The organism is Gordonia marina, from assembly GCF_052036135.1.
Lineage (GTDB): Bacteria > Actinomycetota > Actinomycetes > Mycobacteriales > Mycobacteriaceae > Gordonia.
Genome location: NZ_JBPSDN010000011.1, coordinates 1 through 57,671 on the forward strand (window position 1 = coordinate 1; position 57,671 = coordinate 57,671).

Consider the following 57,671-nt stretch of genomic DNA (forward strand, 5'->3'; position numbering starts at 1 on the left):
TCGACAGGGACGGGTCGTCCGCTATCGGTCGGTGCCGGTCAACCGCAAACGGCTGCGGCGAGACAGGTCTCTAAGGAGTCACGTTGGACGGGCTTCTATTCAGTCATCGCCGCAGAGGGCGACCGGCACCGGCCCCGCCGGGTGGACAAGTCGAAACCCAGCCAGTCCAGCACCAAAGCCAGACGGCAAGACACGGAGTAGCCACACCCGGCCAGGCCGGTACCAGCATCCCTCAACCGACTCACTCGCCGGCCACGATCTATTAGAGACACGGACTCGCCTAACGGATCGTCCGGCTCAACGGGCTAGACGACTGCTCGTCGGGCGGGACGGCTGCTGGAGACAATCCCCGACAGCCCGCCCCGCCGACCCGAGACGAACCACCAGGCGTCGGGTCCGCGTTAGTTCGCGGGCTTGGAGACCTCGTAGGTGCCGTCGTTGTCGGTGACGCGAACGGTGACCAGTTTGTTCTGGCCGCCGACGGAGACCGAGCAGGTGAAGGTCTCGCCCTTGCGTACCTTCTTGCCGGACGGGCAGCTCACGTCCTTCACGTCGTCCAGGCCGTAGCCCGACGCCGAGTTCTTGTCGGTGAGCACCTGGTGGACGCCCTTCTGCAAGGCGTCCTGCGAGAGCGTCTTGGTCCCCCAACCGGGCCACACGAACGCCGACAGCGCTACCAGGGCCGCGACGATGACGATCACGACCGCCAGCACGATCCACAGCACCTTGCGGGACCGCCGCTTCGGGGCGGGCGCCGCCGATTCGGCGCCGGCCTCGCCGGGAGCGGCCGCCGGGTTCTCCAGCGCCTGCGTTCCGTAGTCGCCCGCGGCGGCCGGCACGACCGAGGTCTGACCGTCGATCGGGCCGTACTCGTGTGCTCCGGTCGAGACGATCGCGGTCTGGCCATCGGCCGGCTCCGGCGCCCGTCGGCGGCCCGGACGCGGCTCGCCGTACTGCGGTGCCGGACCCTGCGGTGCCGGCCCCTGCGCGGGCGGCCCCTGTGGCGGCGGTCCCTGCGGCGGGTAACCGGGGGGGACGGGGGGACCACCGTGGCGGCCCGGCACCTGCGGCGGCGCACCGTACTGGGGCCCGGTCGGCGGACGCTGACCGGGCGCCGGTGCACCGTACGGTGCCGGCCCGGGCGCGGGCCGCTGCCCGGGCGGCGGGCCGTATGCGGGCGGACCGTATCCGGGACCCGGTCGCGGCGGGCCCGGCTGCGGCGGCGGACCGGGCTGCGGCTGTCCGTGCCGGGGAGGGCCGGGCGGCCGGCCCCAGGGGGACGGCTGCTGGGGGTCGTTCGGGGTGGTCACGGCCGTCACACTACCGCAGGCGGTCAGTCGAGATCGGCAGCCACGACGCCGCGCCGCAGACTCTTCGCGGCGCGGCGGGCCACCGCGGCCAGCGGGTCGTCCGGCCCGACGCTGCTGCGGATCTGCTCGAGCAGATCGATCACCTGCCGGTTCCAGCGAACGAAGTCGCCCGGCGACAGCAGGTTGCCGCCGGCCGCCGCGGCGGTCAGCGCCTCCTGCAGCGACCGGCCGTGCGCCCACGCGGAGACGGGCCCGCAGAATCCGGTGTCCGGCTCGCGCGTGGTCAGCGTCTCCGAACCGCCCGAGTGCCGGGCCTGCACCTCGTTGGTGGCCGCCCAGACCTCGAGGGTGGCGGTCAGCGCATCGCGCAGTTTCGGGTTGCCCGGCATCGCGTCCACACCGCCGCCGTAGGCATCGCGCCGCGATTGATAGACCATCGCCGACACCACCGCCGCCAGTTCCGGTGCGCTCAGCCCGTGCCAGATCCCGGCGCGGATGCACTCGGCGACCAGCAGGTCGGTCTCGGCGTAGATGCGGCGCAGCACATCACCGGTCGGCGTCACCCGCAGGCCGCCGCGCCCGCCGGACTCCAGGTACCCGAGCTCGCGCAGCACCGCGGTGACCACGTCGAAGTCCTCTTCCAGACGGGACTTCCGCTCGGTGATCGACCGCTCCAGGCTCTCCACGTCGCGCAGCTGCCGGTTGCGCCGCTCCCCCAGTCGCAGCAACTCGTCCACGCCGCCGCGCGCCTTCCCCTTCGCTCCGGCCGCCGCGTGCAGCGTGTGCGCCCGCAGTGCGGCGCGCAGGGCCGCCAGTTCCGGATCGACGCCCTTCTCCTTGGTCCGCTTTCCGGCGCGGCCGACCGGGCGTGCGATACCGCTCGCCTGCAGCGCCTGCGCCAGCCGGTGCCGGCCGCGTCCGGTCCGGGTGTCCATGTCTCGTGGGATGCGCAGGTGCCCGAGCACCTCGGGCGGGTTCACGAAGTCGTCGGCGCCGACCCGCGTGGTCCAGCCGTCGTCGACCAGCACCAGCGGCCTCGGATCGTTCCGCTGCTGCGCCGGATCGACGACGACGGCCAGTCCACGGTGGCGGCGGACACTGACCGCGATCACCTGCCCGCGTTTGAGCGCGGCGAGGTCGTCGGCCACCGCCGACTCCTCCTCGACGCGGCGCGCGAAACGCACCTCGCGCTCGCAGCGGCGGATGTCCTCGCGCAGCGTGAGGTACCCCAGGAGGCCGGCGTACCGGTCGGTGGGCGCGTCGGGATCGGGGCCGTCGAGGGCGATCCCCGGATCCAGGCCGGCCTTCTCGGCGAGAGCGACCAGTTCCTGATCGAGGCCGCGCAGGCGCCGTCGTGCGTGATCGAGTTGCCGCGCCTGCCCGACCAGGGTGCGGTCGGTCTGGAACTGCGCGAAGGAGCGGCGCAGCAGATCGCGCGAGCCGTCGACGCCGAGGCGGTCGATCAGGTTGAGCACCATGTTGTATTCCGGTGCGAACGAACTGCGCAGCGGGAAGGTGCGCGCGCCGGCGAGTCCGGCGACCCGGTCCGGGATCACCTCGGGCGACCACAGCACCACGGCGTGCCCCTCGACGTCGATGCCGCGGCGGCCGGCCCGCCCGGTGAGCTGCGTGTACTCGCCGGGAGTCAGGTCGACGTGGGCCTCGCCGTTGTACTTGACCAGCCGTTCCAGGACCACCGACCGGGCAGGCATGTTGATGCCGAGCGCCAGCGTCTCGGTCGCGAAGACGATGCGGGTGAGGCCGCGAACGAAGAGTTCCTCGACCGCCTGCCGGAACATCGGGAGCATGCCGGCGTGGTGGGCGGCGAACCCGCGGCGCAGTCCGGCCCACCAGTCGTCGACGCCCAGCACCGCGGCGTCGCCCGGGGCGAGGTCGGCGAGATGCCGCTGCACGATCTCGTCGACGAGAGCGACCTCGTCGGGTTCCAGCAGGTTCAGGTCGCTGCGCAGACACTGGGTGAACGCCGTCTCGCAGCCCTTGCGGGAGAAGATGAAGTCGATCGCGGGCAGCAGGCCGTCGTCGTCGAGGAGCCGGATCAGCTTGGGCCGGGGCAGGCCCGAACCGCCGCGGCGCCGCCGGTCGACGCGTCCGCGGTAGCGGCCCACCGGGTCGTCGCCGGAATCCGGTTCGGCCAGGGCCCGCTGCTTGATGTAGCGGGTCAGCTCCGGATTCACCTGGCGGCGGCCCCCACCCGAATCTCCTCTGCCGGACTCGCGCGGATCGAAGAGCTCGAACATCCGGCTGCCGACCAGCATGTGCTGGTGCAGTGGCACCGGCCGGTGCTCGTCGACGATCACCTCGGTGTCGCCGCGCACGGTGGTGATCCAGTCGCCGAACTCCTCGGCGTTGCTCACCGTCGCCGACAGCGACACCACCGCGACGTCGGGATCGAGGCCGAGGATCACCTCCTCCCAGACGGCGCCGCGGAAGCGATCGGCCAGGAAGTGCACCTCGTCCATCACCACGAACGACAGCCCGGTCAGCGCGGGCGAGTTCGCGTAGATCATGTTGCGCAACACCTCGGTGGTCATCACCACCACCGGGGCCGACGAATTGATCGAGTTGTCGCCTGTCAGCAGACCGACGTGTTCGGCACCGTGGACGTCGAGCAGATCGTGGTACTTCTGATTGCTCAGCGCCTTGATCGGCGTGGTGTAGAAACACTTGCCGCCGCGCGCGAGCGCGAGAAACACGGCGAACTCCCCGACCACCGTCTTACCCGCGCCCGTCGGGGCACACACCAGAACACCGCGGTCGTCCTCGAGGGCCGCGCAGGCGTCACGCTGGAAGTCATCGAGCGGAAAAGAGAGGGTGTCGGCGAACCGCCGCAGCTGGGTGCTCATCCCCTCCAGGATGCCACGGCGTCAGAGCACCTCGTCGTACATACCGGTGCGGCGCGCGCCCCGGGCGATCGGTGCGGGCGCGGCGATCGGGGCCGGAGCCTCGATGCGGGTCGCCCGATCGCCGGAATCGGCGGGACCGTCGATCGGGGAGGCCTCGTCGTCGCCCACCTGGAGCCATTCCGGACGCTTGCGGCCCTTCCGCTTGTCGTGGATGCGGGCGAACTGGATCGCGAACTCCAGCAGCACCGACAGCGCGAGCGCCAGCGCGGTCATGGTGAACGGGTCGCCGCTGGGGGTGGCGACGGCGGCGAACACGAACATCCCGAAGATCAGCCCGCGCCGCCACTTCTTGAGGCGCTCGTACCCCAGCACCCCGGTCAGGTTCAGCGCCACGATCAGCAGCGGCAGCTCGAAGCTGACACCGAAGATCAGCAGCAGATGCAGCATGAATCCGAAGTACTGGTCACCGGCGAGCGCCGTGACCTGCACCTCGTTGCCGACGGTGAGCAGGAACTCGAAGGCCTTGGCGACCACGAAGTAGGCCAGCACCGCCCCGGCGACGAACAGCACCGAGGCCAGCGAGACGAACCACGCGGCGTACCGGCGTTCGTGCTTGTGCAGCGCCGGGGTGATGAACCGCCACAGCTCGAACAGCCAGACCGGGCAGGCCAGCACGATGCCGGCGGTCAGCGCCACCTGGAGGCGCAGCATGAACTGGTCGAACGGACCGGTGGCGAGCAGACGGCACTCGTCGCCGGGGGTGATCGACGCCCGCGACGACGCGGGCAGGTCGCAGTAGGGGCCGCGCAGGAGTTCGCCGAGGGACTCGATGCGCCAGACACCGTGCGTGTACCAGAAGAAGCCGACGATCGTGGTGACGAGGATCGCCAGGATCGAGACCACCAGGCGATAACGGAGTTCGTAAAGGTGCTCGGCCAACGGCATCGAGCCGTCGGGATTGACCTTGCTACGCCGCCGTCTCGGATCCAGACGGCGCAGCAGTGCGGGGGCGGGCACTCAGGAGTCGGCGCGTTCTTGCGCCGACCGGGACACCGGATCGGCCGCGGTCTCGGCGGGGTGCTGCTCGGACGACGGGAGTTCGCGCGGGGCCTCGGGCTTCGGCGCGGGCGCGGTCTCGGACGGCTTGTCGTCCTTCTGCATCTCGCTCATCTCGGATTTGAGGATGCGCATCGAGCGGCCCAGTCCGCGCGCGGCGTCAGGGAGCTTCTTCGAGCCGAAGATCAGTATCAGCGCGATGATGATGACGATCCAGTGCCAGGGCTGCATTGCACCCACAGGGTCTACCTCCGCATAGTCCCGGGATTCAGCGGTCGGATCCCGGATTCCTGGGTTCCATGCTACCCGAACCGGGACCGGTGCCCGGCGGCGGCGGAAACCGGCCCGGCGGGCACCCGCCGGGCGGCGGCCCCGGCGGCGGGTACTGGCCGGGCTGCGGCCACGTGGGCGGGACCGGCGGTGGGGCCGACGTGCGGTTCGATCGGACGATCACCACGACGACCGCCGCGATGATCCCGAAGAACAGCACGGCGACACCGAACAGGATGATCACTTGCCACGGCTGGATTGCGCCCATCGGAGTCCTTCTATCGCGGGTAACGGTCTCGGGCCGCCGCGGCGGAGGCGGCGACCAGTTCGCGCACCCGGCGGCTGCCCGCGTCGCCGGAGACCAGGCGCACCCGGCCGCCGAAGCTCTGCAGCAGGCGGGCGAGCCATTCGTCGGACGCGTAGGTGAGTTCGGCGAGCAGCGGCGCACCGGGATCGTCCGATGGATCACTCAGCGGGCGCGCCTGGTAGTACTCGGCCACCCAGAAGGCATCCGGATCGATCTCGATCCGGGCGACGGGCATGGTCTCGTCGTGCACCGGGAGGGCGATCGGCTGGGCCGTCTCGTCGGCGGGCGGGCGGGCCGGTTCGTCGAGCACGGCGGCCTCGCGCACCCGGTCGAACCGGAAGAGACGCCGGCCGTCCGACTCGCGGCACCACGCATCGAGGTAGCTGTGGCCGTCGATCACCTCGACGCGGATCGGGTCGACGACGCGCTCGGTCACCGTGTCGCGACTGTAGGTGTAGTACCGCAGCGCCAGCGCCCGGCGGCGGGCGACGGCCTCGCGGATGGTCGACGACGACGGCAGCTCCCCGGGCCCGGCACCGTCGTCGGCGACCACCGTCCGCGACGCCCCGGCCGCCTCCTCCACCTTGGCGATCGCCCGCCGCACCGCATCGGGGTCGAGGGCGCCCCGGGCGTCGAGCAGCATGCGCAGCGCCACCAGCAGCACGTTCGCCTCGGTACCGGTGAGCCGCAGCGGCCGGTCCATGCCGGCGGTGAAGACGACGTTGACGTAGCCGTCCCAGAACTGGATGTCGATCAGGTCGCCGCCGGCGTGCCCGGGCAGGCCGCAGACGAAGAGCTGGTTGAGATCGGATTCCAGCTGATCCTGGGTGAGTCCGAGTTCGGCGGCGGCCACCGACAGCTCGATGCCGGGGCGGGCCTGGAAGTACGGGACCATCGCCAGCAGGCGGGAGAAGCGGCTCGGGGCGGCGGTCATCGCGGATCTCCTTCGTGGGCCGGGGCGAACGCCGCGGTGAGCGCGTCCAGTTCGGCGACCACCGCCGCGCGCAGGTCGGGCGGATCGAGGACGACGACGTCGCGCCCCGCCGCCAGCACCGTCCGGATCAGCCACGACCGCGACCTGATCGCGACGGTCGCCTCCTGCCCGGGTTCACCGCCCCATTCGCGGTCGACGACGTCGGTGGCGTCGCGCCGCAGATCCCAGGCGCGACCCTCCGCGAGCCACACCCGGGCGGTCGACGGCTCGCCCGCCGAAGCGCGGTCGACGGCCGCGGCGACCAGCGCCGACAGGTCGGTGCCCTCCGGCGCCGTCACCTCGCCGGCGCCGCCGATCGCCCGCACGTCGGAGATCCGGGACACCCGGAAGGTGCGGGTCGCGTCGCGGTCGCGGTCGTACCCGACCACGTACCAGCGGCCCGAGTTGGTCACCACTCCCCACGGTTCCAGCGTCCGCTCGCTCGCCGTCGGGCCCGAGCGGTGGGTGAAGGTCACGGCCCGGCCGTCGCCGACCGCGGCCAGCAGCGCGCGCACCGCGCGCTCGTCGCCCATGGACCGGCCGCCGCCGGTCTGGCCGAAGCCGAGTTCCTCGGGCGGGGTGACGTCGATGCCCGCGGCCTTCAGTTTCAGCACCGCGGTCTGCGATTCGACGGCCACGTCCGGGTCGTGCCAGAGCGCAGCGGCCGCGGCGATCACCGCGGCCTCGTCCTCGGTGAGGCTGATGTCCCGCAGGGCGTAGTGCTCGGGCAGGATCCGGTATCCCTCGTCGCCACCCATCGGCGGGTACCCGGTCTCCACCGGGATGCCGAGCGCGCGCAACTCGTTCTTGTCCCGTTCGAGCATCCGCTTGAACGACTCCGGCGACTGCTCGGTGTCCTTGTAGCCGACGATGTTGGTGCGCAGATATTCGGCGGTCACGAACGTCTTCGCCGACATCAGGCAGATGACGAGATTGAGCAGACGCTCGTTCTTGGAAGTGGCCACCCGCCGATTCTATGCGTCACATGGCGGCGATCAGGCGTTCGACGCGCTCGTCAACGTTCCGGAATGGGTCCTTGCACAGGACGGTGCGCTGCGCCTGGTCGTTCAGCTTCAGGTGCACCCAGTCGACGGTGAAATCGCGCTCGGCCGCCTGCGCGGCGGTGATGAATTCGCCGCGCAGTTTGGCCCGGGTGGTCTGCGGCGGCAGGTCGACGGCCTCGTCGATCGCCTCGTCGGTGGTGACCCGCGCCGCCAGCCCCTTGCGGGTGAGCAGGTCGAACACGCCGCGGCCGCGCCGGATGTCGTGATACGCGAGGTCGAGCTGGGCCAGCTTCGGGTGCGACAGGTCGAAGCCGTAGCGGTCCTGGTAGCGCTGAATCAGCTTGCGCTTGATCACCCAGTCGATCTCGGTGTCGACGCCGCTGAAGTCGCCGGATTCGACGGCGTCGAGTACCCGGCCCCACAGGTCGACGACCTGGTCCATCACCGGGTCGGGGGTGCGCTGGGCCAGGTGAACGACGGCCCGGGCGTGGTATTCGCGCTGAATCGACAGCGCGGTGGCGGTCCGCCCGCCGGCCAGCCGGATCTCCCGGCGCCCGGTCGTGTCGTGGCTGATGTCACGGATGGCCCGGATCGGATTGTCGAGCGCGAAGTCGCGGAAACTGATCCCCGACTCGATCATCTCCAGCACCAGCAGCGCCGAGCCGACCTTGAGCATGGTGGTGGTCTCGGACATGTTGGAGTCGCCGACGATCACGTGCAGGCGGCGGTACTTCTCGGCGTCGGCGTGCGGCTCGTCGCGGGTGTTGATGATCGGCCGCGAGCGGGTGGTCGCCGACGAGACGCCCTCCCAGACGTGATCGGCGCGCTGGGAGAGGCAGAACTTCGACTCGTGCCCGACGCTCAGGATCTTGCCCGCGCCGCAGATCAGCTGCCGGGTCACCAGGAACGGCAGCAGGACGTCGGAGACGCGGCCGAACTCGCCGGTGCGGGAGACCAGGTAGTTCTCGTGGCAGCCGTAGGAGTTGCCTGCCGAGTCGGTGTTGTTCTTGAACAGGTAGATGTCGCCGCCGATGCCCTCGTCGGCGAGCCGCTGCTCGGCGTCGATCAGCAGGTCTTCCAGGATCCGTTCCCCGGCGCGGTCGTGGGCCACCAGCTGACGCACCGAATCGCATTCGGCGGTCGCGTACTCCGGGTGCGAGCCCACATCGAGGTAGAGCCGGGATCCGTTGGGCAGGAACACGTTCGACGACCGGCCCCACGCGACGACGCGCCGGAACAGGTAGCGGGCCACCTCGTCCGGGCTCAGCCGGCGCTGCCCCTCGAAAGTGCAGGTGACCCCGAATTCGGTTTCGATTCCCATGATCCGGCGTTCCATGGCGCTCACTCCTGTTCCAGCAGTTCGGTGACCCGCGCATCGGTCAGCCGTACGAAGGCGCGACGGGGCCGGGCGCGATCGAGGATCGCGACTTCGAGTTCTTGCGGCGACGGCGCGGCGGGCGCGCCCTCCTTGTCGGCGGCGTCGCGCGCGGCCAAGGCCGAGACGGCGATCGACAGCGCCTGCGGCAGCGGCAGATCCGGCTCGTAGCGGTCCTTCATCGCGGCCACGATGGGCTCGGTGGTGCCGCCCATGACCAGGAAGGTGCTCTCATCGACGATCGAACCGTCGTACGAGATGCGGTACAGCTGCGACGGCGTGGCCGCGCCCGGGCGGGCCACCTCCGCCACGCACAGCTCCACCTCGTACGGCTTGGGCTGTTCGGTGAAGACGGTGCCGAGCGTCGTAGCGTAGGCGGTCGCGAGGGAGAGACCGCTGACGTCGGCGCGGTCGTAGCTGTAGCCGCGCAGGTCGGCCAGCTGGATCCCGGCGCGCCGCAGCGACTCGAATTCGTTGTACTTACCGACCGCGGCGAAGCCGATGCGGTCGTAGATCTCGCTCACCTTGCGCAACGCGGACGACGGATTGTGCGCGACGAACAGGACGCCGCCGGCACAGGTCAGCGCGATCACGCTGCGGCCCCGCGCGATGCCCTTCCGCGCGAGTTCCGAACGATCGCGCATGATCTGTTCGGCGCTGGCGTAGTACGGGAAGGTCATCGCGCCTGCTCCTCGTCGGCGGCATCCGTGCGGTGATCGGCGCTGCGGCGCGCGATGACGGCCTGCGCGGCGGCGGCGATCTCGGGCTCACCGATCTCGACGGCGCCGGAGGTCTCCACCCGGACCGCGGTCGGGAAGATCCGCCGGATCAGGTCCGGTCCCCCGGTCGCGGAGTCGTCGTCGGCGGCGTCGTAGAGCGCTTCGGTGGCCAGCGCCAGCGCCTCGGGCGCGGTGACTCCGGGCCGGTACAGCTTCTTGAGCGACGATCGGGCGAACACCGAGCCGGAACCGATCGCGTCGTAGCCGGCGTGTTCCTCGTGCCGGGCACCGGCGACGTCGAACGTGAAGATCCGTCCGGGCGCGGCCGGATCGGCGCCCGGATCGACACCGACCAGCAGCGGCAGCGCGGCGAGGCCCTGCATGGCGGCACTCAGGTTGCCGCGCACCATGGTCGCCAGCCGTGACACCTTGCCGTCGAGGGTGAGCGGTACGCCCTCGATCTTCTCGTAGTGCTCGAGTTCGACGGTGAAGAGTTTGACCAGCTCGAACGCGATGCCCGCGGTGCCGGCGATCCCGGCGGCCGAGTGGTCGTCGGTGACGAAGACCTTCTGGACGTCGCGCGTGGCGATCAGGTTGCCCATCGTCGAACGACGATCGCCGGCCAGCACCACCCCGCCGGGGTACGCGACGGCGACGATCGTCGTGCCGTGCGGAATCGCGTCACTCGCTCCCTGCGCCGGTCCGATCGCTCCCGGAGCGCCCCCGATCGCTCCCTGAGCCTGTCGAAGGGACCCCGGCAGCCGATCGGGTGCCGCGGCACGGAGGAATTCGCTGAACGACGAGATGTCGGGTCCCGCCGACGAGCCGGGACGGCCCGTCACTGGCCGCCCTTCTGGACGTAAGCGCGGACGAAGTCCTCGGCGTTCTCCTCCAGCACGTCGTCGATCTCGTCGAGCAGGTCATCGGTCTCGCCGGCGAGCTTCTCACGGCGCTCCTGACCGGCGGCCCCACCGCCGATCGCGTCGTCGTCTCCGCCGCCTCCGCCGCGCTTGGTCTGCTCCTGCGCCATCGCCTGTCCTCCTTCGCGAGTTCCCCTGTGCGTCTACCCTACTGGGCGCGCCGGACCGGCCGCGGCAATCGGTCGCCCGCGCTTCAGATGTAGCCGGTGAACGGCCGCTTCACCACGGCGCTCTGCACCCAGTCGATCATCGTCACGAAGTCGAAGACCGGGAGGCCGACGGCCCGCTGCACGGCGTACGACGTCGGCGGGAACAGCGTGCATTCGAGGAGGAACGCGCCGATGTCCGGGTCGTCGTCGACCATCTGCCGGGCGACGGCGACGATCTCCCGCTCGAGCTTCTTCGGGTTGTAGCCGTCGCTGTCGACGAGGATCTCGTCGTTCAGCTCCGGAATGTCGGAGATGCGGCCGCCGGCGATCACCAGCCGCGACAGGTCGGTGATTCCGGAGTGCGCCAGCGCCGCCGAGTCGGGCAGCACCTCGCCGTCGGCGCAGATGATCGCGACCTTCTTGCGCGGCGGCAGGCTGTTCAGGATCAGCGGGAGCTGCATCAGGCTGGACAGGAAGCAGGGCACGTCCACCGCGTCGCGGATCTGCGGCTGATAGTTGGCGAAGTATCCGCAGGCGCCGATGATGGCGCGGCAGCCCTGCGCTTCGAGTTCCCGCGCCGCCTCGATCAGCTCGGTCAGCACCGCATCGTTGGCCTGGGTGCCGACCACATTGGCGATACTGGCCGCGCCGACCGGCCGGTAGTGCACCGGATAGGCGAAGCTGGTGGCGTTCTCGACGCTGCCCGGCGGGAAGGTGTAGCCGGCGACGCCGAACAGCAGGATCCCGATCGCGACGCCGCCGAAAGCGCGGCCCGGTCTGTTCGGCACCACCTCGTCGGCGTACTCCGAACTCGGCACATACATCGGCTCCGACAACGACAGTCCTTCCCTCACGCTCCGACCGATGCGAATGCTAGTCAGAGGTGGGCGGCTACCGGCCGGTTCGGCGTCAGCGGGTCAGCGCGGCGACCAGTTCCTCCGCGGACGACGCCGCGTCGAGCAGATCGCCCACCATCTCCTTGGTGCCGCGCAGCGGCTCGAGCGTGGGGATGCGGATCAGCGAGTCGCCACCGAGATCGAAGATCACCGAATCCCAGCTGGCCGCGGCCACGTCGGCGCCGAAACGGCTGACGCACTGGCCGCGGAAGTACGCGCGAGTGTCCTCCGGCGGATGAGTGATGGCGTGGCGCACCTGATCCTCGGTGATCAGCCGCCGCATCGAACCGCGGGCGACGAGGCGGTTGTAGAGGCCCTTGTCGAGCCGGACGTCGGAGTACTGCAGGTCGATCAGCTGCAACCGCGACGCACCCCAGGTGAGGCCCTCGCGCTGACGGAAGCCCTCGAGGAGGCGGAGCTTGGCCGGCCAGTCGAGGATCTCGGCGCACTCCATCGGGTCGCGTTCCAGCTTGTCGAGCACGTCCGCCCAGGTCTCGATGACGTGCCGGGCCCGCTCGTCGTCGGCGTGGTGCTTGTCGTGGAAGGCGCTGACCCGCGCCAGGTATTCCCGCTGCAGGGCCAGTCCGGTGAGCTCGCGGCCGTCGGCCAGCGCGACCGTCGCGGTCAGCGTCGGGTCGTGGCTGATGGTGTGCACCGCCTGAACCGGCCAGGCCAGCGACAGGTCCGCGAGGTTGACCCCGGCCTCGATCAGGTCGAGCACCAGCGCGGTGGTGCCCACCTTGAGATAGGTGGCGGTCTCGGCGAGGTTGGCGTCACCGATGATCACGTGCAGGCGGCGGTACTTGTCCGGCTCGGCGTGCGGCTCGTCGCGGGTGTTGATGATGCCGCGCTTGAGGGTGGTCTCCAGCCCGACCTCCACCTCGATGTAGTCGGCGCGCTGACTCAGCTGATACCCGGCCTCCTCCCCCGCCTGCCCGATCCCGACGCGGCCCGACCCGCAGATCACCTGACGCGAGGCGAAGAACGGCATCAGGCCGGTGACGATCGCATCGAACGACGTCCGCCGGTCCATCAGGTAGTTCTCGTGGGTGCCGTACGACGCACCCTTGCCGTCGATGTTGTTCTTGTACAGCTGCAGCTTCGGTGCGCCGGGCACGCTCGCGACGTACCGGGCGGCCTCCTCCATCACCCGTTCACCGGCCTTGTCCCAGATCACCGCGTCGAGCGGGTCGCGGACCTCGGGCGCGGAGTATTCGGGATGCGCGTGGTCGACGTAGAGGCGCGCACCGTTGGTGAGGATCATGTTCGCGGCGCCGATCTCGTCGGCGTCGATGATCGGCGCCGGTCCGCGGTGTCCGCCGAGGTCGTAGCCGCGGGCGTCGCGCATCGGCGACTCGACGTCGTAGTCCCAGCGGGTGCGATGTTCGCGCCGCGGCACCTTGGCCGCGGCCGCGTAGGCGAGCACCGCCTGCGTCGAGGTCATGATCGGGTTGGCGGTCCGGTCTCCGGGTGCTGAGATTCCGTACTCCACCTCGGTGCCGATGATGCGATCCATGCGTCCCAGCCTAAGCGGTGGCTTCCGCCGTCGACCATCGGCGTCGCCGAGATCCGGATGCTCGCGGTCGGCCGGCTAATGCACCTGGAATCGGGCTTCGTTTCGGCAACCTCCTAGCCCCATGGGGCTCGGAGGTGCTCAACCGGCGACATAAGAGCACTCGCACGTGCTCAACGGGCGACACGAACCCGCTCGCAGGTGCTCAACGGGCGAGACAGAAAGCACTCGGAGGTGCTCGGCCGGCTGCCCGGTCAGTGCTTCTTGAGACGCAGGCGGCTGTAGATGAACCCGAGGAGCAGGATGCTCATCAGGGCCAGCACTCCGTAGGAGATCAGCGCGTGTGCGAGCGTCGGCTCCCACATCGAGTACAGGATCGGCGCGTTCGGGTCGCCCGCGTTCTTCTCCGACGGCCTGACCTGCGGTGCGTACGCCGTCGCCGGGAGGTTCACCGCCTGCGCGCCGTTCGCGTATCCCCAATAGCTCGGGAAGATCCATGACAGCTGCTTGGCACCCTGCGCGGCGATCGGGAACAGGCCGCCGCAGAACACCAGCTGCACCATCACCACGATCACCAGCGGCGGCATCGTCTGTTCGTTGGAGCGGACCGCCGCCGAGATCGCGAGGCCGATCAGCGCGCTCACCACGGCCAGCGCCGCGACCGCGAGGAAGAGCGTCAGCGCGGGCGGGATCGACGGCGGATCCTGGCCGGGCGGAGTGATGTCCTCGGCGGTCGGCATGGCCCGCACGCCGTAGCAGAGCCCCACCATGATGGCGGCCTGCACGACGGCCAGCACGCCGAAGACCAGCACCTTCGCCGACAGGTAGGCACCCGGGCGCAGACCGACCGCGCGTTCCCGCTCGAAGATCGCCCGCTCGCCGACCAGGTCGCGCACGGTCAGCGCCGCACCCATGAACGCCGCGCCGATGATCAGCACCACCAGGATCTGCAGCGGTTCCGTCGGGTCCTTCGGCGGCGCCCCAGGCGTACCGCCGCCCGGCATCTGCGCTCGCAGGCCGAAGCCCTCGCCACCGGGAATCACCATCGTCAGCAGACCGAGGACGATCGGCAGGAGGATCAGGAACACCAGATAGCCGCGGTCGGCGAAGATCAGCCGCCACTGCCGCCGGGACACGGTGCTGAGCTGCCGGCCCGACGACGCCTGCGATACCACGACCGGCGGCCCGGCGGGCGGTGGCGCCTGCGGCGCCGTCTGGTGCGGATGCCGCTGCCGGTAGTTCGCCCAGACCTGGTCCGGATGCGCGGTGACGGTCTCGAAGATCTCCGCCCAGTCATCGGTGCCGAGTTCGGCCTTCTTGAGCTTGGGGTCGCCGCAGTAGGCGGTCTTGCCGCCCGGTGCCAGGAGCAGCACCTGATCGCAGATCTCCAGGTGGGCCACCGAGTGGGTCACCACCAGCACCACGCGGCCGGCGTCGGCCAGGTCGCGGAGCGTCTTCATCACCTGGCGGTCGAGCGCCGGGTCGAGTCCGGAGGTGGGCTCGTCGAGGATCAGCAGCGACGGGCCGGTCAGCAGCTCCATCGCGACCGACGCACGCTTGCGCTGGCCGCCGGACAGCTTGTCGATGCGGGTCTGCGCGTGCTCGGTGAGCGAGAGCTCGGCGAGCACGCCGTCGATCACCTGGTCGCGGTCATGCGTCGAGAGATCGGCGGGCAGCCGCAGTTCGGCGGCGTAGCGCAGCGCCTGGCGGACGGTCAGTTTGCTGTGCAGGACGTCGTCCTGCGGCACCATGCCGATGCGGTTGCGGAGCGCTTCGTACTCGTCGTGCACGCCGCGGCCTTCGAACGACACCCGGCCGACCGTCGGGCTGTTGAGGCCGGCGGCGATCTTCGACATCGTCGACTTGCCCGCGCCGGACGGGCCGATGATCGCGGTGAGCGTGCCCGGACCGGCCTGGAACGAGATGTCGTTGAGCAGCACCTTGCCGCCCTCGACGGTCAGGCCGATGCCGTCGACCTCCAGGCCGCCGCTGACCATCGCCTTGGCGCGGCCGCGGATCAGGTTGCCCTCGGAGACGACGAAGTCGCTGTTACCGATCGTGACGACGTCGCCCTCGCGCAGCGGCTGGCGGCGGATGCGCTGGCCGTTGACGAAGGTGCCGTTGACGCTGCCCAGATCCTCGATGAGCAGGCCCTGGCCGTTCGCCGTCAGCCGGGCGTGACGGCGTGAGGCGAGGACGTCGGAGACGACGATGTCGTTCTCCGGGGTGCGGCCGATGGACTTGACGCCGGACAGCGCGATCGACTCGCGGCCGCCGCGCAGGTCACCGGGGACCTCGAAGATCGCCGACGCGTTGTTGTGCAGGGCGGCCAGGTGCGGGGCGTCGGGCAGCTTCCCGAAGGCCGGGGCGGCCGGGCGCATGCCGCCGGCCGGTCGTACCGGAGGATGCGGCGGCTGGGGCGCCGGAGGCTGCGAAGGCTGGGGTGTGGTGGCCGGCGGCCGCTGCTGCGCCGGGACCGGACGCGACGGCGGCTGTGCGGGCATCGGCTGCGACGGCGGTTGCGCGGGCATCGGCCGGGACGGCGGCGCCTGCTGAGCCGGGGTGGGCCGCGACGGCATACCCGGCGGCTGGGCCGGCATCGGCCGGGACGCCGGCGGCTGCTGCGCGGGAATGGGCCGAGACGGGGCGGCGGCCGGCGCCGGGGTGATCTCGACGACGGGCCCGAGCGCCGCGTCGCCGACCCGGATCACGACGGGGCCGCGGATCGCGAGCCGCGTGACCTTCGCCCCGCCGGAGAAGAAGCCGTTGGTGCTGCCACGATCGGCGACGATCCAGCCGTCCGGGCCCCACTCGAAGCCGAGATGGGTCCGCGAGACCAGCGGATTGTTGAGGGTGACCGTATTGTCCGGGGTCCGGCCCAGGGTCGCCGGCGAAGCGGTGACCACCTGGACCGGCCCGGAGTCGATACGGACGTGCAGTGGCGTCGGTCCTGGGCGATTCATCACCGATCACCCTAAGGCACGAACCGCCTAAAGGTACTGACCGGTGTTCGACTCGGTGTCGATCGCCCGCGACGCACCGTTGTTCTTGCCGGTGACCAGGGTCCGGATGTACACGATCCGCTCCCCCTTCTTGCCGGAGATCCGCGCCCAGTCGTCGGGGTTGGTGGTGTTCGGCAGGTCCTCGTTCTCGGCGAACTCGTCGAGGATGGAGTCGAGGAAGTGCCCGATCCGCAGGCCGCCGCGGCCGGTCTCCAGCTGTTCCTTGATGGCGAACTTCTTGGCCCGGTCCACGACGTTCTGGATCATCGCGCCGGAGTTGAAGTCCTTGAAGTACATGACCTCCTTGTCGCCGTTGGCGTAGGTCACCTCCAGGAACCGGTTGTCGTCGGTCTCGTCGTACATCCGCTCGACGACCCGCTCGATCATCGCGGAGACGCAGGCCTTGGCGTCGCCGCCGAATTCGGCGAGATCGTCCGGGTGGATCGGCAGCTCGGTGGTCAGGTACTTGGAGAAGATGTCGATCGCCGACTCGGCGTCGGGCCGCTCGATCTTGATCTTCACGTCCAGGCGGCCGGGCCGCAGGATGGCCGGGTCGATCATGTCCTCGCGGTTCGACGCACCGATCACGATGACGTTCTCCAGGCCCTCGACGCCGTCGATCTCGCTGAGCAGCTGCGGGACGACGGTGGTCTCCACGTCCGACGACACGCCCGATCCGCGGGTACGGAAGATCGAGTCCATCTCGTCGAAGAAGACGATCACCGGGGTGCCCTCGGAGGCCTTCTCCCGGGCGCGCTGGAAGATCAGCCGGATGTGCCGCTCGGTCTCGCCGACGAACTTGTTGAGCAGTTCGGGGCCCTTGATGTTGAGGAAGTAGCTCTTGGCCTCGCGGACGTCGTCGCCGCGGGCCTCGGCGATCTTCTTGGCCAGCGAGTTGGCGACCGCCTTGGCGATGAGCGTCTTACCGCAGCCGGGCGGGCCGTACAGCAGGACGCCCTTGGGCGGGCGCAGCTCGTACTCGCGGAACAGTTCGGCGTGCAGGAACGGCAGTTCCACCGCGTCGCGGATCTGCTCGATCTGCCTGCGCAGACCGCCGATGTCCTCGTAGTCGACGTCCGGAACCTCTTCCAGGACGAGGTCTTCCACCTCGGCCTTGGGGATCCGCTCGAGGGCGAAGCCGGCCTTGGAGTCGATCAGGAGGGAGTCGCCGGGGCGCAGCTTGCGCGCCGACTCGCCGCCGTCATCGGTGTGCACCAGCGTCGTCGCCAGGTGCACCACGCGCTCCTCGTCGGCGTGGCCGATGACGAGCGCCCGGCTGCCGTCGCCCAGCACCTCGCGGAGCGTGCCGATCTCGCCGACGGCGTCGTATCCGACCGCCTCGACGACGGTCAGCGCCTCGTTCAGGCGCAGGCCCTGCCCGCGATGCAGCTCCTGCGTCTCGATGTTGGGCGACACCGTCAGGCGCATCTTGCGGCCGGAGGTGAACACGTCGACGGTCTCGTCGTCGCAGACCTCCAGGAGCACGCCGAAACCGCTCGGCGGCTGGCCGAGCCGCTCGACCTCCTCGCGGAGCGCGATGAGCTGCTGACGCGCTTCCTTGAGCGTCTCCTGCAACTTCTCGTTGCGGAGCGTGAGCTTCTCGACGCGCTCGTTCAGCACCGCTGCTTCCGTGCCGCGGGCGGCACCTGGACGACTGGTCGGGCGGTCTGGCGAAGTCATACCTCCACTTTATCCGCGCGTCGGCCGACGCTGCACGCGCAGGGTTTGCTGGCCGTCGGCGAGTCGTCGTGCGGTGATGAGGAACGCGGTGTGTCCCTGCATGCGGTGCTCGGGGCGCACCGCGAGGCCGACGGCGCTCCACTCGCGGACCATCGACTCCCAGGCACGCGGCTCGGTCCAGCACTGCTGCTCACGCAGCGCCTCGACGACGCGGGACAGCTGGGTGACGGTGGCGACGTAGACGATCAGCACGCCGCCGGGACGCAGCGTCGCCTTGACCGTGTCGAGGGGTTCCCACGGCGCCACCATGTCGAGGATCATCCGGTCGGCCTGCTGCGCCGGGTCGTGATCGGCGAGGTCGCCGACGCGCAGCTCCCAGTTGTCCGGCTTGCCGCCGAGGAAGGTCTCGACGTTGCGGACCGCGTGCTCGGCGTGGTCCTCGCGGATCTCGTAGCTCAGTACGCTGCCCTCGGTGCCGACCGCGCGCAGCAGCGACAGGGTGAGGGCGCCCGAGCCGGCCCCGGCCTCGATCACCTTGGCGCCCGGGAAGATGTCCCCCTCGGCGACGATCTGCGCCGAGTCCTTGGGGTAGATCACCTGCGCGCCGCGCGGCATGGAGACCACGTAGTCGGTGAGCAGCGGCCGCAGCGCCAGATACTCGGTGCCGCTGGTCGCCGCGACGACGGTGCCCTCTTCGGCACCGATGAGGTCGTCGTGCGCGATCGCGCCGCGGTGGGTGTGGAACTGCTTGCCCTCCTCCAGCAGAACGGTGAACTTCCGTCCCTTGCCGTCGGTGAGCTGTACGCGGTCGCCTACGGCGAAAGGCCCGGTCGTCGCCATCGTGGTGAGGTGTCCTCTGCATGAATGCGGCCGCCGGCGTTCGGCGGCCGTCGATCCTCCCAGCCTAGATCGAGGGCTTCGCGGCGATGTGACTGGTGTCGACGGAGGTCGAGGCCGTCCGTGAAACGCTGCGGCCGGCCCGACCACGATGGTCGGGGTCGGTGGAGGCTCGGCTGCTGTTCCGTGGTCGCTGAGCGACCACGGAACAGCAGGCTATCGTCGGGCGGCCGGGTCTCGACTCCGCTCGACCGGCAGGGAACCTCGCTCGACCGGCATGGACCGTTCTCAGCCGACATGGACCGTTCTCGACCGGCATGGGGCAAGTCGGAGGGCAGGACGAGACGTGTCCTAGAGTGCGGGCATGGCCGCAGATTCCACCTCCCCGACCGACCACGGCGCCTACTACCTTCCCCTCGCCGCGCCGGACGGTGACGATCCCGCCTACGACTACTTCCAGCCCACCCCGGCCACGGTCAGCGTGTGGTCGCCGAACATCCAGCACGGCGGACCGCCGACCGGACTGCTGGTGCGCGCCATGGAAGGCGTCGCCGATCCGGCGGACGGCCAGGCCGTCACCCGGGTGACCATGGAGATCCTCGGCGCGATCGGGCTCGACGTGAACCGGGTCCGCGCCTGGATCCCGCGGCCCGGGCGGCAGATCAGCCAGGTCGCGGCCGAACTGGAGGCCCGCCAGCCGGACGGGTCGTACCGGGTGGTCGGGCGCGCCGTCGCCTGGCGCCTGAAGGTCACCGACACCGCGGCCGTCGAGCGGCTGCCGCGCGAACCGTTGTCGCCGTCACCCGCCGACGTCCCGCACGCCATCGGGTTCCCCGAGGTCGACGGCGTCGCCGTGCCGTGGGGCCGCATCGGATTCATCGGCACCATCGAGGTGGCCGGGGCGCCCGGGCGCAACGAGCCGACCCCGGCGGTGTGGCTGCGGCCGCTGCTGCCGCTCGTCGCCGGGTCGCCGACCAGCCCGCTGGCCTCGGCGTTCACCGTGGTCGACGTCGCGAACGGCGTCGGTTCGACGATGAACCCGAGCGAGTGGTCGTGGATGAACACCGACACCACCGTGCACCTGACCGGACAGCCCACCGGCGAGTGGATCGGCATCGACTCGGCGATGGCGGCCGGTCGTGAGGGCTACGGCGCGAGCTTCGCCGAGCTGTACGACGAGCGCGGCTACCTCGGCCGGTCCGCGCAGACGGTGCTGCTGACCGAGCTGGGGTGACCGGCCGGTCCGGCCGGCCCCGTCAGAAGCGGCAGGAGCGGATGTCCGAGGCGAGGATGGCGCGGGCGCCGAGCTCGGAGAGCTCGTCCATCAGCTGCTGGTGGGTCTTGCGCGGGACCATCGCGCGGACGGCGAGCCAGTTGTCGTCGGCCATCGGCGAGATGGTCGGCGACTCCAGGCCGGGCGTCAGCGCGACCGCCATCTCGAGCAGCGGCTTGGGGCAGTCGTAGTCGATCATCACGTACTGCTGACCGAAGACCACGCCCTGCACGCGGGCGATGAACCGCTGCGCGGCCTTCGACGCGTCACCGGCGGCGCCGCCGCGGATGAGTACCGCCTCGGAGTCGCAGAGCGACTTCCCGAACGCGGCCAGGTCGTGCAGGCGGAGCGTGCGGCCGGAGCCGACGACGTCGGCGATGACATCGGCCACCCCGAGCTGGATCGAGATCTCCACCGCGCCGTCGAGCCGGATGATCTCCGCCTCCAGACCGCGGGCCGCGAGGTCGGCGCGCACGATGTTCGGGTACGACGTCGCGATACGCTTGCCCGCGAGGTCGTCGACCGTCCACGACTGGTCCTTCGGCGCGGCGTAGCGGAAGGTGGACGCCCCGAAACCGAGCGACACCTCTTCGATCACCTGCACACCGGAGTCGGCGGCCAGGTCGCGGCCGGTGATGCCGAGGTCGAGTTGCCCGGCGGCCACGTAGATGGCGACGTCACGCGGGCGCAGGAAGTAGAACTCGACGTCATTCGCGACATCGAGGACGGTCAGATCCTTCGGATCCGAACGCTTGCGGTAGCCGGCCTCGGCGAGGATTCCGACGGCGGCTTCGGACAGGGCGCCCTTGTTGGGCACGGCGACGCGCAGCATGGCGAGGCTTTCTGGTGAGTGCTGGTGGGTTCAGAGGTAGCGGTAGATGTCCGCGGGCGTCAGGCCCCGCTTGATCATCATCACCTGCAGCCAGTAGACGAGCTGGCTCATCTCCTCGGCGAGGGAGTCGTCGGACTCGTGCTCGGCGGCCAGCCAGACCTCACCGGCCTCCTCGATGATCTTCTTGCCGAGGGTATGGACGCCCTTGTCGAGCGCGGCGACGGTGCCGCTCCCCTCGGGGCGGGTCGCCGCCTTCTCGGTCAGCTCGGCGAAGAGGTCGTCAAAGGTTTTCACGGTTACCCATTTTCGCACGACGCCGTCCGCCGCCACCGGCCGAGCCCGCCCGGCTCGGCCACCGACGGCCCGGGAGTCCGCGAAGGGCTCCGTATATTCGGTTAGTCTACCCTTCTCAATTGCGACATTCAGCGAATACCAAGGGAGTTCACAGGTGACACGACTGCGGGACCGCCGCACCATGCTGGCGAAGGCGATCCTCGGCGAGGACCGATACCGGCGGGCGATCACCGGCTACACGCGGAGCCGTCAGCGGCCCCGGGTGGGCGGAGTGGATTTCGGGGATCTCCGCCGCACCGAACCGGTGTGCCGCGAGTTCGGGAATCTGCGCGGCCGGCCGCTCGACCGCTACTACATCGAGAACTTCCTCGCCGGCAGCGGGCCGCTGATCACCGGCGCAGTCCTCGAGGTCGGCGAACGCACCTACACCGAACGATTCGGGCATGGCGTCACCCGGTCCGACATGTGCCATGTCGAAGACGTCCCCGGCGCCACCCACATCGCCGATCTGACCGACGCACCGGGCATCCCGGACGGCTCGTACGACTGCGTGATCATCACCCAGACCCTGCAGTTCATCTACGACGTCCAGGCCGCCGTCGCGACCCTGCACCGGATCGTCAAGCCCGGCGGGACGGTGCTGTGCACGCTGCCCGGTATCAGCCACCTCGGCGACCCCCACTGGGGGCCGTCGTGGTTCTGGAACTTCACCGTGCCGTCCGCGGACCGCCTCTTCGGCGACGAATTCGGCGCCGGGAACGTCACCACGCGGACCCACGGAAACGTCCTCACCGCGACCGCGTTCCTGCAGGGCCTGGCCGTCGGAGAACTGACGGACGCGGAGATGGACACGACCGATCCCGAGTACCCGGTGATCATCACCGTGCGCGCGAGACGGCCTCGATGATCGGGCCGCGCGCCCGGCGCCTCGGCGACCGGACTCGCCGCTACCGCCGGCGGTCGGGCATCCTGATGTACCACTGCATCACCGAGGCCTCCCACGACCCGTGGGGCATCTGCGTCTCGCCGCGGGCGTTCGATGAGCAGATGTCCGTCCTGGCCGGCCGGCGAGTCGCGGCCGACCTCGGGGTGCTGACCGACGACGCGTCGTACACCCGCGCCGGGTCACCGATCGCCGTCACCTTCGACGACGGATACGCCGACAACCTCCTTGCCGCCCTGCCGGTGCTGGAGCGGCACGACATTCCGGTGACGGTGTTCGTGATCGGCGACGCGATCGGGCGCACTCGGGACTTCTGGTGGGACGCCCTCGATCGGGCGATCATCTCGTCGCCGCGTCTCCCGGCCGAACTGGACTTCCCCTTCGGCGACGGCCCGGGCCGATTCGTGCTCGGCGACGCCCCGGGCACCGCCGAGGAGAACCGCGGCTGGCGCGCCGACCGTGAGCCGCCGCGCAACGCCAGGCAACTCCTGTTCCGCACCCTCTGGGACCTCATCGTCGTGCTCGAACCCGCGGCGCAGGACGACGCGGTGGATCACCTGCTCGCCTGGGCGGAATGCCGGCCCGCACGGCCGGCCGAGCGGCCCGCGCTGACCGAGGCGCAGCTGGACACGCTGCTCGCCCACCCCCTGATCACGATCGGCAGCCACACCCTCGATCACGTCTCGCTCACCGATCTGCCGCCGGAACAGCAGGGCAGACAGATCGCCCGCGGCCAGGCGCGCATGGAGGAGTACACCGGCGCGCCCGTCACCCGGTTCTCCTATCCCTACGGCCGCCTGAACGCCTCGGCCCGCCGGGCCGTCGCGGCGGCCGGGATCGAACTGGCATGCACCAGCGCGGCACTGCCGGCCGTGCGCGGCGACGACCCGCTCGCGCTGCCCCGCCTTCAGGTCACCGACTGCGACGGCGACGGCTTCGCGCGGTGGCTGCGCGAGGAGCACCGCCTGGCGGTGTGACGCGCGGTCAGCGGGCCGCGGCGAAGACCGCGGCGAGGTCGTCGAGGGTCAGCCCGGCGAGGGTCTCGCGGAAGGCCCGGCGGCTCGCCCGCGGGACCGGCACCTGCGAGGGCACGACGAGAGTCGGGATGCCCGCGGCGTGCGCGGCGGCGGCACCGGTCGGCGAGTCCTCGATCGCCAGGCACCGGTGCGGGTGGGCACCGGCCAGTTCCGCGGCGCGCAGGTACACGTCGGGCGCGGGTTTGCCGACCGCCACCTCGTCGCCGCAGACCGTCGCGAGGAAGCGGCCGGCGCCGATGGTGGTGATCGCGACGTCGGCGATCTCCCGCTGCGTGTTGGTGACCAGCAGCATCGGGATCCCGGCGGCGGCGACCAGGTCGAGGGTCTCCCGCGCCCCCGGTCGCCAGGGCAGTTCCCGATCGAACAGGTCGACCACGTAGTCGATCATCCACGCCTCGTCGGCGGCGAAGTCGCGACCCGATTCGGGCAGGTGCGCAGCGTCGTACACCTTGGTCAGCGCGTCGACGGCGTTGTTGCCGAGGGTGGCCTCGCGCAGCTGCGCCGTCATCTCGATGCCGTGTCTGCGGGCGAGGGCCTCCATCGCCTCGTCCCAGATCGGCTCGGTGTCGAGCAGGGTGCCGTCCATATCCCACAGGACCGCGTCGGGCAGAGCCGGCGACGGAGTGCGCGCGCCGGTCATGTCAGACGTTTCCGGGATCGGGTTCGGATGCCTCGCGGACGGCTTCCTCGTAGGCGGCGGCCTTGCGCGCCGCGCGTCGTTCGGCCTTCTCCTTGGCCGCCTTGGCCTCGGCGAGACGTTCCTCGGGCGTGATCGCCTTCTTGTGCGCCGGCTTCGGCGGGGAGGATGCGACGGCGCCGCCGTTCTCCGGCGCCGGAGCACCGAGGCGGCCGAGCGCGAAGGTGGCCAGCCACATCACGATCAGCGAGACGACCACCGCCACGTCGCCCGCCTTCTCCACGCGCAGATGCTCCTCGTAGATGGTCAGGCCGAGCGCCATGGCGACCATCGGCTTCATCACGGTCACCGTCGGCAACGAGGTCTGCACGTCACCGGCCTGGTAGCTGGACTGCTGCCAGAGGGTACCGAGGGTCGCGGTGATCGCCATCGCCCAGAACTCCCACGACGAGAGACCGCCGACGAACGCGTCACCGAGCCCGCTGAAGAAGCCGTGGCCGTTCTTGTAGCCCTCGGAGAAGGCGTCGATACCGGTCTTGGTGAACGGCGCGGTGTAGCCGAGCAGCAGACCCGCGGCGATCGCCAGCACCAGCGAGCGCAGGCTGCCGTGCGGCATCCGCCGGGCGCCCAGGATGCAGACCGTCACCACCACGACGAGGAACGCGATCGGGAAGATCCAGGAGCGCAGGGCCGGCTGCTGGATGCCGCTGGACGGCTCACCGAGAACCAGGAAGACCACCAGCGAGGCGATGAGCAGCGCCGCCCACGCCCATTCGGCGGGCTTGAGTTTGCGCTTGTTGACGAAGGCGGCGAGCGGCAGGGCGAACAGCAACGAGCTGACCAGCAACGGCTGGACCAGCAGCAGGCTGCCGACGGCGAGCGCCGCGGCCTGGAAGATGAACCCGGCGATGTCGGCGGAGATACCGGCCACCCAGACCTTGCGCTTCATCAGGGTGGCGAAGAAACCCAGCCCCATCGCGTTCTCGTCGCTGACCCCCTCGGTCCCCTGCTGCTGCAGCACCGCGGCGACCGCGAACAGCAGCGAGGCGACCAGCGACAGTATGACCGCCACCACGTCCATCCAATGCAAGTGCACGTCCCGCTCTCCCCTTCTCACCTGGCGTTCTCGCCGGGCGGTCGTTCGGTAACCCTACGCAATCCGCCCATCGTTCGCGCGCACCGGCCCGATAGTCCGGACCTATTCGCGGCGGGCGAGAGCGATGGTCGCGACGACCATGGCCGCCACGGCCACGACGACCGCCACATCGCCGCCCCGGCCGCCCAGTCGCTCGTGGTAGAGCGTGAGACCGAGCGCGGTCGCGACCACCGGCTCGGCCACCGTGACCGTCGGCAGCGAGGTCTGCACGCTGCCGGCCTGATAACTGGACTGCTGCCAGAGGGCGCCGAGCGCGACGGTGACGATCATCGCCCACAGTTCCCAGGTGGTCAGCCCGGCCACGATGCCCCTGCCGAAGGCATCCATCGCCGTCTTGGTGAGCGGCGCGGCGTAGCCGAGCAACACGCCGGCACCCAGCGCCAGCACGAACGAGCGGGCGGCGCCCCGCCGCATCCGCGCACCGCCGCCGATGCACACCGCGACGACCGCCACCAGAACCACCAGCGGCACGATCCAGGCCGTGAAGGACGGCCGCGTGATCCCGCCGCGCGGTTCACCGAGCAGCAGGAAGACCACGAGCGCCACGATCAGGACACCCGCCCACGACCACTCGGCGGCGCTCAGGCGCCGCTTGCGTGTCCAGGCCGCCAGCGGCAGCGCGAACAGCAGCGTGGTGACCAGCAGCGGCTGCACCAGCAGCAGGCTGCCGACCGCGAGCGCCCCGGCCTGCGCGCCGAACCCCGCAGCATCCGCCGCCACCCCGGCGAGCCACACGCGGCGCCGGACCAGTTGCGCGACGAATCCGGCCCCGAGCGCGGCGTCGTCGTCGATGCCCTCGGTGCCGCGATGCTGCAGCACCGCCGCCACCGCGAACAGGGCCGCGGCCAGCAGCGACAGCCCGACGGCAAGCCCGGTCACGTGTTGAAGTACTTGGCCTCGGGATGGTGCAGGACGAACGCGTCGGTCGACTGCTCCGGATGCAGCTGCAACTCCTCGGACAATTCGACGCCGATGCGGCCCGGTTCCAGGAGGTCGATCATCTTGGCGCGATCCTCCAGGTCCGGGCACGCGCCGTAGCCGAAGGAGTAGCGCGCGCCGCGGTACTCCAGGTCGAAGAAGCCCTGCGCGGCGTCGGGGTCGTCGTCGGCGGCACTGCCCGCAGCGAACCGCAGTTCGCTGCGCACCCGCTGATGCCAGTACTCGGCCAGCGCCTCGGTCAGCTGCACGCCGATGCCGTGCACCTCCAGGTAGTCCCGGTAGGAGTCGCCGGCGAACAGTTCGTTCGCGAAATCGGCGATCGGGGTGCCCATGGTGACCAGCTGGAACGGCAGCACGTCGACCCGGCCGGTGGCGATCGCCTGCTCCCGCGAGGCGAGGAAGTCGGCGATGCACAGGAAGCGCGGACGCTGCTGGCGCGGGAAGGTGAAGCTGTGCCGGACGGGCGCGTCCGGGCGCGGCTCGGTGAGCACATGCACGGTGTCGCCCTCACTGACCGCCGGGAAGTAACCGTAGACGACGGCGGCGTGCGCCAGGATCCCCTCGGTGGAGAGCCGGTCCAGCCAGTACCGCAGACGCGGGCGCCCCTCGGTCTCGACGAGTTCGTCGTAGTCGGGTCCCTCGGTGCCGCGGGTGCCGCGCAGCCCCCACTGCCCGAGGAAGAGCGCGCGCTCGTCGAGCATGGTGGAGTAGTCGGCCACCGGGATGCCCTTGACGATGCGGGTACCCCAGAACGGCGGCGTCGGGATCTCGTTGTCGGCGGCGACGTCGGACCGGGCCGGCACCTCGACCGGCACCTCGGCGGCCTTGCGCTTCTCGGCGATGCGCTTGGACCGTTCACGGCGGGCCTTGCGCTCGGCGACCTTGGCCGCCGCGGCCTTGGCCTCCTCGCTGTCCGGGTCGGGTCCTTCGCCGCGCTTGATCGCCATCAGCTCGTCCATCAGGGTGAGACCCTCGAAGGCGTCGCGGGCGTAGCGGACGTCGCCGTCGTAGACGTCGGCGAGGTCACCCTCGACATACGTCCTGGTCAGCGCGGCGCCGCCGAGGAGAACGGGGATCTCGCTCTTGCCGCGGGCGTTCATCTCCTCCAGGTTCTCCTTCATCACCACCGTCGACTTGACCAGCAGGCCGGACATGCCGATCACGTCGGCGCCGGACTCCTCGGCCGCCGACAGGATGGTGGCGATGGGCTGCTTGATGCCGATGTTGACGACGTCGTAGCCGTTGTTGCTCAGGATGATGTCGACGAGGTTCTTGCCGATGTCGTGGACGTCGCCCTTGACGGTGGCCAGCACGATGCGGCCCTTGCCGTCCTCGTCGGTGGCCTCCATGAACTGCTCCAGATGCGCGACGGAGGCCTTCATCACCTCTGCCGATTGCAGCACGAAGGGCAGCTGCATCTGGCCGGAGCCGAACAGCTCGCCGACGGTCTTCATCCCGGCCAGCAGGTGGTCGTTGATGATCGCCAGCGGCGGGACCTGGGCGCGGGCCTCATCGAGGTCCTCGATCAGGCCGTTGCGGTCACCGTCGACGATGCGCGCCTGCAGGCGCTCGAACAGCGGCATCGCGGCCAGTTCGGCGGCCCGCGACTCGCGCGCCGAGGCCGCCGAGACGCCCTCGAACAGCTCCATCAGGCGTTGCAGCGGGTCGTAACCCTCGCGACGCCGGTCGTAGACCAGATCGAGCGCCACCTCGCGCTGCTCGTCAGGGATGCGCGCCATCGGCAGGATCTTCGACGCGTGCACGATCGCGGTGTCGAGCCCGGCCTCCACGCACTCGTGCAGGAACACAGAGTTGAGCACCTGCCGCGCCGCCGGGTTGAGGCCGAACGAGATGTTCGAGATGCCGAGCGTGAAGTGGATCTGCGGATACGTCTCGTGCAGCCGCCGGATCGCCTCGATGGTCTCGATGCCGTCGCGCCGCACTTCCTCCTGACCGGTGGAGATCGGGAAGGTGAGGGCATCGATGATGATGTCCTCCTCTTCCAGGCCCCAGTTCTCGATGAGGTCGGTGATCAGCCGCTCGGCGATCGCCACCTTGTGGTCGGCGGTCCGGGCCTGGCCCTCCTCGTCGATGGTCAGGGCGACGACGGCGGCACCGTGCTCGCTGACGTGCTCCATGATCCGGGTGAATCGGGAGTCCGGGCCGTCGCCGTCCTCGTAGTTCACCGAGTTCACCGCGCAGCGGCCGCCGAGGTGTTCCAGGCCGGCCCGGATCACGTCCGGCTCGGTGGAGTCGATCATGATCGGCAGGGTCGACGCCGTTGCCAGCCGGGACGCCAGCGCGGTCATGTCGAGGGCACCGTCACGGCCCACGTAGTCGACGTTCAGGTCGAGCATGTGCGCACCGTCGCGCGTCTGCTCCTTCGCCGTCTCCAGGCAGGTCTGGTAGTCCTCGGCGATCATCGCCTCGCGGAACGCCTTGGAACCGTTGGAGTTGGTGCGTTCGGCGATCACCAGGAAGCTGGCGTCCTGATCGAACGGCACCGCCGAGTACAGCGACGACGTCTCCGACTCGTGCTCCACGCGGCGCGGCGCCGGGGTCACCTTCGCGACCTCCTCGGCGACCCGCCGGATGTGCTCGGGGGTGCTGCCGCAGCAGCCGCCGACGAACTGCAGACCGAACTCGGCGACGAAACCGGACAGCGCGGTGGCCATCTCGTCCGCCCCCAGCGGGTACTCGGCGCCGTTCGGGCCGAGCACCGGCAGGCCGGCGTTGGGCATCACCGAGACCGGCAGCCGGGACCGCTTGGACAGGTAGCGCAAGTGTTCGCTCATCTCGGCCGGGCCGGTCGCGCAGTTCAGCCCGACCATGTCGACGCCGAGCGGTTCGATGGCCGCCAGCGCCGCGCCGATCTCCGAGCCGACCAGCATGGTGCCGGTCGTCTCGACGGTGACGTGGGTGATGATCGGCAGGTGCCGGCCGAGCTGCTGCATCGCCCGGCGGGCCGCGACGACGGCGGCCTTGAGTTGCAGCAGGTCCTGGCAGGTCTCGATGAGGATGGCGTCGGCGCCGCCGTCGAGCATGCCGAGCACGCACTCGAGGTACGCGTCGCGGATCACGCCGTAGGTGGTGTGGCCGAGGCTGGGAAGTTTGGTGCCCGGGCCGATGGAGCCGAGCACGTACCGGTCGGTGCCGTCGGCGGACGGGCCCATCTCGTCGGCCACGCCGCGGGCGATCGACGTGCCCTTGAAGGCGAGCTCGCGGATGCGGTCGGCGATGTCGTAGTCGCCGAGGTTCGACAGGTTGCAGCCGAAGGTGTTGGTCTCCACCGCGTCGGCACCGGCCTCGAAATAGCGCCGGTGGATGTCGGCGAGGACATCGGGCCGGGTGTCGTTCAGGATCTCGTTGCAGCCCTCGAGGCCGCGGAAGTCGCCGTCGACCGACAGGTCCGCCGCCTGGAGCATGGTTCCCATCGCGCCGTCGCCGATCAGTACCCGCCGCGACATGGCCTGCAGGAAGGTCGTGTCGTAGCGGGTGGGGTCGGGAGGAGCGATAGGCATGCCCACCAGGTTAGTTCCCGGTTGGTTCGCCCCGAAATCCGCGCGACCGTAGGCTGGTGTGCGTGAGCCCACAGATCCCCGATCACCTGCCCGAACTGCGCCGGCCGGTGCTGATCGCGGCGTTCGGCGGCTGGAACGACGCCGGCGACGCGGCGTCCGCCGCGATCGAGCATCTGTCGCTGACCTGGGATGCGACCGAGCTGTACGACATCGACCCCGACGACTACTACGACTACCAGTCCTCACGGCCGGTCGTGACGCTGCGCGACGGGGTCACGCGGCGGCTGGAATGGCCGTCCACCGGGATCTCGTACTGCCGGCTCCCGCACGCCGACCGCGACCTGATCCTGGTGCTCGGTCTGGAACCGAATCTGCGCTGGCGCAGCTTCTGCCAGGAGATCGTCAACCTCGCGGTGATCATGGAGGTGGAGACGGTCGTGACGCTGGGCGCGCTGCTGGCCGACACCCCGCACACCCGGCCGGTCCCGATCAGCGGCTCGGCACCGACCGCGGAGGCGGCCGAGCGGTACGGCCTGCAGGAATCGAAGTACGAGGGGCCGACCGGCATCACCGGGGTGCTCCAGGACGCGTTCATCCAGGCCGGGGTGCCCGCCGTCGCGCTGTGGGCGTCGGTACCGCACTACATCGGCCACCCGCCGAACCCGAAGGCGACGCTGGCCCTGCTCACCCGGCTGCAAGACCTCCTGGACCTGTCGATCCCGCTCGGCGTCCTGCCCGACCAGGCCGCGCAGTGGGAACAGACCATCTCCGAGATGACCCTCGAGGACGACGAGATGGCCGGCTACGTCCACGAGCTGGAGGAACGCGAGGACGCCGACCGCGCCGAGGCCGCCGCCGAGCTCACCGAGGTGGACGGCGACACGCTCGCCGCGGAGTTCGAGAAGTACCTGCGCCGCCGCCACCCCGGCGACTGACGGTCCGTCGTGCCGGCGTCGTTTCGACACGGCCTCGGCTAGCGCCTCGTCCGGCTCAACGGGCTATCCAAGCACCTCGACCGGCGAGGCGGGCTGTCCAAGCACCTCGACCGGCGGGCGGCTGTCCACCGCCCCCTGAGCCGCCGGCGAACGAAGTGAGTCGGCGTGTCGAAGGGTCCGCGTACCTACCCGATGCGTTCGATCTCGATCACCGGGGTGGTGATGCGCCAGGTGCGCACGTCGGGGTCGTCGACGGCGCTGACCCAGAACTGCGCGGGTTCACCGACCCGGCAGGTACGCACTTCGAGGAGCGGGATGTCTTCGGAGTCGCGGCGCAGGGCGCTGACCTCCCACGACTCGTCGTCGTGCCGTCCGATGCCGGGAGCGCGCAGCAGGGTCATCTCGTCGAGGTCGATCACATAGGTCGAGGTGTGCGTCACCACGGTGAACACCCCGGTGGCGGCGCTGCCTGGAATCTGCTTCACCCGAGTCATGCGGCGCCTATCCGGCCTGCGGAGCCCGCAGATCCACCCCGAGCAGCGCGTCGACGACGCCGGCGATCCGGTCCGGCGCCTCCGTCGACGACCCGAGACCGGCGAGCGCGTCGCCCGCCCAGGCGTCGAGGGCGTCGAGGGCCTTCGGGGTGTCGAGGTCGTTCGCGAGGTGCGCGCGAACCCGCTCGACGGTGGCCTCCGCGTCCGGACCGGTCGGCAGCGCGACCGCGCGGCGCCAGCGGTCGAGCCGCGCGACGCCCTCGTCGAGGGTGGCGGCGGTCCACATCCGGTCGGCGCGGTAGTGCCCGGAGAGCAGGCCGAGGCGGACCGCGGCGGGGTCGACGCCCTCGGCGCGCAGCACGGACACCTTGACCAGGTTGCCGAGGCTCTTGGACATCTTCTCGCCGTCGAGCCCGATCATGCCGGTGTGCACGTAGTGCCGGGCGAAGCGGCGCTGACCGGCGAGGGCCTCGCCGTGTGCCGCGGAGTACTCGTGGTGCGGGAAGATCAGGTCGCTGCCGCCGCCCTGGATGTCGAAGGCCTCGCCGAGCCGGTTCAGCGCGATCACCGAACACTCGATGTGCCAGCCGGGGCGGCCGGGCCCGAACGGCGCCTCCCACGACGGCTCCCCCGGCCGCGCGGCGCGCCAGAGCAGCGCGTCGATCGGGTCGCGCTTGCCGGGCCGGTCCGGGTCACCGCCGCGCTCGGCGAAGAAGCGTTCCATCGTCGCCCGGTCGTAGTTCGACTCGTATCCGAAGACGCCGGTCGCATCGGCGCGGAAGTACACGTCCGGGTACTCGGCGTCGTCCACGACGTAGGCCGCCCCGGACTCCAGGAGCTTGCCGACGGCGTCGATCACCTCGTCGACCGACTCCATCGCGCCGATGTAGTCGCGCGGCGGGAGCACCCGCAGCGCGGTCATGTCGGCGCGGAACAGTTCGATCTCGCCGCTGCCGAGATCACGCCAGTCGATGCCGTCGCGGGCGGCCCGCTCGAACAGCGGATCGTCGACGTCGGTGATGTTCTGGACGTAGTGCACGTCGTGTCCCTGATCGCGCAGCACCCGGTTCACCGTGTCGAACGCGAGGTAGGTCGCGGCGTGCCCGAGATGGGTCGCGTCGTAGGGCGTGATGCCGCAGACGTACATGGTGGCGACACGGCCCGGCGCGACCGGCTTGACCTGGGCATCCGAGGTGTCGTAGAGACGCAGCGCGGGACCGCTGCCGGCGATCTCGGGGACGGTGGGCGACGGCCAGGAGTGCATAACCCAAGACTCTAGCGACCGGTCCCGGCGGCCGGCCGAAGGGTGGCCGTCAGAACGGCGGCCAGGGGATCGCCCGCTGCCCGGGCGGGCGCGGCAGCGTCTGGCCCGCGGCGAGTGCGGCGACGCGCTCGGCGAGGGCCTGATACTCCTCCCCGGTGATGAGTCCGCACAGACTCGCCGCGAAGGTCGTGTCACCGGCGAGGCGGTCGCTCAGCATCGCCAGGTCGGCGCGCAGCGGCTCGGCCGCCGGCTCGCCGGCCCAGCCCCACAGCATGGTCCGCAGTTTGGGTTCGGTGTGCAGGGTGAGGCCGTGGTCGATCCCGTAGAGGCGGCCGTCGCCATCGACCAGGATGTGCCCGCCCTTGCGGTCGGCGTTGTTCAGCACGGCGTCGAGCACGGCGAGCCGGTGCAGCTGCTCGGTGGTGGCGTGGGCCACCGCGATCACCGTGCCGTCGTCCTCGTGGGCACGCAGGACCGGCAGGTAGTCGTCGGGGACGGCGTTCGCCGGGAACACCTCGACCGGCTCCGGGTGCGGCGGCTCGTCGGGCTGGTCGATCCAGGCCTGCAGCATGCCGGGACCGAATTCGGCGCCGGGCGGCCCCTCGTCACGCAGCACGGTCTCCGGGATCAGGTCCCAGCCGAGGGCGGCGTCGATCAGCCGTGCGGCCACCTCTCGCCCGGCGAGGGTGCCGTCCGGGAAGTCCCACAGCGGCGTCTCCCCACGGACCGGCTTGTAGACGCAGCGGACGACGGTGCCGCCGCGCGCGGCCTCACAGACCAGGGTGAGGTTGCTGGCCGATGGGATCTGGCCCAGGAGTGACAGCTCGCCCTCGAGGAGCTGCCGCCGCAGACCGGCCGGAGCGGGATCGGTCACGCTCAAGGCCGATCATCGTCGTCGGAGTCGTCCGCGTCGTCGTCGGCCGGGTTCTCGTCGTCGTCGACCTCGAAGGTCGCGTCGATCCCCGGCACCAGCCGGCCGAGCATGGCGAGGACGTCGGGATCGACGAACTCCAGCGACCGGCTGAACTCGGCACCGCGGTGATAGCCGTTGCTGCGGGCACAGATGTGGCCCGCGGCGTCGAGCGGCTGATGGCAGAGCGGGCAGAGCGGACGTCCGGCGGCGACCACCTTCATCGACCGCGCGGAGAACTCGCGGGCGGCCTCGGCGGTGAGGAAGACCCGGACGGTGTCCGGCCCCTCGGCGGTGTCGTCGAGGATCACCGTCTCGTCGATCGGTTCCTCGGTCACCGCCAGCAGTTCGACGACGACGGCCGACGCCTCGGCATCCCAGCCCAGCCCCATGGAACCGACGTGGAACTCGGCGTCGATCGGCATCGCCAGCGGCGAGGTATCGGCCACCGACGACGACTCCGGCGGCACCTGGGTGCCGAAGCGGCGCGCCACCTCGTCGAGCAGATAGCCGAGCCGGTCGGCGAGAATCATCACCTGCTGCTTCTCGATCTGCACGCTCACCGTCTCCGGACCGGCCGTGACCTGCAGGAAGAAGGTGCGGTCACCGGGCTGGCCGACCGTGCCGGCCACGAAGCGCTCGGGTTCGCGGAATTCGTGGATGTTGCGGGACATCGTCTCCCTCGTCCTTCAGGTACCGGTGGATCCGCCGACCGCGGCGGCCTGCGCGGGCCGCGGAAGCGGGGTCAGGACTCCATTGTTGTTCACCGTGTGCACATATGGGCGGGCGGCCGCGTAGTGGATCACACTGATCGACGCCGGGTCGACCACGATCCGCTGGAACGCGTCCAGGTGCATGCCGAGCGCATCGGCCAGGATCGCTTTGAGCACATCGCCGTGGCTGCACAGCACCCACAGGCCGTGCCCGTCCTCACCGCCGTGCCGCCGGTCGAGTTCCCGGACCGCGGCCGTCGCCCGCTGGGAGACCGCGGAGAGCCCTTCCCCGCCCGGGAAGACGGCGGCCGACGGATGGGTCTGCACCGTCTTCCAGAGCGGTTCGGCGAGCAGTTCTTTCAGCGGCCGGTTGCTCCAGTCGCCGTAGTCCACCTCGACGAAGCGGTCGTCGACCAGTTCGGGGACCTCGCCGAGCGCACCGACGAGCGGGGCGACGGTCTCGGCGCACCGCTGCAACGGTGAGCGGACCACGGCGCGGACGTCGCCGGTGACCGCGGCGAGTCGTTCGGTGAGGGCGGCGGCCTGCGCGGCCCCCTTCTCGTCGAGCCCGATCCCGGGGGTGCGGCCGGCGAGCACTCCGGACGTGTTGGCCGTCGAACGCCCGTGCCGCAGCAGGATCACCGTCATGAGAGAAAGCCTAATCGCCGGGAGGTCCGCCCGGCTGCCCCAACCGTGACGTAACCCGGCCGCGTGCGTGACATCAGCGGGCCCGACCAGGCGCTATCGTCGGCCGCCACGGAATCGACGTCACAGTAGGGTCAGGTCGCCGCGACGGTACCGGTGATCAGCAGCCCGAGCACCGTGCTGCCCAGCAGCACGCGGTAGAGGGCGAACCAGTCCATCGAGTGGTGGCTGACGAACTTCAGCAGCCAGGCGATCGAGGCGTAGCCGAGGACGAAGGCGATCACCGTCGCGAGCACGATCTGCCCTCCGGAGGCCTGCAATCCGTCGGTGGACGGCGAGAACGCGTCCTTGAGGCTGTACAGGCCCGAGCCGAGCACGGCCGGAATGGCGATCAGGAACGAGAACCGGAACGCGGCCTCGCGGTTGAGGCCGCAGAACAGACCGGCGCTGGCGGTGGCGCCCGACCGGGAGACGCCCGGGATCAGCGCGAGACACTGCGCCACACCCATCACGATCGCGTCGCGGGTGGTCAGCTTCTCCAGGCCGCGCCGCTGGGTGGCGTACGCCTCGGCGGCGAGGAACACGAACGAGAACACGATCAGCATGATGGAGATGAGCCACAGGTTGCGGCCGGCTGTCCGGATCTGATCGGTGAACACGAAGCCGAGGATCACGATCGGGATGGTCGCGAGGATCACGTACCAGCCCACCCGATAGTCCAGGCCGCGCCGCTCCTTGTTCGTCAGCCCGGCGAACCACGCCACGATGATGCGCCAGATGTCCTTGGCGAAGTACAGCAGCACGGCCAGTTCGGTGCCCAGCTGGCTGACCGCCGTGAACGACGCGCCGGCGTCGTCGTGGAACCACAGCTGCGACACGATCCGCATGTGCGCGGACGACGAGATCGGCAGGAATTCGGTCAGCCCCTGGACGGCGCCGAGAACGATGGACTGCATCCAGGTCATGTCGGTCACGAGGCCACACCCTACCGGGCGGCCGCGGCGGCGGCGCGGTCCAGCCTGAGCGGACGCTTAACCGCCGGCGGACCCGCTCCATCTCGTCGGCCGGCCCCACCCGTCGAAACCCAACCCCACCGCACTGTGACCTATGTCGTTCGCGCAAGATGGATTCATGCGCGCCCGAACCCGAGTCACCGCGGCGGCCACGGCCCTGGCGATGGCCGTCACCCTGTCTGCCTGCGGCTCCAGCAAGTCCGATCTGAGCGACGACGACGGCGCCGGTGACGTGGCGACCGTCGCGCCGGCCACCCCGGCCGGTTCGCCGCCGCAGGCCGCACAGCTGCCCGGCACGGTGATCCCGGCGGCGCCGGGGACCGCACTCGCCCAGGCCGGCAGCACGCTGGCGATCCTCGGTACGGACGGCACGGTGACCCTGCACACCGCGCCCGGCGCGCAGGACACCCCGCCGCCGCGCCCCGTCGATCTGCCCGCGACCACCGCGCTGATCGGCGACGGCGACGGCTTCCTGGCCGCCGCGCCCGGACAGATCGTCCGTATCGCGCCGGGTGGCGCGGTGACGAGGGTCGCCGAGGTGAAGGGCCACGTCCTCTCCCTGGCCGTCGCGAACGACGGCCGGATCCTGGCCGGTACCGACGACGGCCGGCTGCTGGTCCTGGCGCGCGACGGGAAAGTACAGCGGGACATCCACAAGTTCGTCCGCGTGGATCAGATCCTGGTGGCGCCCAAGGGATCCGGCGTCGCCGGCCAGGTCAGCGTCATCGACCGCGCGCAGTCGTCGATCACCCCGGTCGGTATCGACGACGGCGACATCAAGGCGGCGCTGCGGGCCGGGAACGGTGTCACCGACGCCGTCGTCGACCGGTACGGCCGGGTGGTCGCGTCGAACACCCGCGACGACGAACTCCTCGGCTTCTACGGCGCCCCGATCGTGATGCGCTTCCGTTTCCCGGTCGCACCGAGCCCGTACGCGCTGGCCTACGACGAGTCCGCGAACCTGCTGTGGGTCTCGACCACCGGCAACAACGCCGCCATCGCCTACGACCTCGCGACCGGCGAGCCGCGCGAGCGGGCCCGCATCGGGACGGTCGGTCAGGTGGGCGCCCTCGCGGTCGACGCGGGCAGCGGCATGCTGTACCTGATCTCCGCACGCGGCGACGGCCTCCAGGTGGTGCCTCGGTCCGCCGTCGACACCCACGGATAGGAGCACCGCGATGCTGTCCACCCTGAATCGGTTCCTGTACCCGCCGCTGCTGCGGCTGATGTTCCTGGTGCCGCCCGAGCGGATCCACCGCCTCATCGCGCGTCTGCTGCGGTTCGCGGGTGCGGCGCCGGGTGTCCGCAACCTGGTGGCGGCGCTGTTCGCGCCGCGCGACGAGATCCTGCGCTCCACCGTCTTCGGCGTGGACTTCCCCTCCCCGATCGGCCTGGCAGCGGGCTTCGACAAGTCCGCCGAGGCGGTGAACGTCTGGGGTCAGCTGGGATTCGGCTACGCCGAGATCGGCACCATCACCGGGCAGAGTCAGCCGGGCAATCCGCAGCCGCGGCTGTTCCGGCTGCCCGCCGACAAGGCGCTGATCAACCGGATGGGCTTCAACAATCCGGGGGCGGCCGCCGCGGCGGAGAAGCTCGCCGAGCCGCGGCCCGGTCCGCGCCGCGTCCCGATCGGCGCGAACATCGGCAAGACCAAGGTGGTGCCCGTCGACGACGCGATCGGCGACTACCGGATCAGCGCCCGGCTCCTCGGCCCGCTCGCCGACTTCGTGGTGGTCAACGTCAGCTCCCCCAACACCCCCGGTCTGCGCGACCTGCAGGCCGTCGAATCGCTGCGCCCGATCCTCGCCGCGGTGCAGGAGGTCACGACGGTGCCGGTGCTGGTGAAGATCGCCCCCGACCTCTCCGACGACGACGTCGACGCGGTGGCCGACCTGGCACTGGAGCTCGGCCTGGCGGGGATCGTCGCGACCAACACCACCATCTCCCGCGCCGGCCTGCGGACCCCGGCCGGTGAGGTCGAGGCGATCGGCGCCGGCGGCCTGTCCGGCCCGCCGGTCAAGGCCCGGTCGCTGGAGGTGCTGCGCCGCCTGCACGCCCGCGTCGGCGGCCGGGTGGTCCTGATCAGCGTCGGCGGCATCGAGACCGTCGACGACGCCTGGGAGCGCATCCGCGCCGGCGCCAGTCTGTTGCAGGTCTACACCGGCTTCATCTACGGCGGCCCGGTGTGGCTGAAGGAGCTGAACGACGGTGTGGCGCAGCGCCTCCGCGCCGGCGGCTTCGGATCTCTGTCGGACGCCGTCGGCTCCGGCGTCTGAGACCGGCGTCAGATCGACCGCAGCGCGTCCGGAGCCCAGTCGGGCCACCGCGGCGGCGACAGCGGGATACCCGATCGGTATTCACCGACCAGGGACATGTGATTCGCCGAGTTGTCGTAGGCATACGCCTGATCGGCCATCCCGACGGCGATCGCTACATTGTCCCACAGCCGCCGGTACCGACCGCGAATCTTGTCCTCCGGCACACTATGACCGCCAGCGGCCACCCGGCGACCAACTCGCTGCACCGCGGTGTCTTCCGGAACCATCACGACGTGCAGTACGACGCGAAAGCCGCTGTGCTGGGCTCGGGTGAGAAGTTTCAGCTTCGAGGGGTGCGAGAACACGGTCTCAGCGATGAAGGATCGCCGAGCCACCAGCAGTTCGTCCCGCACGGCCTCGGCCCGACCGGCCGCCTCGTACGAGTGGCCTTCGGGATCGTCCGGGTACACCAGCGCGGCGATCTCATCCGCGTTGACGAACGGGCTCCGCGGCAATCGCCTCGACAGGACTTCACGCACCAGACTCGATTTTCCCGCACCATTGCACCCGACTACCAGGTCGAGGCGCGGATTCACCGAGAGCGGGTTCCGTTCACGGTGGTTCCGACATAGATCCGCTCACCACTCGCGGAGGTGAGAAACACCCGATCGTCCGCATCGGTTTCGTACGTCCCGATGGTGGTCGGCGCTTGGCGCTCCGGCGCCGCGAAATCGACCGCGGCCAGGTCCTCCTCCACCCGGGCCATCAACTCGGCGTCGAAGATCCTCGAAGCGGTGTCCCCCAGGTCCTCGACGGGTCGCCGGCCTTCCAGCGCGGCCCGGGCCTCGATGAAGGACGGACTGGTCTCGGCGGCGAACCGCCGCCCGAAACGGGCCCAATGCTCCAACTGCTGCCGAACGGACCGGTTCTGGGCACGAGACTCCTGCGCGGCCTCGTCGTACAGATCGGCCGAGAATCGGGTTACTCGATCGGCGACGGACATCAGGACCTCCTCGAACCATGCGTAGCACTCTGCTACGACAGTCTACGCCTGCGCGGAGCCGGGCGCGGCTGCCGGAGAATCGCCTCCTGTCCCGACGTGGGCTACTCGTCGCCGGGCTGCTCGAAGATGCCGACCAGCGAGCCGCGGGCGATCGCGTGGGAGAACAGGTTGAAGCCCAGGAACGCCGGGGAGGCGCCTTCCGGGAGGTCGAGCGATTCGACGTCGACGGCGTGCACGACGAAGAAGTAGCGGTGCGGGCCGTGGCCGGGAGGCGGGCCGGCGCCGACGAACTGGGCCAGCCCGGCGTCGTTCCGGAGGGTGACGGCCTGATCGGGCAGCGTGTCGGCGTCCGGGCCGCCCGCCCCGACCGGGAGCGAGGTGACCGACGCCGGGATGTCGGCGACCGCCCAGTGCCAGAACCCGGAGGCGGTCGGGGCGTCGGGGTCGTAGACGGTGACGGCGAAGCTCTTGGTCTCGGCCGGGAATCCGGACCAGCTCAGCTGCGGTGAGACGTCCTCGCCGCCGGCGCCGAAGATCCCCGACACCTGCGGCATCGGCAGGGTCTGACCCTGAGTGAAGGTCTCGGAGGTGACGGTGATCTCGGGAAGGACGGGCAGGGCGGCGTACGGGTCGTAGTCGGTCATGCCTTCATCCTTACCGCACCGCGGGGCGCCGTGCCGGACGATGGGCCGCACCTGGGTGATTCGGCGGCGATTCCACCCCTCCCCCGTCGTCAACAGACCCGCCGTCGTCAGAACGGTGGCGGACCGCCGGCTTCGGCGGCGCGCTCCCGGATCCGGCGTAGTCGGGCACGTTCGGTGGTTCCTGAGCGGAGTCGAAGGGCGCGGCGCCAGGCGTGCTTGTACTCGGTGACGGCCCGAAGACCTCCCCCGGTGCGGCACCCGCCGGTGCCATCGGCCCCCGCCGGACCGGGTGGTGCAGGTTCGGGCGGCGCCTGGGCCTGATGGGCACACCTCACCCCCCGCCAGCTGCGGGAACAGCCACTGATTCTCCGCGCGGGTCTCAAAGGTCATGCCGCGCACGGTGATCGCGGTCCAGACGGCACCATCGCCATCGATCCACTGCTCATCGACCCATCCGTCCTCGGGGTTCGACGCGCCGAGATGGGTCTTCAGCAGGTGGTGGCGCTTGCACTTGGGATTGAGGTTGCACAGGCAGGTCGGACCGCCCGAGACCGGGCAGACCTGGTCGAACTCTTCGCAGTGGTCGAGTTCGCAGTTCCAGGCCGGCTGGTGACAGCCCGGCACTGTGCAGGTCCCGAAGAGCGCTCGGACCAGGACATCGAGGGCCGCGGTCGGCCGGTACGGGTCGCTCGACTGGGCGACGTCGGTGAGAAACACCGGCGGCCGGCGGCCGTCGTCAGCCCGTTGAGTGTTAGCCCGTTGAGCCGTCGAGGCGTCAGCCGAGACGCGTCCGTTAGCCCGTTGAGCCGACGAGGCGCTAGCCGAGACACGTCGAAACGCCGTGCTGGCAGCGAGCGCGGCGGCCTGTTCATCGGTGTCATGACGTGCCAGGCCCTCGCCGTCACCGCCTCCGCTGTCGCCGTCGGTCGGTGGGGGCTCGGCCGCGGGTGCCGGGTCGGGCTTGATAGTCGGGCGGGACTTGAGGAGCTTGTCCAGGTCGAGGTCTCGCACCACAGCGTCGGGCCGCCGCGCCAGGTCCCGCGCATGGTCGGCGCTGATCGGGCCGTGCCCGTCGAGGAATCCCGGCTCATCGTCCTCCCCGGCGAGAGTGGACTTCTGGCAGACGGCGTGCACGATGATCCGGGCCTGCCGCTCGGAAACCTCCTCGTCGCCCAGAGTCGCGGTGCACGTCTCCTTGTCGGTGCAGGCGCACGTGAACGGCAGCTTCCGTAATCGGGCGATCGCGGCGGCCGACCGCAACGCACCCTTGGTGCGCGGATCGTTGGGGCAGACGCCGGCGATCATCACCTCGACCGCCTCATACGCGAGACGGGCCTCCTCAGCATCGGCGGTGATGTTGATCCCGCCCAGACCGTCGGGGTAGTCCCGGTTGGTGACGTTCTTCCGCCGCTGCGCCTTCTCCCGGCGTTTCTTGTTCGCGTCGGCATCACGCTTGCCGACGACGCGGTCGGCGATCCGCTCGGCTGCCTCCTCCGAGATATGTCCCGCCCTCGCCAATGCGTCAGCGAGGTCGTCGTCGACCTGAGCGACGATCTCGCTGTCGTCGACGATGTCGGTGCGGTCGACGACTTTCTCGAACATCTCCGGGCTGATCACGGCCCGCCGAAGCAGGTCCGCGGTCTTGGGGAGACGCTCGGAGGCGGCGACCGCCATCGCGACCAGGACTCGGGCGGCACGCTGGTTTCCGGCGAAGGCGATCGCCACGTAGTCCACCGCCACCGCGTACGGATCGAGTAGGTCCTTCTGCTCGACGCCGGCGCACACCCGGTCATGAAGGCCCGCCAGTTCCAGATCGAGAAACTGCCCGATCGCAAACAGTTCGCGCGAGTACAGATATGCCTGGCCCCGCCACGCCGCCTCCGCATAGACCATCCAGGAGTGACACTGCGACTTCTCGTCCTCGGCCTCATCGGCAGCGACCATCCCCGCCGGAGTGAAGTCCACCAGCGCCCACCGAGACGCGAACTCATCGGACATCGCGATCGTCACCCCCAGGCTCCGCTTGTTCGATATAACTATGATTTATATTACTCGCACATTGCAGTGTGCGCCACAATGACTTCCGGACGTTTCATCATGACCATAAGACCTGGTTACGACATGAAAAGTGACACGAATTACCGGGCCCGATGCCGCCGCCTCGGGTCGCCACCGAGACATCCACCGACCGTTCTTCGGCGGCGATGTTCGACTAGCCGCGAGCCCGCCCTTCTAGTCCGCCAACTGGTACCGCAGAGCCTCACCAAGCTGGCGGCGGGCGCGGTTCAGCCGCGACTTGACGGTCTGGACACCGACGCCCTGGTGTTCGGCGATGTCGGCGTAGGTGAAGTCGACGAACTCACGCAGCACCACGGCCTCGCGGAGTTCGCCGGAGAGGCCGGCGAGGGCGGCGCGCAGCGCATCGTTCAGGGCGAGTCGTTCGTCGAAGCCGATCGCGCCGGGCGAGTCCTCCAGCAGGACCGGCCCGTCGGCGTCGGTGAAATCGGTGGACGTGGTGCCGGGTCTGCGGCGGCGGACCACCTCGATGGCGTTGTTCGCGGCGATCCGGTGCAGCCAGGTGGCGAACCGGGCCTCGCCGCGGAACCGGTCGAGATGCCGCCAGGCGGCCACCAGGGTGCCCTGGAGCGCGTCCTCCGCGTCGTGTTGATTGCCGCAGATCTGCAGGCAGACGGCCCACATCTGGTTGCGATGCAGGGTCACGAGGTCGGCGAAGGCGCGCTGGTCGCCGTCGCGCGCCCGCATGAGGAGGACGGATTCGTCCACGCTGCTCCCTCACCGCCGGATGCCGGTGCGGTCACACCGACAGAGACGATCCTAGGGCGTGTCTCCCCAGTCTTCTCCGAGGCATCGGTGGATCCGCTGGGCGGCTGGCAAGGCGGAGGAGGGAGGCATAGCGGCGCTATGCCGACCGACGACAACGCCGCCAGGCGTTCAGCGGGCCGCCGAGGACCGGAAAGAGACTTGGGAGACACGCCCTCGGGCGTGTCAGAACAACGGATGATGATGCATGGCGTCGTCGTCGGTGCCGTGGTCCGGTCCGGGGTGCTCGTGAACGTGGTGGTGATCGGCCGTGAGGTCGTCGTCGAGGCGGGCGAAGGCGCCGTCGTCGTGGTGCTGATCATCGTGGTGGAGATCGTCGTGCGGATGACCGTGGTGCGACGGATCGGGGTCCCCGGCGTGGTCGGGCGCGTGTGCGGCGGCGTCCTCGACCGGCACGATCTCGTCGTGGTCTCCCGGCACGACCGGCTCGTCGTCCATCGCCGGGACGGTCGCGTCGACGACGGTCACCGCCGGATCGTCGAGCGCGGCGAGCGCCGTCTGCCAGACGTGTGCCGGCGGCGCGAGCCCGTCGGCGGGCAGGCCGAGCCCGGACAGGATCGAGTCATCGTGCACGACCACGGTTCCTCCTTCGCTGCGACGGGCCCTCCCGGACGAGAGTAGTCATCTGTTCCGGGGATTGGACGGCGGCGGCCGCCCGGAATGTTCCGGTCGTCAGCGGATCAGGCCCGATCTGGTCAGGAAGGTCTTTCCGGCGTCGATCGACTTGAATCCGAACACCGTGACGTTGAGTCCGCTGGCGGTCGAGACGTAGTCGACGGAGAACTCTTTCGAGCCCACCTGCTCGGTGACCTCCCCCGCCGCCGTCCGGCCCTGGTCCTCGACCAGCACACCCTTGCCCTGCGAGTACAGGCCGTTGCGCAGCCCGACGATCCGGCTGCGCGCCTCGATCATGTCGCCGCTGAGGTCCACGAAGTACGTGTAGCCGTCGGAGCCGAGCTCGGCGAGCGGGCTGCTCTTCGAGACGCTACAGCGCACCTCGAGCGCGTCGTGGTCGGTGAACCCGCTCTTCTTGCAGTCGGTGAGGCCGTCGGCGAGGGCGCGCGGCACGATCGCCATCAGCTGGTCCTGATCGGTGATGATCCCGTCGCTCCCGAGGCTGGTGGGCGCGGCGCTGACCGGCGACGACGCGGCGGCCTGCCGGGTATCCCCGCCGCCCTTCGACGCCGCGATCACGCCCCACACGATGCCGGCGACGACCACCACCGCGGCCGCACCGGCCGCGATCTTGCCCCACGGACGCGGCCGCGACGCCGCGGCCGGGGCGTTCGGCGCATGACCGCTGGGAACCGGGCCGGGCGGCCCGGGGAACGGCGGCGCCGCGGGAACGCCGGGCGTACCGGCCACCGGGGTGATCCCGTAGGGTCCGGGCACGATCGGCGATGTACCGGCCGCGGAGAGGGAGCCGCCATCGGTCTGCGCGACACGCAGCGCGCCCTGAGCCACCACCGTCTTCGGATCGTCGAGCGTGGCGACCGGCCCCAGTTCGGCGATCCGCTGCTGCACCAGCGGGATGCGCGACGATCCGCCGGTCAGGTAGAGCGCGGTCAGCTGGTCGGGATGCTGTACCCCGCCGTCGAGCAGAGTGGCCCGGGTGAGCCGGACGGCCTGCTCGATGGCCGGGGCGATCAGCTCGTCGAGTTCGTCGCGGGTGATCTGGAAGGTCTGGCGGCCGCGCGAGGTGGTGGCGGTGATGGTCGCCGACGGGGCCTCCGACAGCAGCTCCTTCGCCCGCCGGATGGACTCCTGCATGTCCTGCACCACGTCGATCGGCGCGTTCCGGCGCAGCCACTCGACCGCGCCCGGTTCACGCTCGTCCAGACGTTCCTCCACCCAGCGCTGGACGAGCGCGTCCAGGTTCTTGCCGCCCAGGCCGTTGTCGCCGCGGGCGGCGACCACGCTGAAGCTGCCCTGCCCGCTGACGGTGAGCACCGCCACGTCGAGCGTGCCGCCGCCGAAGTCGAACACGGCGATCCGGGCACCGGGCTGCAGGGTGTGCGACCGCGAGTAGTGCGCGGCCGCGGCCCTCGGCTCGGAGACGGTGCTGATCCGCGCGGGATCGATGCCGGCGGCGACGGCGCCGTCGATCAGCACCTGCACCTGCTCACCGGCCCATGCCTCCGGGTGCGTCAGCACCACCCGCGACGGCGGCTGTCCGGCGTGCGCCGCCTTGCCGCGTTCGACGATCGCCCGCATCACCGCGGCGACCGGCACGGCCACCGGGAGGGTGAGTCCGCCGACGGTCATCATCGTCGACGATCCGCTGATCAGCCGTTTCGGCGAGGCGACGAATCCGGCCGGGTTGGAGAGGGCCGCGTTGAGCGAGGCATCGCCGACGACGATCTGCTGCGGGCCGCTGACGTGTACCGACGACGGCATCAGGTTGCTCGTGTGGGTCAGCGGCAGCGTCTCGATGCCGCGGCTGGTCGCGCCGGAGTGCGCGGCGGCCGAGTTCGAGGTGCCGAAGTCGATCGCCAGGGTCCAGTCGTTCTGTGCCATCTGTGGTCGCTGTTCCTCAGGTCATCTGCGTGTAGGTGCGGATCAGGGTCACCAGGGCGGCGTCCTCGGCTGCCGAGCTGGTCGCCAGGCTGCGGTGCTGGGCCGCCACCAGGCGGTGCCGCGCCTGCGCGGCGACGGCCTCCGCCGGCGCGCCCGGATCCAGGCCGACGCGCTCGGCGGCGGTGTCCGCGGTGAGCACGGTCGCCAGTTCCCCGGTCACCGCGGCGCGGGGATCGGTCCGAAGCATACGCTGGTAGTCCTCCAGCACCGTCACGGCCAGCAGCGGGGGCGCGCTCCGCAGCTGCGCGGTCAGGGACCGGATCGACTCGCGGGACGGATGCGTGAAGGCCAGCCGGTCGAGCCGGTCGAGAACCCGGTGCGCGCGGTGGAGCACCGCGTAGCGGGTGATCGAGGTCCGCAGCAGCCGCGTCAGTTCACCGATCCCCGATCGTTCTGCCAGCCAGGTGTTCAGCGCCGCGGCGCCGTGACTCGCGACGGTCCGGCCGTTCAGGACGCCGTACTCGCCGAGCAGCGCCAGCAGCTCGATCCGGGTGGGCACCGGCAGCACGCTGGGAAAGGCATCGTCGTCGAAGGTGCGGAGCACGTCGAGCCGGGACAGCGGCGCCAACTGCGCGAGGGCCGCGGCGTGCGCCTCGGTGAGCATGCCGGTGTGGCTGGTCTGCGCCATCAGCCCCGACACCGGGATCACCCCGCTGACCAGCGTGTCCAACCGTCCGGCGAGGCGGCGGGCGTGTTCGGCGGCATGCCCGAGCGGGTCGCGCGGACCGAGGGCGCCGAGACCGAAGGCGTCGGCCCGGGAGAGCACCCCGAGCATGGTGAGCGGGGTGAACGGCAGGCTCGACAGGAAGTCCGCCTCATCGGCGCGCGGCTCGGCGTCGAACAGGAACACCGCCGCGTCGGCGTCGACGGAGGCGCCCTGCGTCTGGGCGAAGCCGTCGACGGTGGCACGCCGGGTCGCGGCGTCGTTGGCGGTGGTCGTGGTGGAGAGTCCCGGCGTGTCGATGAGCGTCGCCGCGCGCAGGGCCGCGGACGGCAGCCGCCGGTCGACGTAGGCGATGTCCGGCGGCGCCAGCGGCAGCTCGGCGACCCGGTCGTGCCGCACCGGCACGCGATACCGTCGTCCGTCGATGCCCACCACGTCGGCACGCGACGGGCTGCCGTCGGCGTACACGGTCACCACGTTGGTGGCCTCCAGGGCGGCGGTCTCCGCCACCGGTGCCCCGATCAGCGCGTTGACCAGTGTCGACTTTCCGGCTTTCAGCCGGCCGACGACCACGATGCGCGGCGGCGACCAGAGGATCTCGCCGATCGACGTCGCCTCCGCGCCCAGATCCGGCCCGAGCGCGGCGAGGCGGTGCAGCCCGTCGTCGAGCACCCGGTGGATCGCGTCGCGTTCGGTCATGCGGCACCGCCGAGGTAGTCGTGGGCGGCGGTCAGGCGCCGCTGCACCACCTCCAGGTTCGCCCGCAGCCGCGCCGCTTTCTTCGCGCGCGCCTCCGCGTCCTCGCGGCTGGTGCGCGCGACGTCGTCGATGGTCTGCTCCAGTTCGTCGATGGCCGTGCGGAGGTACTCGCGGTAGTGCACGACGATCTCCGGGCGCGCCTGCGCGATGATCCCCTCCAGCAGCCGCGCGGTGGAGGTCTTGGTCGACGCCGTGGTCTCGCGCAGCCACGTCAGCAGGTTCGCCTTGCCTGCCCGGATCGCGCGAAAGCCCAGGTTGACGCCGATCCAGACGGTGCCGATCGCCAGCCCGACGCCCATCAGGGCCGACAGCCCGACCAGTCCGCCGAGCGTCGACGAGCCGACCACGCCCATGGTCAGCAGCGTCGGATCGAGCAGGCCGTGCCGCTTGCCCATCACCTCGTGGTTCACCACCCGGCGGCCCCGCAGCGACGCGGTGAGCTGATTGCTGAGGTCGGCCCAGACGGTGGGATCGGCGGCGAACCGTGGCGCGACGATCTCGTCGTGCAGTCGCTGGATGAACTGCGCCAGTGTCGCGGCCATCGCCGCCTGCAGGTCCGCCTGCATGTCGGCGGTGAAGGTCTGCGCCCGCCGCCGCAGGACCGCCATACCGTGGGTGTTGACGTACCGCGTCCACTTGTCGCGCACCGCGTCGAGGCGCGCATCGAGATCGTCGACGGCCGACTGTTTGAGGAGGGTCAGATCGCGGGCGAGGTACTGCTCCCACTGCCGCGACTGATCCTTCAGTTCGGTCAGCCGGGCCAGGTCGGCGTCCAGATCGGGCAGTGCATCGGGTCCGGCCTCGAGCACCGCCAGCTCGCGGGTGATCTTGTCGCGCACCGCGTCGAGCCCGCTGACGCAGGTCCGGACCGCGTCGCGGCCGGGCAGGTCGGCGGCGGCGTCGAGTCGTCGGGTCAGCTCGGCCCGCAGCGCGCCGATCCCGCTCTCGGCGGTGAGGCGGGCACGCTCGTCGTCGGTTCCAGCGGTCTCGGCGAGGACCGCGAGCAGGCACGACACCCCGAACACCGGGATCTCCCGCCCGAGTTCGCGGCGCAGGATCTCGGTGTTCTCGGCGACGATCTCCCGCCAGCGCCGCAGGTTCTTGTCGGTCTTGGTCACCACCACCAGCACCGCGTCGACCGAGGCGCCCGCGTCGCGGACGAAGGCCAGCTCGGGGGCGGTCATCGGCGATGACGCATCGCACACCAGCACCAGCACGCACGCCTGCTGGGCCGACTGCGCCGCGAGCCGGGTGAGGCCGTGGTCGAGGCCGCCGACGCCGGGCGTGTCGATGAGAGTCATCGCGGCGACCCGGGCCTCGCGCAGGCCGATCGCCGCCGCGGTGGGCAGTTCGTCGGCCGCCGGATCCCCGGCCCGGACACCGCCGGTGGTGATCCAGTCGGCGAGGCCGGCGGGCGGCACCGACCGAGCGCCGGACGGGAAGAACAGTTCGGCGGTCACCGGCTCGTCCTGATCGGGATCGGGCGTCACCGAGACGGCGACGGTCGAGGTCACGTCCACCCCGATCGGGCACAGGCCGTCGTGCCCGACCAGCGCGTTGATCAGCGAACTCTTGCCGCGCTGCACCTCGCCGGCCACCACGACGGTGCGCAGCTGCCGGTCCGGTGCGAGTTTGGCCTTGGCGAGGTCGGCGACCGCGTCGTACCGGTACGCGCGCAGCACTTTGGCGGCCTCCGTCACGATTCCGGCGGCGTCACCGCGGGGTGGCGTGGTCATCCGGGGCTCGCCTCCTCACTCGCTGATACTGTGACATGTCCGAATCGGCGGGCCGGCAGGCCCCCGGGCTCACCGGGTCGATGTGAGCATTCCCACACCGATTCGATTCGACGGTCGCGGAACATTTCCGGGTGCGGTGCCCGTCCCATACCCGAGAGAGTCCGCTGTCACATGGAGGAAGAATGTCTGCCCGCCTGCGCCCCGCCCTCGCCGCCACCACGGCTCTGGCCGCCACCGCCCTGCTGATCTCCGCCTGCGGAACGGAGGACGGAAAGCCCACAGCGTCGAAGACCGCGTCGACGTCCGCGACCGGATCGGTCGATCTCGCCGCGCTCGACACCGGCAAGTACCCGACGTCGCCGCGGCCGGAGTTCGGCAAGCCCACCGACGACGAGATCCTCAAGGTCGAGGGCCAGCGTCTCGCGCAATTCGTGCTGGTGCCGTTCGAGATCGACCCGGACGTCACCGTGCAGAAGATGCCGACCAACGTGGTGACCGGCGGCAAGAGCCTGGTGCAGGTGTACTCCAAGGCGGTCGCCGAGGTCCCCGGCAACGACGCCGAGATGTACGGCTTCGTCTCGACCGCGTCGACACCCGATTCGACCATCCGCACCGGCAAGCGCCGGTCGCTGCAGAACGCCGTCTTCCGCTATCTGACCGCCGACGACGCCCTCACCGCGATCGACCAGATGGCCGCCGCCGGAGCCGCCGAGGACGGCCACAGCGTCGAGACCCTGCCGGGGCTGCCGGACACCCGGGCCGTGCGCTACACCTCGGCCGACGGCGATCCGGTGCTCATGACGTGGACGCCGCAGATCAACAGCAAGAACCAGGCGTACGTCCAGTACCAGTGGCTCCAGGTGACCCCGGATCAGGAGTCGGTGATGATCCCGACGCTCACCGCGGCGATCAAGAAGCAGGGCCCGCTGGTCAAGCAGTTCCAGGGCGCTCAGACCACGGCCGAGGTCAACGAGGGCGCCCCGAAGCGAGGGCGTCCGCTGATCGACCAGAACAAGGTGCTGATCTACGCGCTGCCGTACTCCGACGAGGAGTTCGAGAAGATGGGCGGCTGGGCCGCCGGCGCCCGGGCGGTCTACGGCCCGCGCGGCATGGCGCACATGTCGACCAACCCGCCGGCCGACTACGCGCTGCTGACCGAGGTGGGCGCGACCGCCAACGCCAACGAGCGTTCGGTGGTGTACCGGGCGAAGACCGACGACGGCGCCCGCAAGATCGTCACCAGCTACGTCGACGACCTCAAGTCGTCCGGTGCGGTCGCCGAGGCGAGCCCGAAGGGTCTCCCCGACTCCCCCTGCGTGAGCAGCACCACCAGGATCGGCAACGACGCCAACTACATCTGCTACGTGCAGAAGGGCCGCTATGTCGGCGAGGTGCAGAGCGACAATCTGAACGACGCCCATCAGCAGGCCTCGGCCCAGTACGTGATCCTCACCAAGGCCGACCAGAACGCCCAGTAGGCCGCCCGAACGACGGAGCCGCCCCGCGCTGTGCGCGGGGCGGCTCCATCGTCTCCGGTCAGGAGTTCAGCAGGAAGTGCTCCAGGACCCGGGTACCGAAGAGCACGGCGTCGACCGGGACGCGCTCGTCTATCCCGTGGAACAGCGCGGCGAAGTCGAGCTCGGGCGGCAGTTGCAGCGGCGCGAAACCGAAGCAGCGGATCCCGAGCTTGGCGAACGCCTTGGCATCGGTGCCGCCGGAGAGCATGTACGGGACGGTGCGGCCCTGCGGGTCGTAGGCGAGGATCGCGTCGTTCATCGCATCGACCAGGTGGCCGTCGAACGTCGTCTCCACGGCATCGAGATGGGTGATCCATTCGCGGCGGACGTCCGGACCGATCAGCTCGTCGATGGTGGCCTCGAACTCGGCCTGACGGCCCGGGAGGACGCGGCAGTCGATCACCGCCTCGGCCCGCTGCGGGATCACGTTGGCCTTGTAGCCGGCCGTCAGCATGGTCGGGTTGGCGGTGTCGCGCAGCGTGGCGCCGATGATGCGGGCCAGGTTGCCGATCTTGAACAGCGCGGTCTCCAGGTCGGGGGTGTCCGGGCTGAACTCCAGCCCGGTCTCCTCCGACAGCGCGGTGAGGAATTCGGCGACCGACTCGGTCATCACGAGCGGGAAGGTGTGGCTGCCGATCCGGGCGACGGCCTCGGCGATCCGGGTCACCGCGTTGTCGTCGTGCAGGAACGAGCCGTGCCCGGCCCGTGCCTCCGCGGTGAGCCGCATCCACGACAGGCCCTTCTCGGCGGTCTCCACGAGGTACAGACGGCGCACCTCTCCGTCGGGCCGGTCGACGGTGAGCGAGAAACCGCCCACCTCGCCGACGGCCTCGGTGACGCCGTCGAACAGGTCGGGACGGTGCTTCACCAGCCACTGCGAGCCCCACGTACCGCCGGCCTCCTCGTCGGCCAGGAACGCGAACACCAGCTCGCGCGGCGGCACCACGCCGTCGCGTTTGAGCTGCCGGGCCAGGGCGAGCACCATGCCGGCCATGTCTTTCATGTCGACGGCGCCGCGGCCCCAGATGTAGCCGTCGCGGACGGCACCGGAGAACGGATCGATGCTCCAGTCCTCGGCGGCGGCCGGGACGACGTCGAGGTGCACGTGCACCAGCAGGGCGCCGCGCTCGGCATCGGGCGGTCCGGCCAGCCGCGCGAACACGTTGCCGCGCCCCGGCTGCCCCGACTCGACGTACTCGGTGACGTACCCGACCTCCTCCAGGCGCTGCGCCACCCATTTGGCGCAGTCCTCCTCGCCGCGGGTGGTCTCCAGCTCTCCGGTGTTCGAGGTGTCGAACCGGATCAGCCGGCTCACCAGATCTACTACTTCGTCGGTCGCGCGGGGGGTGCTCACCCCCTCATTCAAGCCCATTTCCACGCGATTTGGGATACCCGGGCGACGTTGGTTAGAGTTACACGGCGCACCGCGGCAACGTGGAGCGCAGCACGAGTCCGAGTGGCGGAATGGCAGACGCGCTAGCTTGAGGTGCTAGTGTCCTATTAACGGACGTGGGGGTTCAAGTCCCCCCTCGGACACACGTGCAGATGGCCCTCGTTTCTCCGGAAACGAGGGCCATCTGCATTCCGTCCTGTGAGGAGCGTCGAGAGGCCGCCGCTGGCGTTCTTCCGTGAACCCGCCGGATCTGGACCGTACTGGCGCTACCTGAACCGCACCGTCCAGATTCGCCAGTACCGTCCAGATCCGCCAGCACAGCGGTGACACGAGGTCGAAGGGGCGGCGTGATCACGCCTTGGCGGGCTCGCTCCGTCGCGGCGCCGGAAGCCCCCTGCCGGGCCGCACTCGTCGAGTCGCCGAGGCGGTGATTGACCGTCCGTAGGGGACTACGGCCGGGGTGTCCGGGCCGGTCCGGAGTGTAGTTGTGCGCTGCATGGTCCAGCGGGTCGACGACGCCGTTACCCCCGACCAGTCGGGTCAGAACTGTGGAGGGACCGGACGCTCGACGAGGTCGCGGTAGGCGTGGACGTCGAACGCGGCACCGGTCGGCAGCGTCACCAGTACCCCGACCATCGCCAGACTGCCGGCGTAGCTGTACGCCATCTGGATCAGCAGTACCAGGATGCTGTCGGACTTCTTGGCGAACGCCAGGCGGGCCGACGCCGCCATCGCGGCCGTCGGCGACATCTTCTGCTCGATCACCATGATCGGCGCGAATTGGAGGGCGAAGGCCGCGATCAGGCCGGGCACGATCAGCAGCACGAAGCCGATCAGGGTGACCAGACCGAGCAGGATCACCGTCACGAAGTACGCGATCGGCCGCCGCAGCGTGAGGAACTCGCGGACTCCGGCGGGCTCACCGTCGGCGACCCGCAACACGCCCGAATAGACCGCGCCCTGCAGGTAGGTCACCACGATCATCATCACCAGGAAAGCCACGACCAGCAGGATCAGGCCGCCGACGTGGAACTCGGTGGTCGTCGTGGTGGTGGCGTAGCCGTACTCGTCGTACGTCCGGACGGTCTTCACCGGCACCATCCAGAGCATGCCGATGATCATGACGACGAGGGCGATCGCCCAGGTGACCACGAAGAGCAGCCCGGGCACCAGCATCGGCCAGGTGTAGCGCGAGAACGTCGTCCACGACCACTTGAACGCCCCGCCCAGATCCGCCTTCCCCGGAACCTTCGGAGGCGCGACCGGCGGCATCGGCGGCGGGTACGCCCCGTACGGCGGGACCGCGGCGTAAGGCGGCTGGCCTGGCCGGCCCTGCGTGTACGGGTTCTGCGTGTACGGGTTCTGCGTGTAGGGGTTCTGCGTGTAGGGATTCTGTGCGTAGGGATTCTGGCCGTACCCGCCCGGCTCGTACGGACTCGCGGCCGGCGGATTCGCCGCCTCCGGGTGCTGGGCCTCCGGGTGCTGGGCCTCCGGGTTCGGGACTTCCGGACTCGCGGCGTTCGGGACGACGGGATCGCGCTCGGCGCCGGACTCGGTGGATTCGGTCATGCGCTCACCGTATCCGGCGGCGTCAACGCGGGCGCGGCTGCTGCTCGATCAGGATCGTCGGCACACCGAGGGCCGGCTCGCGGACGGTCGTCACCCGCGTACCGGGCTTGCGGCCGGCGCGGATCTCGCTCAGGGCCAGGCCGGCGCGCACGAGCCGGTCGTGTTCGGCGTCGAGGTCGTCGCTGTGCCAGGCCAGGCCCCACAGCGCGATCCCGGGATTCTCCGCGCCCGCGAGCACCTCGACCACCACGCTCGGCGTCCGGAAGAAGAGCTGCGACACCGGTCCGAACTCGCGGACCAGCCGCAGATTCAGTCCGAGCCGTCCGCCGAACAGGGCGATCCCCGCATCGACCGAGGGCGCGGTGAAGACGACGTGATCGAGCACCCGCGCACCGGATCGCGCCCCGGCAGCGGCGGTCACGCCGACCGCGCGCACCTCGTCGGGCCGCAGCCCCCGCCGGGTGAGCAGCTTCTGCGCCGCGTTCGCGTCGTGCGCCTGGAACCGCACGCGCGGGGCATCGTCGTCCGCCGAAGCGGGTACGACGGTCAGCGAGCCGTTCCCCGCCTGCCACCGGGTGGTTCCCGACTCCGGTTCCCCGATCATCGCGGTGTAGACGGCGGCCGCGGCGGCCGGATCCCCGGACGGGACGGTCACGGCGACGTCGGAGAGTGCGAGCGGATCGTCGAACATGCCGGTCATCGTGACATACCGGACATCGACGGTTCACGCCGGCGTCCGTCACTTCGACACTCCACGCACACCGGCCGCCGCGCCCGGCCGGCACCGCTACGCTGTAGCCCTGACCGCGCACTCGGTAACAGGCCCACGCCGGCACGGGCGCGCCCGGCGAGAATGGAGAACACCCGATGTCCTCACCCGAAGCCGGCACTCCCGACAGCGAAGCCACGGAACCTCCCACCGACGACGCGACGGCCCCCGCTGCGGAGGGCGCCACCGCGGACGACACTCCCGGCGAGTCGGCCGCGCCCAGCAGGTGGCGTCGCTTCGGCGCGTGGTGGCAGCGGAACATCACCCACTTCTCGTACGCCGGCGCGCTGGTCGGGACGCTGCTGCTCTGGCTGTCGTTCACGCCGTCCCTGCTCCCCCGCGGCCCCCTGTTCCAGGGCCTGGTCAGCGGCGGTTCCGCCGCCGTCGGCTACATGATCGGCACCTTCTTCGCCTACCTGGCGCGTTACCTGATCTCGCGCAAGGAACCGTGGCGGCGGGCCGGCACCACGGCCTGGAGCGCACTCGGCGTCGTGTGCGTGATCGGCACCGCGGTGATGCTCTACTTCTACGGGCGGTGGCAGAACGAGATCCGCGACCTGATGGGCGTGGCGCACTCGTCGTGGACGGCGTACCCGATCCTGGTCGTGGTCACGGTGATCGCCTTCACCCTGCTCGTGGTGATCGGTCAGCTGTGGGGCGCCGGTGTCCGTGACCTGACACGCCGGCTCAATCGCCGTGTCCCACCGCGGATCTCGGCGGTCACCGCGGTGGCCATCGCCGTCGTGCTGACCGTGTTCGTGGTGAACGGCATGGTTGCCGATTACGGGATGCGGGCGCTGAACTCGTCGTTCGCCGCGCTGAACAGCGAGAGCACACCGGATTCGGACCCGCCGACGTCGAACCTCCGGTCGGGCGGCCCCGAATCGAAGGTCAGCTGGAAGAGTCTGGGCCGCATGGGCCGGGCGTTCGTGTCCTCCGGGCCGACCACCGAGCAGCTGACCGAGTTCAACGGCACCCCGGCGAAGCAGCCGATCCGCGTCTACGCCGGGCTGGAGTCGGCCGACGGCCCGCTCGCGACCGCGCAGCTCGTCGTCGACGAACTCGAGCGCACCGGTGCCTTCCAGCGCAAGCTGATCGGCATCGGCATGACGACCGGCACCGGCTGGATCAACCGCTCCATGCCCGACTCGCTCGAATACATGTACAACGGCGACACCGCGATGGCCTCGATGCAGTACTCGATGCTGCCGAGCTGGCTGTCGTTCCTGGTGGACCAGGAACGCGCGCGACAGGCCGGTGTCGCGCTGTTCGAGGCCATCGACGTCCGGCTGCGGAGGATCCCGGAGGCGCAGCGACCGAAGGTCGTCGTCTTCGGCGAGAGCCTGGGGTCGTTCGGCGGTGAGGCGCCGTTCGGCTCGATGCCGACACTGCTGGCCCGGACCAACGGCGCGCTGTTCACCGGCCCGACGTTCAGCAACACGCTCTGGAACGACGTGACGCGCAACCGCCAGCCGGGCTCGCCCGAGTGGCAGCCGGTCTATCGCTACGGCGATCAGGTGCGGTTCATCGCCGACGGCGGTGACCTGCCGCGGACCGACGCCGCTCCGCACGACACCCGCATGGTCTACGTGCAGCACGCCTCCGATCCCATCTCGTGGTGGTCGCCGAAACTCCTGTTCAACAAACCGGACTGGCTCCGTGAGAAGCGCGGACCGGATGTGCTGCCCGCGACCCGCTGGATACCGGTCGTCACCTTCTTGCAGGTCTCGGCCGACATGGCGGTCGCGGCGAACGTCCCCGACGGTCACGGGCACACCTACCTCGCGGCGATCCCGCAGGCGTGGGCGTGGATCCTGACGCCGCCGGGCTGGACCCCGGAGAAGACGCAGCGGCTCATCCCCAAACTGACCCGCAGCTGAGACCGCGTAAGGTTCGGATCCGACAGCATCCGCACCACCCAGGAGTCACCGAATGAGCTACCGCACCGCCGAGTACGAGGCCTTCGAGGTCACCGTCGCCGAGCACGTCGCCGAGGTGACCCTGATCGGGCCGGGCCGCGGCAACGCGATGGGACCGGCGTTCTGGGCCGAGTTGGTGCCGATCTTCCGCGGGATCGACGCCGATCCCGACGTGCGCTCGGTGGTCCTGACCGGTTCGGGCAAGCACTTCTCCTACGGGCTGGACCTGCCCGCGATGGCCGGCGACTTCGGCTCTGTCCTCGCCGACGGCGCGAAGGCCAGGGCGCGTACCGACTTTCACGACATGATCAAGCGCATGCAGGACGGCATCAACGCCGTCGCCGACTGCCGCAAGCCGGTCGTCGCCGCGATCGCCGGGTGGTGCATCGGCGGCGGCGTCGACCTGATCACGGCCGCCGACATCCGGCTGGCCAGCGCCGACGCGAAGTTCTCGGTGCGCGAGGTCAAGGTGGCCATCGTCGCCGACATGGGCTCGCTCGCCCGCCTGCCGCTGATCGTCGGCGACGGCCACACCCGCGACCTGGCCCTCACCGGCAAGGACATCGACGCCGCCCGCGCCGAGCGGATCGGCCTGGTCACCGAGGTGTACGACGACCGCGACGCCGTCCTGGCGGCCGCCCGCGAGTCGGCGGCGCAGATCGCCGCCAATCCCCCGCTGGTGGTCCAGGGCGTCAAGACGGTGCTCGACCACAGCCGCGCCGCCCGCGTCGACGACAGCCTCCGCTACGTCGCTGCCTGGAACGCCGCCTTCCTCCCGAGCAACGACCTCACCGAGGCCATCACCGCCGTGTTCGAGAAGCGCCCCCCGGAGTTCCGGGGCGAGTAGCTCAGCACGACGGTCGAGGTCTCGACTCCGCTCGACCAGCATGAAGACCCCCACCACACTGCAACATGACGGTCGAGGTCTCGACTTCGCTCGACCAGCATGAAGACCCGCACGGCACCGCAACACGACGGTCGAGCGAAGTCGAGACCACCAAGGCGAGGGCTTGGCGGGCCCTGAGCATGCCTGACGGAGCGGAGCGACGACACGCGACGGCCTGGCCCTGAGCATGCGTGGCGGAGCGGAGCGACGACACGCGGTCGAAGGGGCGACGCGGACCCACTTCGTTCGCCCGGCTCAACCAGCGGCTGGACGACCGGGTGCCCGGGCCTCGCCGAACGCCAGCAACCTGTCGATATCGGCACGTAGCTTGGCGGGATCGACGATCGGTAGCGAACCACGGCGGCGAATCAACTCGTTCGCGTCGATTGGTCGATCCGGTCCCGGCTCGGTCATCCCCCGAATGTAACCCGGCCGTCCGATCACCGCCAGCGAGTTCGTTCTGGCCCGCTCTGCTGAGTGGGCCACAACGAAGTGGACGGGCAGCGCCCACTGAGTCAGTGGGCGCGCCGCAGCATGACGGTCGAGGTCTCGACTCCGCTCGACCAACATCTCAGTCGAGACCACCAACCCGACAAGGGAACGGTCTCGACTCCGCTCGACCAGCATGAAAGACCCCCCGACCGGTCCCCTCGACCGGTCAGCGGGGTGTGAGGCGGAAGAGGGGGATCACCCGGTCGGTGCGCTGCTCGTACAGGTCGAAGTTGGGCCAGACCCCGCGGAGGGTCTGCCAGGCCTGTGCGCGGTCGTCGCCGTCGAGTTCGCGGCGCGACATCGGCACCCGCCTGCCCTTGATCTCGACGTCGATCGTTTCGGCGGCGCGCAGGTTGTAGACCCAGGCCGGCGTCTTGGGGCCGCCGAAGTACGACCCGGCGACGATCCACTCGTCCCCCACCGGAGCGGCGAGCACCGTGGTGCTCCGCTCGATGCCGGACTTCCGCCCGGGGATCAGCATGGTGACGCTCGGCAGCCCCGCGATGGTGAGCAGGTCGACGCGGCCTCCCGACACCTTCTGGATGCCGTCGTCGACCTTGACGATCCACGGCAGATACTCCGGCAGCCAACCGAGGGCGCCGACGCGGACGGCGAGAGGTGTCAGGAGGCCCATCGGATCACTGCAGCCCGGCGACGAGGGTGTCGGACAGCAGCTTCGCGAACTCCGCCGGATCGGCCAGTTCCCCGCCCTCGGCCAGCAGCGCCATCGCGTAGACCAGCTTCGCGGTCGGCTCGAGCGCCGCGTGATCGTCGCCGCCGTCGGCGAAGGCCTTCGCCAGGCCGGTCACCAGCGGATGGCCCGGGTTCAGCTCCAGGACCCGCTTCATGTGCGGGACCGGCTGGCCCGACGCCCGGTACAGCTTCTCCAGCTGCGGCGACATCGCGAAGGCGTCACCCACCAGGCAGGCCGCCGAGTCGGTGAGCCGCTTGCTCAGGCGGGTCTCGCTCACGTCGTCGTCGAGCACCCCGGTCAGCCAGGTCAGCAGGCCGGCGAACTCGGCGTCGCGCTCGGTGGTGTCCTCGGCGTCCTCATCATCGAGGTCGGCCTCACCCTGGGCGACCGAGACGAATCGCTTGCCCTCGAATTCCGGCATCTGCGAGGTCCAGATCTCGTCGACCGGGTCGGACAGCAGCAGCACCTC

At 70.4% G+C, this 57,671-nt stretch carries 51 protein-coding genes, 1 tRNA gene and 1 pseudogene (1 of these 53 running past the window's edge); 10 read left to right on the forward strand and 43 right to left on the reverse strand.

The features are described 5' to 3' along the window. Positions 1-401 precede the first annotated feature (401 nt). The 16 genes from ACSEEN_RS08820 to ACSEEN_RS08895 all read right to left on the reverse strand — a co-directional run bounded on the left by ACSEEN_RS08820 (position 402) and on the right by ACSEEN_RS08895 (position 18,878). Entirely contained in the window at positions 402-1,310 is a 909-nt protein-coding gene (locus ACSEEN_RS08820; protein WP_440712970.1) for a DUF4333 domain-containing protein, read from the reverse strand. A 23-nt stretch (positions 1,311-1,333) separates the two neighbouring features. Then, a complete protein-coding gene (locus ACSEEN_RS08825) occupies positions 1,334-4,174 on the reverse strand; it encodes a DEAD/DEAH box helicase (RefSeq protein ID WP_440712971.1) in 2,841 nt (946 codons plus the stop codon). A 21-nt stretch (positions 4,175-4,195) separates the two neighbouring features. Continuing rightward, a complete protein-coding gene (gene tatC / locus ACSEEN_RS08830) occupies positions 4,196-5,119 on the reverse strand; it encodes a twin-arginine translocase subunit TatC (protein WP_247867991.1) in 924 nt (307 codons plus the stop codon). Positions 5,120-5,191: 72 nt separating this feature from the next. Further along, positions 5,192-5,470, reverse strand: a complete 279-nt coding sequence (gene tatA, locus ACSEEN_RS08835; RefSeq protein WP_371307873.1) for a Sec-independent protein translocase subunit TatA — start codon at positions 5,468-5,470, stop codon at positions 5,192-5,194. A 28-nt stretch (positions 5,471-5,498) separates the two neighbouring features. After that, on the reverse strand, positions 5,499-5,768 hold the full coding sequence (locus ACSEEN_RS08840; RefSeq protein WP_440712972.1) for a Sec-independent protein translocase family protein: 270 nt from the start codon (positions 5,766-5,768) through the stop codon (positions 5,499-5,501). Positions 5,769-5,778: 10 nt separating this feature from the next. After that, positions 5,779-6,741 (reverse strand): helix-turn-helix transcriptional regulator, encoded by a 963-nt coding sequence (locus ACSEEN_RS08845; RefSeq protein ID WP_247867740.1) that lies wholly within the window; start codon positions 6,739-6,741, stop codon positions 5,779-5,781. Beyond that, positions 6,738-7,745 (reverse strand): helix-turn-helix transcriptional regulator, encoded by a 1,008-nt coding sequence (locus tag ACSEEN_RS08850; protein WP_247867739.1) that lies wholly within the window; start codon positions 7,743-7,745, stop codon positions 6,738-6,740. The genes ACSEEN_RS08845 and ACSEEN_RS08850 overlap by 4 nt, the downstream gene beginning before the upstream one ends. Before the next feature lie 16 nt (positions 7,746-7,761). Then, positions 7,762-9,120 (reverse strand): Pup--protein ligase, encoded by a 1,359-nt coding sequence (pafA, locus tag ACSEEN_RS08855; protein WP_440712973.1) that lies wholly within the window; start codon positions 9,118-9,120, stop codon positions 7,762-7,764. A gap of 5 nt (positions 9,121-9,125) precedes the next feature. After that, entirely contained in the window at positions 9,126-9,839 is a 714-nt protein-coding gene (prcA, locus tag ACSEEN_RS08860) for a proteasome subunit alpha (RefSeq protein ID WP_298443707.1), read from the reverse strand. Continuing rightward, positions 9,836-10,720 (reverse strand): proteasome subunit beta, encoded by an 885-nt coding sequence (prcB, locus tag ACSEEN_RS08865; RefSeq protein WP_440712974.1) that lies wholly within the window; start codon positions 10,718-10,720, stop codon positions 9,836-9,838. Before prcB ends, prcA begins: the two co-directional genes overlap by 4 nt. Further along, positions 10,717-10,908 carry a ubiquitin-like protein Pup gene (locus tag ACSEEN_RS08870; RefSeq protein WP_247867735.1) on the reverse strand — a complete coding sequence of 64 codons (192 nt, stop codon included), beginning with the start codon at positions 10,906-10,908 and terminating at the stop codon, positions 10,717-10,719. Before ACSEEN_RS08870 ends, prcB begins: the two co-directional genes overlap by 4 nt. An 83-nt stretch (positions 10,909-10,991) precedes the next feature. Next, on the reverse strand, positions 10,992-11,783 hold the full coding sequence (locus ACSEEN_RS08875; RefSeq protein ID WP_371307875.1) for an aspartate/glutamate racemase family protein: 792 nt from the start codon (positions 11,781-11,783) through the stop codon (positions 10,992-10,994). Positions 11,784-11,856: 73 nt separating this feature from the next. After that, entirely contained in the window at positions 11,857-13,359 is a 1,503-nt protein-coding gene (gene dop / locus ACSEEN_RS08880) for a depupylase/deamidase Dop (protein ID WP_371307876.1), read from the reverse strand. A gap of 251 nt (positions 13,360-13,610) precedes the next feature. Then, positions 13,611-16,319 (reverse strand): ATP-binding cassette domain-containing protein, encoded by a 2,709-nt coding sequence (locus ACSEEN_RS08885; RefSeq protein ID WP_440712975.1) that lies wholly within the window; start codon positions 16,317-16,319, stop codon positions 13,611-13,613. Positions 16,320-16,346: 27 nt separating this feature from the next. Continuing rightward, complete coding sequence (gene arc / locus ACSEEN_RS08890) at positions 16,347-18,038, reverse strand: proteasome ATPase (protein WP_247867731.1); 1,692 nt, start codon at positions 18,036-18,038, stop codon at positions 16,347-16,349. 9 nt (positions 18,039-18,047) lie between these two features. Continuing rightward, positions 18,048-18,878: a tRNA (adenine-N1)-methyltransferase gene (locus ACSEEN_RS08895; protein ID WP_298442377.1), complete on the reverse strand. Its 831-nt coding sequence runs from the start codon at positions 18,876-18,878 to the stop codon at positions 18,048-18,050. Positions 18,879-19,239: 361 nt separating this feature from the next. Here ACSEEN_RS08895 and ACSEEN_RS08900 point away from each other — a divergent pair, with 361 nt between their 5' ends. After that, on the forward strand, positions 19,240-20,109 hold the full coding sequence (locus ACSEEN_RS08900; RefSeq protein ID WP_247867729.1) for a thioesterase family protein: 870 nt from the start codon (positions 19,240-19,242) through the stop codon (positions 20,107-20,109). A 22-nt stretch (positions 20,110-20,131) separates the two neighbouring features. On the opposite strand, the gene hisG is transcribed toward ACSEEN_RS08900, so the two are convergent. Together hisG and ACSEEN_RS08910 are read right to left on the reverse strand one after the other, a co-directional pair. Next, positions 20,132-20,980: an ATP phosphoribosyltransferase gene (hisG, locus tag ACSEEN_RS08905; RefSeq protein WP_247867728.1), complete on the reverse strand. Its 849-nt coding sequence runs from the start codon at positions 20,978-20,980 to the stop codon at positions 20,132-20,134. Between the two features lie 30 nt (positions 20,981-21,010). Next, complete coding sequence (locus ACSEEN_RS08910; RefSeq protein WP_247867727.1) at positions 21,011-21,274, reverse strand: phosphoribosyl-ATP diphosphatase; 264 nt, start codon at positions 21,272-21,274, stop codon at positions 21,011-21,013. 154 nt (positions 21,275-21,428) lie between these two features. On the opposite strand from ACSEEN_RS08910, the gene ACSEEN_RS08915 reads away from it, so the two are divergent. Further along, positions 21,429-22,181: a methyltransferase domain-containing protein gene (locus ACSEEN_RS08915; protein WP_247867726.1), complete on the forward strand. Its 753-nt coding sequence runs from the start codon at positions 21,429-21,431 to the stop codon at positions 22,179-22,181. After that, complete coding sequence (locus ACSEEN_RS08920; RefSeq protein ID WP_440712976.1) at positions 22,178-23,194, forward strand: polysaccharide deacetylase family protein; 1,017 nt, start codon at positions 22,178-22,180, stop codon at positions 23,192-23,194. The genes ACSEEN_RS08915 and ACSEEN_RS08920 overlap by 4 nt, the downstream gene beginning before the upstream one ends. Positions 23,195-23,201: 7 nt before the next feature. Here ACSEEN_RS08920 and ACSEEN_RS08925 read toward each other — a convergent pair whose 3' ends face one another. The 4 genes from ACSEEN_RS08925 to metH all read right to left on the reverse strand — a co-directional run bounded on the left by ACSEEN_RS08925 (position 23,202) and on the right by metH (position 29,507). Beyond that, positions 23,202-23,894: an HAD family hydrolase gene (locus tag ACSEEN_RS08925; protein WP_298442371.1), complete on the reverse strand. Its 693-nt coding sequence runs from the start codon at positions 23,892-23,894 to the stop codon at positions 23,202-23,204. 1 nt (position 23,895) lies between these two features. Beyond that, entirely contained in the window at positions 23,896-24,963 is a 1,068-nt protein-coding gene (locus tag ACSEEN_RS08930) for a DMT family transporter (protein ID WP_440712977.1), read from the reverse strand. Positions 24,964-25,089: 126 nt separating this feature from the next. Then, a complete protein-coding gene (locus tag ACSEEN_RS08935; RefSeq protein ID WP_298442367.1) occupies positions 25,090-25,926 on the reverse strand; it encodes a DMT family transporter in 837 nt (278 codons plus the stop codon). Further along, complete coding sequence (gene metH / locus ACSEEN_RS08940; protein ID WP_440712978.1) at positions 25,923-29,507, reverse strand: methionine synthase; 3,585 nt, start codon at positions 29,505-29,507, stop codon at positions 25,923-25,925. Before metH ends, ACSEEN_RS08935 begins: the two co-directional genes overlap by 4 nt. A 62-nt stretch (positions 29,508-29,569) precedes the next feature. On the opposite strand from metH, the gene ACSEEN_RS08945 reads away from it, so the two are divergent. After that, the gene (locus tag ACSEEN_RS08945; RefSeq protein WP_298442364.1) at positions 29,570-30,442 is read left to right on the forward strand and encodes a PAC2 family protein; all 873 of its coding nucleotides are present in this window, start codon (positions 29,570-29,572) and stop codon (positions 30,440-30,442) included. A 185-nt stretch (positions 30,443-30,627) separates the two neighbouring features. On the opposite strand, the gene ACSEEN_RS08950 is transcribed toward ACSEEN_RS08945, so the two are convergent. The 6 genes from ACSEEN_RS08950 to ACSEEN_RS08975 all read right to left on the reverse strand — a co-directional run bounded on the left by ACSEEN_RS08950 (position 30,628) and on the right by ACSEEN_RS08975 (position 35,442). Beyond that, complete coding sequence (locus tag ACSEEN_RS08950; RefSeq protein WP_247867719.1) at positions 30,628-30,936, reverse strand: hypothetical protein; 309 nt, start codon at positions 30,934-30,936, stop codon at positions 30,628-30,630. Positions 30,937-30,943: 7 nt separating this feature from the next. Beyond that, positions 30,944-32,200 carry a cysteine--1-D-myo-inosityl 2-amino-2-deoxy-alpha-D-glucopyranoside ligase gene (gene mshC / locus ACSEEN_RS08955; RefSeq protein WP_247867718.1) on the reverse strand — a complete coding sequence of 419 codons (1,257 nt, stop codon included), beginning with the start codon at positions 32,198-32,200 and terminating at the stop codon, positions 30,944-30,946. A 49-nt stretch (positions 32,201-32,249) separates the two neighbouring features. After that, positions 32,250-33,074, reverse strand: a complete 825-nt coding sequence (locus ACSEEN_RS08960; protein ID WP_298442361.1) for an SCO1664 family protein — start codon at positions 33,072-33,074, stop codon at positions 32,250-32,252. 2 nt (positions 33,075-33,076) lie between these two features. After that, positions 33,077-33,784 (reverse strand): DUF3090 domain-containing protein, encoded by a 708-nt coding sequence (locus ACSEEN_RS08965; RefSeq protein ID WP_298442359.1) that lies wholly within the window; start codon positions 33,782-33,784, stop codon positions 33,077-33,079. Positions 33,785-33,799: 15 nt separating this feature from the next. Further along, positions 33,800-34,471, reverse strand: coding sequence for an MSMEG_4193 family putative phosphomutase (locus tag ACSEEN_RS08970; protein ID WP_247867715.1), 672 nt, complete (start codon positions 34,469-34,471; stop codon positions 33,800-33,802). A gap of 131 nt (positions 34,472-34,602) precedes the next feature. After that, positions 34,603-35,442 carry an undecaprenyl-diphosphate phosphatase gene (locus ACSEEN_RS08975; RefSeq protein WP_298442357.1) on the reverse strand — a complete coding sequence of 280 codons (840 nt, stop codon included), beginning with the start codon at positions 35,440-35,442 and terminating at the stop codon, positions 34,603-34,605. A gap of 157 nt (positions 35,443-35,599) precedes the next feature. On the opposite strand from ACSEEN_RS08975, the gene ACSEEN_RS08980 reads away from it, so the two are divergent. Then, on the forward strand, positions 35,600-36,649 hold the full coding sequence (locus ACSEEN_RS08980) for a hypothetical protein (RefSeq protein ID WP_440712979.1): 1,050 nt from the start codon (positions 35,600-35,602) through the stop codon (positions 36,647-36,649). Between the two features lie 10 nt (positions 36,650-36,659). After that, positions 36,660-37,757, forward strand: coding sequence for a quinone-dependent dihydroorotate dehydrogenase (locus tag ACSEEN_RS08985; RefSeq protein WP_298440717.1), 1,098 nt, complete (start codon positions 36,660-36,662; stop codon positions 37,755-37,757). Between the two features lie 8 nt (positions 37,758-37,765). Here ACSEEN_RS08985 and ACSEEN_RS08990 read toward each other — a convergent pair whose 3' ends face one another. The 9 genes and pseudogenes from ACSEEN_RS08990 to ACSEEN_RS09030 form a co-directional block, all read right to left on the reverse strand. Next, entirely contained in the window at positions 37,766-38,335 is a 570-nt protein-coding gene (locus ACSEEN_RS08990; RefSeq protein WP_440712980.1) for an ATPase, read from the reverse strand. Further along, positions 38,332-38,742, reverse strand: a complete 411-nt coding sequence (locus tag ACSEEN_RS08995; protein WP_247867711.1) for a TA system antitoxin ParD family protein — start codon at positions 38,740-38,742, stop codon at positions 38,332-38,334. Before ACSEEN_RS08995 ends, ACSEEN_RS08990 begins: the two co-directional genes overlap by 4 nt. A 101-nt stretch (positions 38,743-38,843) precedes the next feature. Further along, entirely contained in the window at positions 38,844-39,386 is a 543-nt protein-coding gene (locus ACSEEN_RS09000; protein ID WP_247867710.1) for a YbhB/YbcL family Raf kinase inhibitor-like protein, read from the reverse strand. A gap of 1,035 nt (positions 39,387-40,421) precedes the next feature. Next, positions 40,422-41,384 (reverse strand): annotated as a pseudogene (locus tag ACSEEN_RS09005) (DUF222 domain-containing protein); the annotation flags it as partial. Positions 41,385-41,618: 234 nt separating this feature from the next. After that, positions 41,619-42,170, reverse strand: a complete 552-nt coding sequence (locus ACSEEN_RS09010) for an RNA polymerase sigma factor (protein ID WP_440712981.1) — start codon at positions 42,168-42,170, stop codon at positions 41,619-41,621. 222 nt (positions 42,171-42,392) lie between these two features. After that, positions 42,393-42,806, reverse strand: coding sequence for a hypothetical protein (locus ACSEEN_RS09015; protein ID WP_440712982.1), 414 nt, complete (start codon positions 42,804-42,806; stop codon positions 42,393-42,395). Positions 42,807-42,899: 93 nt separating this feature from the next. Beyond that, positions 42,900-44,744, reverse strand: coding sequence for an Hsp70 family protein (locus ACSEEN_RS09020; protein ID WP_440712983.1), 1,845 nt, complete (start codon positions 44,742-44,744; stop codon positions 42,900-42,902). A 16-nt stretch (positions 44,745-44,760) separates the two neighbouring features. After that, entirely contained in the window at positions 44,761-46,167 is a 1,407-nt protein-coding gene (locus ACSEEN_RS09025) for a GTPase (RefSeq protein ID WP_440712984.1), read from the reverse strand. Next, the gene (locus ACSEEN_RS09030; protein ID WP_440712985.1) at positions 46,164-47,963 is read right to left on the reverse strand and encodes a dynamin family protein; all 1,800 of its coding nucleotides are present in this window, start codon (positions 47,961-47,963) and stop codon (positions 46,164-46,166) included. Before ACSEEN_RS09030 ends, ACSEEN_RS09025 begins: the two co-directional genes overlap by 4 nt. A 182-nt stretch (positions 47,964-48,145) precedes the next feature. On the opposite strand from ACSEEN_RS09030, the gene ACSEEN_RS09035 reads away from it, so the two are divergent. Continuing rightward, a complete protein-coding gene (locus ACSEEN_RS09035) occupies positions 48,146-49,441 on the forward strand; it encodes a DUF7373 family lipoprotein (RefSeq protein WP_440712986.1) in 1,296 nt (431 codons plus the stop codon). Positions 49,442-49,499: 58 nt separating this feature from the next. On the opposite strand, the gene ACSEEN_RS09040 is transcribed toward ACSEEN_RS09035, so the two are convergent. Then, complete coding sequence (locus tag ACSEEN_RS09040; RefSeq protein WP_247867708.1) at positions 49,500-50,834, reverse strand: M20/M25/M40 family metallo-hydrolase; 1,335 nt, start codon at positions 50,832-50,834, stop codon at positions 49,500-49,502. 96 nt (positions 50,835-50,930) lie between these two features. On the opposite strand from ACSEEN_RS09040, the gene ACSEEN_RS09045 reads away from it, so the two are divergent. Continuing rightward, a tRNA-Leu gene (locus ACSEEN_RS09045) sits at positions 50,931-51,016 on the forward strand. A gap of 397 nt (positions 51,017-51,413) precedes the next feature. Here ACSEEN_RS09045 and ACSEEN_RS09050 read toward each other — a convergent pair. Continuing rightward, on the reverse strand, positions 51,414-52,442 hold the full coding sequence (locus ACSEEN_RS09050) for a YciC family protein (protein ID WP_440712987.1): 1,029 nt from the start codon (positions 52,440-52,442) through the stop codon (positions 51,414-51,416). Between the two features lie 22 nt (positions 52,443-52,464). Next, positions 52,465-53,142, reverse strand: a complete 678-nt coding sequence (locus ACSEEN_RS09055; protein WP_440712988.1) for a VOC family protein — start codon at positions 53,140-53,142, stop codon at positions 52,465-52,467. Between the two features lie 167 nt (positions 53,143-53,309). Between ACSEEN_RS09055 and ACSEEN_RS09060 the strand changes: the two genes are divergently transcribed. Next, complete coding sequence (locus tag ACSEEN_RS09060; protein WP_440712989.1) at positions 53,310-55,091, forward strand: alpha/beta hydrolase; 1,782 nt, start codon at positions 53,310-53,312, stop codon at positions 55,089-55,091. A 52-nt stretch (positions 55,092-55,143) separates the two neighbouring features. After that, positions 55,144-55,977 (forward strand): crotonase/enoyl-CoA hydratase family protein, encoded by an 834-nt coding sequence (locus ACSEEN_RS09065; protein WP_440712990.1) that lies wholly within the window; start codon positions 55,144-55,146, stop codon positions 55,975-55,977. Positions 55,978-56,271: 294 nt separating this feature from the next. Here ACSEEN_RS09065 and ACSEEN_RS09070 read toward each other — a convergent pair whose 3' ends face one another. The 3 genes from ACSEEN_RS09070 to htpG form a co-directional block, all read right to left on the reverse strand. Then, positions 56,272-56,430, reverse strand: coding sequence for a hypothetical protein (locus tag ACSEEN_RS09070; RefSeq protein WP_440712991.1), 159 nt, complete (start codon positions 56,428-56,430; stop codon positions 56,272-56,274). Positions 56,431-56,674: 244 nt separating this feature from the next. Continuing rightward, complete coding sequence (locus ACSEEN_RS09075; protein WP_371307893.1) at positions 56,675-57,142, reverse strand: nitroreductase family deazaflavin-dependent oxidoreductase; 468 nt, start codon at positions 57,140-57,142, stop codon at positions 56,675-56,677. Positions 57,143-57,146: 4 nt separating this feature from the next. Further along, positions 57,147-57,671, reverse strand: partial view of a molecular chaperone HtpG gene (htpG, locus tag ACSEEN_RS09080; protein WP_298441239.1) — the 3' end only. Its footprint extends 1,431 nt past the window's final position; only the last 525 of its 1,956 coding nucleotides appear in the window; its start codon lies off the right edge, out of view; the stop codon is at positions 57,147-57,149.

Coding starts and splice junctions, on each gene's coding strand:
- prcA (WP_298443707.1), bottom strand. CDS start 9,839: ATGACCTTCCCGTACTACGCCAGCGCCGAACAGATCATGCGCGATCGT.
- metH (WP_440712978.1), bottom strand. CDS start 29,507: ATGCCTATCGCTCCTCCCGACCCCACCCGCTACGACACGACCTTCCTG.
- ACSEEN_RS09050 (WP_440712987.1), bottom strand. CDS start 52,442: ATGACCGAATCCACCGAGTCCGGCGCCGAGCGCGATCCCGTCGTCCCG.
- ACSEEN_RS09020 (WP_440712983.1), bottom strand. CDS start 44,744: ATGGCACAGAACGACTGGACCCTGGCGATCGACTTCGGCACCTCGAAC.
- ACSEEN_RS08970 (WP_247867715.1), bottom strand. CDS start 34,471: ATGACGGTGATCCTGCTGCGGCACGGGCGTTCGACGGCCAACACGTCC.
- ACSEEN_RS08895 (WP_298442377.1), bottom strand. CDS start 18,878: ATGGCGACGACCGGGCCTTTCGCCGTAGGCGACCGCGTACAGCTCACC.
- ACSEEN_RS09035 (WP_440712986.1), top strand. CDS start 48,146: ATGTCTGCCCGCCTGCGCCCCGCCCTCGCCGCCACCACGGCTCTGGCC.
- ACSEEN_RS08845 (WP_247867740.1), bottom strand. CDS start 6,741: ATGACCGCCGCCCCGAGCCGCTTCTCCCGCCTGCTGGCGATGGTCCCG.
- ACSEEN_RS08920 (WP_440712976.1), top strand. CDS start 22,178: ATGATCGGGCCGCGCGCCCGGCGCCTCGGCGACCGGACTCGCCGCTAC.
- pafA (WP_440712973.1), bottom strand. CDS start 9,120: ATGGAACGCCGGATCATGGGAATCGAAACCGAATTCGGGGTCACCTGC.
- ACSEEN_RS08995 (WP_247867711.1), bottom strand. CDS start 38,742: ATGTCCGTCGCCGATCGAGTAACCCGATTCTCGGCCGATCTGTACGAC.
- ACSEEN_RS09055 (WP_440712988.1), bottom strand. CDS start 53,142: ATGACCGGCATGTTCGACGATCCGCTCGCACTCTCCGACGTCGCCGTG.
- ACSEEN_RS08965 (WP_298442359.1), bottom strand. CDS start 33,784: ATGTCCCGCAACATCCACGAATTCCGCGAACCCGAGCGCTTCGTGGCC.
- ACSEEN_RS08980 (WP_440712979.1), top strand. CDS start 35,600: ATGCGCGCCCGAACCCGAGTCACCGCGGCGGCCACGGCCCTGGCGATG.
- hisG (WP_247867728.1), bottom strand. CDS start 20,980: ATGCTGCGCGTCGCCGTGCCCAACAAGGGCGCCCTGTCCGAAGCCGCC.
- ACSEEN_RS09030 (WP_440712985.1), bottom strand. CDS start 47,963: ATGACCACGCCACCCCGCGGTGACGCCGCCGGAATCGTGACGGAGGCC.
- ACSEEN_RS08870 (WP_247867735.1), bottom strand. CDS start 10,908: ATGGCGCAGGAGCAGACCAAGCGCGGCGGAGGCGGCGGAGACGACGAC.
- ACSEEN_RS08925 (WP_298442371.1), bottom strand. CDS start 23,894: ATGACCGGCGCGCGCACTCCGTCGCCGGCTCTGCCCGACGCGGTCCTG.
- dop (WP_371307876.1), bottom strand. CDS start 13,359: ATGGATCGCATCATCGGCACCGAGGTGGAGTACGGAATCTCAGCACCC.
- arc (WP_247867731.1), bottom strand. CDS start 18,038: ATGACTTCGCCAGACCGCCCGACCAGTCGTCCAGGTGCCGCCCGCGGC.
- ACSEEN_RS09025 (WP_440712984.1), bottom strand. CDS start 46,167: ATGACCGAACGCGACGCGATCCACCGGGTGCTCGACGACGGGCTGCAC.
- ACSEEN_RS09060 (WP_440712989.1), top strand. CDS start 53,310: ATGTCCTCACCCGAAGCCGGCACTCCCGACAGCGAAGCCACGGAACCT.
- ACSEEN_RS09000 (WP_247867710.1), bottom strand. CDS start 39,386: ATGACCGACTACGACCCGTACGCCGCCCTGCCCGTCCTTCCCGAGATC.
- tatC (WP_247867991.1), bottom strand. CDS start 5,119: ATGCCGTTGGCCGAGCACCTTTACGAACTCCGTTATCGCCTGGTGGTC.
- mshC (WP_247867718.1), bottom strand. CDS start 32,200: ATGCACTCCTGGCCGTCGCCCACCGTCCCCGAGATCGCCGGCAGCGGT.
- ACSEEN_RS08950 (WP_247867719.1), bottom strand. CDS start 30,936: ATGACTCGGGTGAAGCAGATTCCAGGCAGCGCCGCCACCGGGGTGTTC.
- ACSEEN_RS08885 (WP_440712975.1), bottom strand. CDS start 16,319: ATGAATCGCCCAGGACCGACGCCACTGCACGTCCGTATCGACTCCGGG.
- ACSEEN_RS08900 (WP_247867729.1), top strand. CDS start 19,240: ATGGCCGCAGATTCCACCTCCCCGACCGACCACGGCGCCTACTACCTT.
- ACSEEN_RS08825 (WP_440712971.1), bottom strand. CDS start 4,174: ATGAGCACCCAGCTGCGGCGGTTCGCCGACACCCTCTCTTTTCCGCTC.
- ACSEEN_RS09070 (WP_440712991.1), bottom strand. CDS start 56,430: ATGACCGAGCCGGGACCGGATCGACCAATCGACGCGAACGAGTTGATT.
- ACSEEN_RS09065 (WP_440712990.1), top strand. CDS start 55,144: ATGAGCTACCGCACCGCCGAGTACGAGGCCTTCGAGGTCACCGTCGCC.
- ACSEEN_RS09075 (WP_371307893.1), bottom strand. CDS start 57,142: ATGGGCCTCCTGACACCTCTCGCCGTCCGCGTCGGCGCCCTCGGTTGG.
- ACSEEN_RS08840 (WP_440712972.1), bottom strand. CDS start 5,768: ATGGGCGCAATCCAGCCGTGGCAAGTGATCATCCTGTTCGGTGTCGCC.
- ACSEEN_RS08985 (WP_298440717.1), top strand. CDS start 36,660: ATGCTGTCCACCCTGAATCGGTTCCTGTACCCGCCGCTGCTGCGGCTG.